This window comes from Faecalimonas sp. (genome assembly GCA_029264305.1).
GTDB lineage: Bacteria > Bacillota > Clostridia > Lachnospirales > Lachnospiraceae > Faecalimonas.
Genome location: JARICA010000023.1, coordinates 1 through 57,671, shown reverse-complemented (window position 1 = coordinate 57,671; position 57,671 = coordinate 1). Strand labels below are relative to the sequence as shown.

At 34.0% G+C, this 57,671-nt stretch carries 57 protein-coding genes, 2 tRNA genes and 1 riboswitch (1 of these 60 running past the window's edge); of the genes, 11 read left to right on the top strand and 48 right to left on the bottom strand.

What is annotated here, in order from left to right; all coding sequences use genetic code 11:
- Nucleotides 1-1,182, top strand: partial view of a magnesium transporter gene (gene mgtE, locus ACY2U7_RS09005; protein WP_461812313.1) — the 3' portion only. 150 nt of this gene lie to the left of the window's left edge; only the last 1,182 of its 1,332 coding nucleotides appear in the window; the start codon falls outside the window, past its left edge; the stop codon is at nt 1,180-1,182.
- Nucleotides 1,183-1,439: 257 nt separating this feature from the next.
- On the opposite strand, the gene ACY2U7_RS09000 is transcribed toward mgtE, so the two are convergent.
- The 8 genes from ACY2U7_RS09000 to ACY2U7_RS08965 form a co-directional block, all read right to left on the bottom strand.
- Nucleotides 1,440-2,789, bottom strand: a complete 1,350-nt coding sequence (locus tag ACY2U7_RS09000; protein ID WP_461812312.1) for an MATE family efflux transporter — start codon at nt 2,787-2,789, stop codon at nt 1,440-1,442.
- Complete coding sequence (locus ACY2U7_RS08995) at nt 2,773-3,282, bottom strand: dihydrofolate reductase (RefSeq protein WP_461812311.1); 510 nt, start codon at nt 3,280-3,282, stop codon at nt 2,773-2,775. Before ACY2U7_RS08995 ends, ACY2U7_RS09000 begins: the two co-directional genes overlap by 17 nt.
- Before the next feature lie 12 nt (nt 3,283-3,294).
- Complete coding sequence (thyA, locus tag ACY2U7_RS08990; protein ID WP_461812366.1) at nt 3,295-4,143, bottom strand: thymidylate synthase; 849 nt, start codon at nt 4,141-4,143, stop codon at nt 3,295-3,297.
- Nucleotides 4,144-4,159: 16 nt separating this feature from the next.
- Nucleotides 4,160-4,720: a folate family ECF transporter S component gene (locus ACY2U7_RS08985; RefSeq protein WP_461812310.1), complete on the bottom strand. Its 561-nt coding sequence runs from the start codon at nt 4,718-4,720 to the stop codon at nt 4,160-4,162.
- Between the two features lie 74 nt (nt 4,721-4,794).
- Nucleotides 4,795-4,894: riboswitch (THF riboswitch) on the bottom strand.
- Between the two features lie 85 nt (nt 4,895-4,979).
- Nucleotides 4,980-6,440, bottom strand: coding sequence for an APC family permease (locus ACY2U7_RS08980; RefSeq protein WP_461812309.1), 1,461 nt, complete (start codon nt 6,438-6,440; stop codon nt 4,980-4,982).
- A 223-nt stretch (nt 6,441-6,663) separates the two neighbouring features.
- Nucleotides 6,664-7,308, bottom strand: a complete 645-nt coding sequence (locus ACY2U7_RS08975) for a GntR family transcriptional regulator (RefSeq protein WP_461812308.1) — start codon at nt 7,306-7,308, stop codon at nt 6,664-6,666.
- Between the two features lie 38 nt (nt 7,309-7,346).
- Nucleotides 7,347-7,418, bottom strand: a tRNA-Gly gene (locus ACY2U7_RS08970).
- A gap of 44 nt (nt 7,419-7,462) precedes the next feature.
- Nucleotides 7,463-7,534 (bottom strand) — tRNA-Gly (locus ACY2U7_RS08965).
- A gap of 156 nt (nt 7,535-7,690) precedes the next feature.
- On the opposite strand from ACY2U7_RS08965, the gene ACY2U7_RS08960 reads away from it, so the two are divergent.
- Complete coding sequence (locus ACY2U7_RS08960; protein WP_461812307.1) at nt 7,691-8,326, top strand: lactate utilization protein; 636 nt, start codon at nt 7,691-7,693, stop codon at nt 8,324-8,326.
- A 13-nt stretch (nt 8,327-8,339) separates the two neighbouring features.
- Here ACY2U7_RS08960 and ACY2U7_RS08955 read toward each other — a convergent pair whose 3' ends face one another.
- Nucleotides 8,340-8,927 carry a CD3072 family TudS-related putative desulfidase gene (locus ACY2U7_RS08955; RefSeq protein WP_461812306.1) on the bottom strand — a complete coding sequence of 196 codons (588 nt, stop codon included), beginning with the start codon at nt 8,925-8,927 and terminating at the stop codon, nt 8,340-8,342.
- Between the two features lie 221 nt (nt 8,928-9,148).
- Between ACY2U7_RS08955 and ACY2U7_RS08950 the strand changes: the two genes are divergently transcribed.
- Nucleotides 9,149-9,712: a CD3073 family putative ECF transporter S component gene (locus ACY2U7_RS08950; RefSeq protein WP_461812305.1), complete on the top strand. Its 564-nt coding sequence runs from the start codon at nt 9,149-9,151 to the stop codon at nt 9,710-9,712.
- Between the two features lie 56 nt (nt 9,713-9,768).
- Here ACY2U7_RS08950 and aspS read toward each other — a convergent pair whose 3' ends face one another.
- From aspS to spoVT, 12 genes are all read right to left on the bottom strand, one after another.
- Nucleotides 9,769-11,571 (bottom strand): aspartate--tRNA ligase, encoded by a 1,803-nt coding sequence (gene aspS, locus ACY2U7_RS08945; RefSeq protein ID WP_461812304.1) that lies wholly within the window; start codon nt 11,569-11,571, stop codon nt 9,769-9,771.
- Between the two features lie 18 nt (nt 11,572-11,589).
- A complete protein-coding gene (gene hisS, locus ACY2U7_RS08940; RefSeq protein ID WP_461812303.1) occupies nt 11,590-12,846 on the bottom strand; it encodes a histidine--tRNA ligase in 1,257 nt (418 codons plus the stop codon).
- A complete protein-coding gene (hemZ, locus tag ACY2U7_RS08935; RefSeq protein WP_461816270.1) occupies nt 12,837-14,279 on the bottom strand; it encodes a coproporphyrinogen dehydrogenase HemZ in 1,443 nt (480 codons plus the stop codon). Before hemZ ends, hisS begins: the two co-directional genes overlap by 10 nt.
- An 84-nt stretch (nt 14,280-14,363) precedes the next feature.
- Nucleotides 14,364-14,987, bottom strand: coding sequence for an MBL fold metallo-hydrolase (locus tag ACY2U7_RS08930; protein WP_461812301.1), 624 nt, complete (start codon nt 14,985-14,987; stop codon nt 14,364-14,366).
- Nucleotides 14,988-14,996: 9 nt separating this feature from the next.
- Nucleotides 14,997-17,297 (bottom strand): RelA/SpoT family protein, encoded by a 2,301-nt coding sequence (locus tag ACY2U7_RS08925; RefSeq protein ID WP_461816269.1) that lies wholly within the window; start codon nt 17,295-17,297, stop codon nt 14,997-14,999.
- Between the two features lie 23 nt (nt 17,298-17,320).
- A complete protein-coding gene (locus ACY2U7_RS08920) occupies nt 17,321-17,845 on the bottom strand; it encodes an adenine phosphoribosyltransferase (protein ID WP_461812299.1) in 525 nt (174 codons plus the stop codon).
- Between the two features lie 70 nt (nt 17,846-17,915).
- Entirely contained in the window at nt 17,916-19,631 is a 1,716-nt protein-coding gene (gene recJ, locus ACY2U7_RS08915) for a single-stranded-DNA-specific exonuclease RecJ (RefSeq protein ID WP_461812298.1), read from the bottom strand.
- A gap of 66 nt (nt 19,632-19,697) precedes the next feature.
- The gene (gene secD / locus ACY2U7_RS08910; RefSeq protein ID WP_461812297.1) at nt 19,698-21,836 is read right to left on the bottom strand and encodes a protein translocase subunit SecD; all 2,139 of its coding nucleotides are present in this window, start codon (nt 21,834-21,836) and stop codon (nt 19,698-19,700) included.
- A 3-nt stretch (nt 21,837-21,839) separates the two neighbouring features.
- Nucleotides 21,840-23,243, bottom strand: a complete 1,404-nt coding sequence (scfB, locus tag ACY2U7_RS08905; RefSeq protein ID WP_461812296.1) for a thioether cross-link-forming SCIFF peptide maturase — start codon at nt 23,241-23,243, stop codon at nt 21,840-21,842.
- Between the two features lie 94 nt (nt 23,244-23,337).
- Nucleotides 23,338-23,481, bottom strand: a complete 144-nt coding sequence (scfA, locus tag ACY2U7_RS08900) for a six-cysteine ranthipeptide SCIFF (protein WP_009460520.1) — start codon at nt 23,479-23,481, stop codon at nt 23,338-23,340.
- Nucleotides 23,482-23,616: 135 nt separating this feature from the next.
- Nucleotides 23,617-23,991 (bottom strand): TIGR04086 family membrane protein, encoded by a 375-nt coding sequence (locus ACY2U7_RS08895; protein ID WP_461812295.1) that lies wholly within the window; start codon nt 23,989-23,991, stop codon nt 23,617-23,619.
- Nucleotides 23,992-24,053: 62 nt separating this feature from the next.
- Nucleotides 24,054-24,602 carry a stage V sporulation protein T gene (spoVT, locus tag ACY2U7_RS08890; protein WP_461812294.1) on the bottom strand — a complete coding sequence of 183 codons (549 nt, stop codon included), beginning with the start codon at nt 24,600-24,602 and terminating at the stop codon, nt 24,054-24,056.
- A gap of 145 nt (nt 24,603-24,747) precedes the next feature.
- On the opposite strand from spoVT, the gene ACY2U7_RS08885 reads away from it, so the two are divergent.
- Nucleotides 24,748-25,191, top strand: coding sequence for a GatB/YqeY domain-containing protein (locus ACY2U7_RS08885; RefSeq protein WP_461812293.1), 444 nt, complete (start codon nt 24,748-24,750; stop codon nt 25,189-25,191).
- 73 nt (nt 25,192-25,264) lie between these two features.
- Here the strand turns inward: ACY2U7_RS08885 and ACY2U7_RS08880 are convergent, their stop codons facing one another.
- From ACY2U7_RS08880 to pth, 3 genes are read right to left on the bottom strand one after another with little or no spacing between them, the layout of a single operon-like run.
- Entirely contained in the window at nt 25,265-26,308 is a 1,044-nt protein-coding gene (locus ACY2U7_RS08880; RefSeq protein WP_461816268.1) for a peptidyl-prolyl cis-trans isomerase, read from the bottom strand.
- A 47-nt stretch (nt 26,309-26,355) separates the two neighbouring features.
- A complete protein-coding gene (mfd, locus tag ACY2U7_RS08875) occupies nt 26,356-29,694 on the bottom strand; it encodes a transcription-repair coupling factor (protein WP_461812291.1) in 3,339 nt (1,112 codons plus the stop codon).
- 10 nt (nt 29,695-29,704) lie between these two features.
- On the bottom strand, nt 29,705-30,277 hold the full coding sequence (gene pth, locus ACY2U7_RS08870) for an aminoacyl-tRNA hydrolase (RefSeq protein WP_461816267.1): 573 nt from the start codon (nt 30,275-30,277) through the stop codon (nt 29,705-29,707).
- A gap of 148 nt (nt 30,278-30,425) precedes the next feature.
- Between pth and ACY2U7_RS08865 the strand changes: the two genes are divergently transcribed.
- The gene (locus ACY2U7_RS08865; RefSeq protein WP_461812289.1) at nt 30,426-30,857 is read left to right on the top strand and encodes an FMN-binding protein; all 432 of its coding nucleotides are present in this window, start codon (nt 30,426-30,428) and stop codon (nt 30,855-30,857) included.
- Nucleotides 30,858-31,035: 178 nt separating this feature from the next.
- On the opposite strand, the gene ACY2U7_RS08860 is transcribed toward ACY2U7_RS08865, so the two are convergent.
- From ACY2U7_RS08860 to ACY2U7_RS08770, 19 genes are all read right to left on the bottom strand, one after another.
- Nucleotides 31,036-31,299, bottom strand: a complete 264-nt coding sequence (locus ACY2U7_RS08860) for a glyoxalase (RefSeq protein ID WP_461812288.1) — start codon at nt 31,297-31,299, stop codon at nt 31,036-31,038.
- A gap of 27 nt (nt 31,300-31,326) precedes the next feature.
- On the bottom strand, nt 31,327-31,977 hold the full coding sequence (locus ACY2U7_RS08855) for an HAD family hydrolase (protein ID WP_461816266.1): 651 nt from the start codon (nt 31,975-31,977) through the stop codon (nt 31,327-31,329).
- 107 nt (nt 31,978-32,084) lie between these two features.
- The gene (gene sigG / locus ACY2U7_RS08850) at nt 32,085-32,864 is read right to left on the bottom strand and encodes an RNA polymerase sporulation sigma factor SigG (RefSeq protein ID WP_461812286.1); all 780 of its coding nucleotides are present in this window, start codon (nt 32,862-32,864) and stop codon (nt 32,085-32,087) included.
- Between the two features lie 99 nt (nt 32,865-32,963).
- Entirely contained in the window at nt 32,964-34,571 is a 1,608-nt protein-coding gene (locus ACY2U7_RS08845) for an MBL fold metallo-hydrolase RNA specificity domain-containing protein (protein ID WP_461816265.1), read from the bottom strand.
- Nucleotides 34,572-34,649: 78 nt separating this feature from the next.
- The gene (gene sigE, locus ACY2U7_RS08840) at nt 34,650-35,390 is read right to left on the bottom strand and encodes an RNA polymerase sporulation sigma factor SigE (RefSeq protein ID WP_461812284.1); all 741 of its coding nucleotides are present in this window, start codon (nt 35,388-35,390) and stop codon (nt 34,650-34,652) included.
- Between the two features lie 11 nt (nt 35,391-35,401).
- On the bottom strand, nt 35,402-36,184 hold the full coding sequence (locus ACY2U7_RS08835) for a sigma-E processing peptidase SpoIIGA (protein ID WP_461812283.1): 783 nt from the start codon (nt 36,182-36,184) through the stop codon (nt 35,402-35,404).
- 162 nt (nt 36,185-36,346) lie between these two features.
- Nucleotides 36,347-37,576, bottom strand: a complete 1,230-nt coding sequence (gene ftsZ, locus ACY2U7_RS08830) for a cell division protein FtsZ (protein WP_461812282.1) — start codon at nt 37,574-37,576, stop codon at nt 36,347-36,349.
- 139 nt (nt 37,577-37,715) lie between these two features.
- Entirely contained in the window at nt 37,716-38,471 is a 756-nt protein-coding gene (locus tag ACY2U7_RS08825; RefSeq protein WP_461816264.1) for a cell division protein FtsQ/DivIB, read from the bottom strand.
- Nucleotides 38,472-38,492: 21 nt separating this feature from the next.
- Nucleotides 38,493-39,578 carry an FtsW/RodA/SpoVE family cell cycle protein gene (locus ACY2U7_RS08820; protein ID WP_461816263.1) on the bottom strand — a complete coding sequence of 362 codons (1,086 nt, stop codon included), beginning with the start codon at nt 39,576-39,578 and terminating at the stop codon, nt 38,493-38,495.
- A gap of 15 nt (nt 39,579-39,593) precedes the next feature.
- Nucleotides 39,594-40,949, bottom strand: a complete 1,356-nt coding sequence (gene murD / locus ACY2U7_RS08815; protein ID WP_461812279.1) for a UDP-N-acetylmuramoyl-L-alanine--D-glutamate ligase — start codon at nt 40,947-40,949, stop codon at nt 39,594-39,596.
- A gap of 12 nt (nt 40,950-40,961) precedes the next feature.
- The gene (gene mraY / locus ACY2U7_RS08810; RefSeq protein WP_461812278.1) at nt 40,962-41,918 is read right to left on the bottom strand and encodes a phospho-N-acetylmuramoyl-pentapeptide-transferase; all 957 of its coding nucleotides are present in this window, start codon (nt 41,916-41,918) and stop codon (nt 40,962-40,964) included.
- Nucleotides 41,919-41,929: 11 nt separating this feature from the next.
- Entirely contained in the window at nt 41,930-43,693 is a 1,764-nt protein-coding gene (locus ACY2U7_RS08805; protein ID WP_461816262.1) for a peptidoglycan D,D-transpeptidase FtsI family protein, read from the bottom strand.
- A 58-nt stretch (nt 43,694-43,751) separates the two neighbouring features.
- Complete coding sequence (locus ACY2U7_RS08800) at nt 43,752-45,617, bottom strand: peptidoglycan D,D-transpeptidase FtsI family protein (protein ID WP_461816261.1); 1,866 nt, start codon at nt 45,615-45,617, stop codon at nt 43,752-43,754.
- 15 nt (nt 45,618-45,632) lie between these two features.
- Nucleotides 45,633-46,121, bottom strand: coding sequence for a hypothetical protein (locus ACY2U7_RS08795; protein WP_461812275.1), 489 nt, complete (start codon nt 46,119-46,121; stop codon nt 45,633-45,635).
- 47 nt (nt 46,122-46,168) lie between these two features.
- Nucleotides 46,169-47,104 (bottom strand): 16S rRNA (cytosine(1402)-N(4))-methyltransferase RsmH, encoded by a 936-nt coding sequence (gene rsmH / locus ACY2U7_RS08790; RefSeq protein WP_461812274.1) that lies wholly within the window; start codon nt 47,102-47,104, stop codon nt 46,169-46,171.
- A gap of 18 nt (nt 47,105-47,122) precedes the next feature.
- Entirely contained in the window at nt 47,123-47,560 is a 438-nt protein-coding gene (gene mraZ, locus ACY2U7_RS08785; RefSeq protein WP_461812273.1) for a division/cell wall cluster transcriptional repressor MraZ, read from the bottom strand.
- Nucleotides 47,561-47,742: 182 nt separating this feature from the next.
- Entirely contained in the window at nt 47,743-47,979 is a 237-nt protein-coding gene (locus ACY2U7_RS08780) for a hypothetical protein (protein ID WP_461812272.1), read from the bottom strand.
- Nucleotides 47,980-48,032: 53 nt separating this feature from the next.
- On the bottom strand, nt 48,033-48,872 hold the full coding sequence (locus tag ACY2U7_RS08775) for a DegV family protein (RefSeq protein WP_461812271.1): 840 nt from the start codon (nt 48,870-48,872) through the stop codon (nt 48,033-48,035).
- Between the two features lie 137 nt (nt 48,873-49,009).
- A complete protein-coding gene (locus ACY2U7_RS08770; protein ID WP_461812270.1) occupies nt 49,010-50,170 on the bottom strand; it encodes an FtsW/RodA/SpoVE family cell cycle protein in 1,161 nt (386 codons plus the stop codon).
- 116 nt (nt 50,171-50,286) lie between these two features.
- On the opposite strand from ACY2U7_RS08770, the gene ACY2U7_RS08765 reads away from it, so the two are divergent.
- From ACY2U7_RS08765 to ACY2U7_RS08755, 3 genes are read left to right on the top strand one after another with little or no spacing between them, the layout of a single operon-like run.
- Nucleotides 50,287-50,499, top strand: a complete 213-nt coding sequence (locus ACY2U7_RS08765; protein ID WP_461812269.1) for a spore coat associated protein CotJA — start codon at nt 50,287-50,289, stop codon at nt 50,497-50,499.
- Nucleotides 50,496-50,765: a spore coat protein CotJB gene (locus ACY2U7_RS08760; RefSeq protein ID WP_461812268.1), complete on the top strand. Its 270-nt coding sequence runs from the start codon at nt 50,496-50,498 to the stop codon at nt 50,763-50,765. The genes ACY2U7_RS08765 and ACY2U7_RS08760 overlap by 4 nt, the downstream gene beginning before the upstream one ends.
- 3 nt (nt 50,766-50,768) lie before the next feature.
- Nucleotides 50,769-51,404 carry a manganese catalase family protein gene (locus tag ACY2U7_RS08755; protein ID WP_461816260.1) on the top strand — a complete coding sequence of 212 codons (636 nt, stop codon included), beginning with the start codon at nt 50,769-50,771 and terminating at the stop codon, nt 51,402-51,404.
- Here the strand turns inward: ACY2U7_RS08755 and ACY2U7_RS08750 are convergent.
- Together ACY2U7_RS08750 and ACY2U7_RS08745 are read right to left on the bottom strand one after the other, a co-directional pair.
- Nucleotides 51,388-52,905 (bottom strand): recombinase family protein, encoded by a 1,518-nt coding sequence (locus tag ACY2U7_RS08750; RefSeq protein ID WP_461816259.1) that lies wholly within the window; start codon nt 52,903-52,905, stop codon nt 51,388-51,390. The genes ACY2U7_RS08755 and ACY2U7_RS08750 overlap by 17 nt on opposite strands.
- Nucleotides 52,906-52,990: 85 nt before the next feature.
- The gene (locus tag ACY2U7_RS08745; RefSeq protein ID WP_461816258.1) at nt 52,991-53,155 is read right to left on the bottom strand and encodes a transcriptional regulator; all 165 of its coding nucleotides are present in this window, start codon (nt 53,153-53,155) and stop codon (nt 52,991-52,993) included.
- Between the two features lie 437 nt (nt 53,156-53,592).
- Between ACY2U7_RS08745 and ACY2U7_RS08740 the strand changes: the two genes are divergently transcribed.
- Nucleotides 53,593-54,300 carry a helix-turn-helix domain-containing protein gene (locus tag ACY2U7_RS08740; RefSeq protein ID WP_461816257.1) on the top strand — a complete coding sequence of 236 codons (708 nt, stop codon included), beginning with the start codon at nt 53,593-53,595 and terminating at the stop codon, nt 54,298-54,300.
- Between the two features lie 157 nt (nt 54,301-54,457).
- Here the strand turns inward: ACY2U7_RS08740 and ACY2U7_RS08735 are convergent, their stop codons facing one another.
- Both ACY2U7_RS08735 and ACY2U7_RS08730 read right to left on the bottom strand, forming a co-directional pair.
- Nucleotides 54,458-55,171: a HEPN domain-containing protein gene (locus ACY2U7_RS08735; RefSeq protein ID WP_461816256.1), complete on the bottom strand. Its 714-nt coding sequence runs from the start codon at nt 55,169-55,171 to the stop codon at nt 54,458-54,460.
- 2 nt (nt 55,172-55,173) lie between these two features.
- Nucleotides 55,174-56,421 (bottom strand): AAA family ATPase, encoded by a 1,248-nt coding sequence (locus ACY2U7_RS08730; RefSeq protein WP_461816255.1) that lies wholly within the window; start codon nt 56,419-56,421, stop codon nt 55,174-55,176.
- Between the two features lie 270 nt (nt 56,422-56,691).
- On the opposite strand from ACY2U7_RS08730, the gene ACY2U7_RS08725 reads away from it, so the two are divergent.
- Complete coding sequence (locus ACY2U7_RS08725) at nt 56,692-56,898, top strand: hypothetical protein (protein ID WP_461816254.1); 207 nt, start codon at nt 56,692-56,694, stop codon at nt 56,896-56,898.
- 83 nt (nt 56,899-56,981) lie between these two features.
- A complete protein-coding gene (locus tag ACY2U7_RS08720; protein WP_461816253.1) occupies nt 56,982-57,110 on the top strand; it encodes a hypothetical protein in 129 nt (42 codons plus the stop codon).
- Between the two features lie 45 nt (nt 57,111-57,155).
- Here ACY2U7_RS08720 and ACY2U7_RS08715 read toward each other — a convergent pair whose 3' ends face one another.
- On the bottom strand, nt 57,156-57,560 hold the full coding sequence (locus ACY2U7_RS08715; protein ID WP_461816252.1) for a hypothetical protein: 405 nt from the start codon (nt 57,558-57,560) through the stop codon (nt 57,156-57,158).
- Nucleotides 57,561-57,671: the final 111 nt, after the last annotated feature.

Genomic DNA, 57,671 nt, shown 5'->3' with positions numbered 1-57,671 from the left:
AAAGATAAAGCTGCTGATGTATTTTCTAATATGAATAACTCCATGCAGACTTATCTTGTAAATATCTTTACAGAAAAAGAATTGAAAGAGTTGCTAGATGATTTATATATGGATGATACTGTTGATATGTTAGAAGAACTTCCAGCCAATCTGGTTACAAGAATTCTAGATACTGTTGACAGCACAAAAAGAAATAGCATCAATCAATTGCTAAATTATCCCGATGACAGTGCTGGAAGCATCATGACAACTGAATACGTTAATTTAAAAAAATCTATGACAGTTAAAGATGCTATGTTGCATATTAAAGCTGTAGGAATTCATAAGGAAACGATTTATACTTGCTATGTCCTTGAACATCGTCACTTAATTGGAATTGTATCTGCCAAAGATTTAATGACAATAGATGATGATACCATCATCGAAGATATTATGGAAACTGAAATCATTTCTGTTTCTACTCATACTGACAAAGAAGAAGTTGCTAAACTTTTTTCTAAATATGGCCTTCTTGCTGTTCCAGTAGTAGATACCGGAGACTTAATGGTCGGTATTGTTACTGTCGATGATGCCATGGATGTTATGGTAGATGAGGCAACAGAAGATATCACAATTATGGCTGCTGTAAATCCTAGTGAGAAATCTTATTTTGAAACTTCCGTCTTTTCTCATGCAAAAAATCGTTTTTTGTGGCTATTAATTTTAATGCTTTCTGCCACTATCACAGGCTCAATCATTGCTAAATATGAAAATGCTTTTGCGGCTATCCCACTCCTTGTATCATTTATCCCAATGTTGATGGATACAGGAGGAAACTGTGGCTCACAAAGTTCAACTTTAATTATTCGTGGACTCGCTTTAGAAGAAATTAAATTTTCAGACATTTTCCGTGTTATGTTTAAAGAATTTCGTATTGCACTTTTAGTCAGTGCTGGGCTTGCCGTTGCAAATGGAATCCGTATTTTTTTAATGTATCACGATACAAAACTTTCTATTGTAATTGGACTTTCCTTAATTGCAACGGTTGTTATTGCAAAATTAATTGGCTGTATTCTTCCACTTTTTGCAAAAAAACTGCGTTTAGATCCTGCTATTATGGCAGCACCTCTTATTACAACACTAGTAGATACTTGTTCAATTATTATTTATTTTTCTATCGCAACCAAAATATTTTCTTTGTAAAATTAGTAAGCAAAACTAGGACGGATGCTTTCCTGAACTTTGTTCCGCCACCCCAAAAAGTTAGATATAAACTCTAACGATTGCGGGGTGGTATTTTTATTGCTAAATGAAACTTCAATCGATGAGCCTATATCTACATAACAAAAATAGCAAGACAACTCATAGCTGCCTTGCTAATAAACTCTAACTTTTAGGTGATACCTCAGTTTTTCTAGTAAAGAGGGTATACACAAAATCTCAGACTTGTTTTCTATTTACTACTTTTCCGATAACATTTTCTTTAAATACACCAAAAACCAGATCACTAAAACAACACCTTTAAAAATGCTAGAAATAGTAATACTCCACCAAATTCCATTTAAACCTAAGACTGTTGATGTAAGTACTATCGCCATAGGTATACGTCCAGCTGTTAAAATAATACTAGAAATTGACGGAGGAATTGTTTTTCCTAATCCTGAAAACGCTCCAGCCGTTGTCAATTCAATACACATAAAAAGTTGAGATACTCCTAAAATTTTCAAATAATCCACTCCCATTGGAAGCACATCTGCTTCTGGGATAAAAATTTTAAAGATAACTTTTGGAAACACCATAAGTACAAATGTACAAAAAATTCCCCAAACAATTTCTATGCGCATTGCCACTTTATATCCTTGTACAATTCTTTTTTTATTATTCGCTCCATGATTTTGTGCCATGAAGGCATTCACTGCCGCACCAAACCCTTCTGCTGTCATCCATGAAATAGATTCAATCTGAGAGCCAACTTTTTGAACAGCCACCGCACTATCGCCAAACCCCGCAATCATTCGCGCAATAACCATTGAAATACTAGTAAAAAGCATACTTTGCACACCTGTCGGAAAACCAATTTTCACAATCTCCGTTAAGCTTTCTTTATCCACCTTTTCTAAAAGATGTACCTTCCGAAAAATAATTTCATCTCTAAACGCAGACAAAATAAACACACCCGTTACAATCATTTGTGCAAAAACAGTTGCAATTCCTGCTCCCATAACCCCCATCTTCACAAATGGACCTATGCCAAAAATCAAAACTGGATCCATAATAATATTGATAACCAATCCAGTTGCAGTTGCCACAAAAGATGTTCTACTATTTCCCATTGCTGTCATAATTCCTGTGAAAATTTGATTCAAAAAGGAAAAAATCACTCCTCCGCAAGTAATCTGCAAGTAAATTTTGGCATCTGCAACCACTTGTGCACTATTTAACTTAAAAAAATCAATCAATGGGTTTGCTAGTATAATAGCCAACACACCGTAAACAAGTCCTAATATTATGCCTAACTGCAATGCACTTTTTGCATAACTCACTGCTTGTTTATTTTTTTTTGCACCTAATGCTTGCGCTACTTTTACTTGTCCTCCCATTTTTGCCAATGTAGCCAATCCATTCGCCAACCACATGTACATTCCTGCTGCTCCCACTGCTGCTACAGCCGAGCTGCCTACTCTTCCAATCCAAATCATATCTGTAAGATTATATGCCATCTGAATAAGTGATGTAGCCATAATTGGAAGCGCCAATCCTGACAAAGATGGTAAAATTGGTCCTTCTAACAAATTAATGTGTTTCTTCATTCTCTTTCACTCTCTCGTACCTTGTAAATATATATTCCAAATCAAAATATGTTTGTTCATCACTAATCCCTGTCATTTTCCACTCTTCCATTTCATCTAAGTTTGGAAAATATGTATCTGCCTCATAAGTGTGATCCACCTTTGTTATATATGCTGTTTTACAATATGAAAGAAACTGTCTATAGATACTCTCTCCCCCAATAACATAAATCTCTTCTTGGTCATATTTCTTTAATTCTTCTAACGCTTCTTCTACACTTGTAACAACAATCGCATCTTTCACTTTATAGTTTTTATCTCTTGTAATTACAATATTGGTACGATTTTTCAGTGGTTGTCCTCCTGGAAAACTTTCCAAAGTTTTTCTTCCCATAACAACAACTTTTCCCATAGTAGTTTCTCGGAAAAACTTCATATCTGCCGGAATACTAACTAAAAGTCTATTCCCACAACCAATTGCCCAATTATTATCTACTGCCACGATTAAATTCATTCCCATTCCTCCTTATACCGCAATTGGAATATTCTTGATTTGCGGCCCTGTCTTATAATCATCTAACCTTACATCATCTGGCGTAAACTCATAAAAATCTTTTATATCTGGATTAAGCCAAAATGTTGGTGCCGGATAAGATTCTCTTGTGATTAATTCTTCAATTAGCGGAATATGCCTGTCATAAATGTGTGCATCTGCAATAACATGAACAAGTTCTCCCACTTGCATATCACATACTTGAGCAAGCATATGAACAAGCACTGCATACTGACATACATTCCAATTATTTGCCGCCAAAACATCTTGTGAACGTTGATTTAAAATAGCATTCAATACTAATTTATCGCTATCTTTTTTCTTTGTCACATTAAATGTAACACTATACGCACATGGGTACAAATTCATTTCATGTAAATCTTGATGAACATAAATATTCGTCATAATACGACGACTATATGGATTATTTTTTAAATCATAAATCACTCTATCTACTTGATCCATCATCCCTTCTTTGTACTGATGCTTTACACTCATCTGATAACCATATGCTTTCCCTATAGAACCGTCCTCGTCTGCCCAACTATCCCAAATATGACTGTTTAAATCATGTATATTATTAGATTTTTTTTGCCATATCCAAAGCATTTCATCTACACAGCTTTTGATTCCTGTACGTCTTAATGTCAATGCTGGAAATTCTTTCGCTAAATCATAACGATTTACTACACAAAATTTTTTCATTGTGTACGCATAACTTCCATCTTCCCATTTTGGACGCACTTTCTCTCCTTCTGTACTCACTCCATTATCAATAATATCACGACACATTTCTATAAATATTTTATCTGCATAACTCACTTTCCTATCAACTCCTTTATTTTTCTGTCTTAACCAATTCAAGAACTCTTGCTTCTGACAACGCTTTCGCCACTATGTAAAATAGAAAACTTTCAATTGGTACAGACATAACCTGTTTCCACAATCTAACCGGAATCAACGCCCAAAACGCTTTTCCATACATGATATGCAACCAATACGTTCCAAGAAACACATTTACAATAATTGCTACAATAATTTTTGAAACTAAAATTCTCTTAAACGTAACTGGATGATGATATAGAATCATCCCATAAATAACCGCTCCTAAAATTGCATTAAACGTAAAACCAAAAAAATATGCTCCAGTAGGTTTTAATACAAACTTAATGATGTCAGTTACACCACCCATAATCCCTCCAACTACTGGACCAAATAACAACGCTGTCATTTCATTTGCAATAAAAGAAAAGCCAATTTTCAAAAAATCTGTTACTTGAATTGTAAAAAAGAATCCAAGTACAACTCCTATTGCAATAAACATCGCTGTCACTACAATTGTCTTTACATGCTTCAACTCTTGCCAGGAGTCCTTAAACTGTTTTTTCATTTGTTCCATAAAAAATACCTCCTTTGCAGTAGTCCTCAAGCCACGCATAGCAGGTATACAGTACAACCATATCTGTCATGTGTAGCAGCGGGATGCAAAATATGTACCGCAAGTTCTTTACTTTTCGTCCGATCAGCAACTCCCCGTCTGATTGGCACTTAACGCACATATTTCTACTCTGCTTTCTTATTTTATTTTCTTAGAAATTGTATCATAGTATGAAAAAAGATGCAAAGAATTTCTATCCTCTTTGCATCTTTTTATTTACTTATGCTTTTACAGCCACATTTTCATTACGCTTTGTCGAACTTTCTTCTATGACATCTTCATAAATCAGCTTTTTACGTGTACCAAATTTTTCTTTATACTGTTTTCTAGCATAACCATAGAACACAATTCCTAAAACAATCCATGCACCTACAATTATCCATTCTTCAACGATAAGTTGCGAATTTCCTGGCAATACATAAAGAAGACACATAATTGTTGTTGTAAGAACCGCCATACCTCCAACAACCTTCGCATTTTTCACTCTGTACGGTCTATTCATATCTGGTTCACTTTTTCTCAATTTTAAGAAAGACGCCGAAACCATAAGATACGCAAGACAAACTGCAAAACTACCTGCATCTGTAATCCAAGTCATCATGGATTTTCCAAAGAACGGTGCTACTACTGCAATGAGCCCTACTAAAAGAATTGAATTTGTTGGTGTCTTTGTTTTCTTGTTTACTTTTGCCAAAAATGATGGAGCCATATGAGATTCAGCCAATGCAGAAATCGCTCTTGAACCTCCCATAAAAAATGAGTTCCAACTTGTAACGATACCCATAATACCACCTAAAATACATACTGTAGAGGCAATATCACTATTTAGATATGCTTTTTTCATTGCATCAGCTGTTACCAATTCAGATATACTCAAATCACCTTTTGACATAATAAGCGAAACAGCCAAGATAATTAATACATACCATGCAACCGCCATAAAAATAGAGAAAATAATAATTTTACCAATTTTCTTAAATGGAATATTAATTTCCTCTGCAGCTTGTGGAATAACATCAAATCCAACAAGCATAAAAGGCGTCATAACTGCAACTTTAAACACACCACCAACTTCATTTCCTTTTAAAAACATTGGATCAAGATTAGCTGTATCCCCACGAACTACAGATGCTGCAATTAATGCAATTCCAACCAATGCAATAACAACTGTAAGAATCGTCTGCACATTCGCTGCTGTTTTCGCTCCCTTATAATTTATATAAGTAATAATGATTGCCGCAATTACTGCAACCGCAACCCAAGAAGCATATACGTCAAACCCACCTATTGTATACATATATCCCTTTGTCACAAGTGAAGGTGCGATATACTTAATAACTGTTGGAAAAGCACATGCTTCAAAAGCTACAACTCCAACATATCCTAAAATAATCGCCCATGTACAAACAAATGAACCATTTTTTCCAAACGCTCTTAAACTAAATATGTGCTCGCCTCCACATTCTGGCATCGCTGACGTTAACTCTGCGTACGTCAGACCTACAAATAGAACCATGAATCCACCAATTCCAAATGCAATCATTGCTCCGATACTGCCACCATAATGAATCCATTCACCTGTCATAACAATCCAGCCCCAGCCAATCATTGCTCCAAACGCAATGACAAATATATCTTTTGAACTTAAGACTTTATCATACTTTGATTTTTTCTCACCCATATTTTTTCCTCACATTCTGTTCATGTATGACAACTTTAACATTTACACAAGTTGCCAGTTAAGTAACAACTTTATTATATTCTAAAGTTGTCATTTATTCAAGTATTACTTTGTGAAAAAATATACAAATTTTTTCTTTTTATTTTCTACATATTGTATAGAAAAATATACAAAAAATCCCTAATCATCAATATTTTTCATTGATCATTAGGGACTTCTTTACTTATTCATTCACTTTTGGATACATAAATCCTCTCACTCGATCAGGACATTCTTCATCTCCTGTATAATACACAATATCATGTAATCGAAAAACAGCTTTAGGACCTGGAGACATAATCAAAATTCCATTTCTCCTTATAGCAATTACAGTAGCAAATGTTTCTTGCCAAAAATTAATTGAACCTACCGTTTTATTTAAATAAGGTGTTTTTTCTGTAATAACAAGTTCATATGGTATAAACGGATTAATAGATCGATAATTATCAATTTTCTTAATAACCTCATCTAAATATCCATATAATTCTTTTGTCGCTTTTTGCTGCTTTTCCACATTTTCCAAAATATTTCTTTTCAAACTTTGTATAGACTGCATATGCTGGTGCTGTTGCAAAAAATTCTTAGCATTATCTTGTGATTTAATAACAACTCCACTATTCTTTGCAACTTCCACAACATCCCAATCAGACAATACGCACATTGCTCTTCTCGCCGTTTCAGATGATACTCCATATCGACTTCCTATAGAAGATCTTGCATATACTTTCATTCCCTCTGTATAAGTTCCATCCACAATCTTATACGCAATATCTGCAGCAATCTGTTGATATTTAGGGATTCCCACTTCGTTTTTCAATTTCTTTTCCATAGATCCCCCTCCAAATTTATAATTTTATATACAAAAAAAGCACGAGACGGGATTCGAACCCGCGACCCTCGCCTTGGCAAGGCGATACTCCACCACTGAGCCACTCGTGCATATCTGTTCTATTTATCAGAATACTTATTAAATTTTTCACAAAAGCACGAGACGGGATTCGAACCCGCGACCCTCGCCTTGGCAAGGCGATACTCCACCACTGAGCCACTCGTGCATATCCTTTTGTTTTTCAGAACAGTATTCATTATACTTTGGATTTTTCTTTTTGTCAACATCTTTTTTATTTTTCAATCTATTTATTTGTAGACCTATAAATTGATTTATGATAGTATATTTTTTAAATATAAATACATTCAAAGGAGACCATCACATGAATCCAAAACAACAAGCTTATGAGACCCTTGCAAACACCATTATTAAAAATCTTTCCAAACGTAATATAGAAGGATTTTATTGTGCCGATAGCAGGTCCGCCATTTCTTTGGCAATGAACATTATAGGCAAAAATTCTACTGTTAGTTTTGGTGGTTCTTCCACTCTAAAAGAAACAGGATTGATAGATGTTTTAAAAAATTCTTCTAATCATATTATCGACCCCTTTTTTGCCAAAACGAAAGAAGAAAAGCGCCAGTTTTACATCAATTGTATTACATCAGATTACTTTCTTATGAGTTCTAATGCGATTACTATTGACGGAGAACTCATCAATATTGACGGAAATGGAAACCGTGTTGCCTGTCTTATTCACGGACCTGAACATGTTATTCTCCTTGTTGGGATGAATAAAGTAGTTCCAGATGTGAACACTGGAATCTCACGCGTACAAAATACCGCCGCTTCTATCAACGCAGTTTCGCTAAACAAAAAAACACCTTGCAATCTTAATGGACATTGCGGAAATTGTCATGGAGAAGATTGTATGTGTTGTCAAGTGGTAATCACAAGACATTCTAGACACATTGGAAGAATCAAGGTGATTTTAATTGGCGAAACACTTGGATTTTAAATCATTATATCTTCTAGAGTTTCTTTCTAGAAGATATTTTTTCAAAATCTTCCAAGGAATAAAATGGAATTTCGTATCCTTTCTCCATAAGCATATCTTTCATCACTTTTATAAAGATCCCCGATTTTTCTACTTTTTGCAAACCACTTAATACTGATAACACATTCTCGTTCCCGGTAAATTCACCTCCCCATTCTCCATCATATGTAAATTTCACACCACAACTTGGACTTCCATCAATTCCAACAATTCCTAAAATTTCAAACCGCTCTGGGCAAGAACTATATTCTTCTATTTGGAGAATATACGGTTCTAACATTTTTCTAGACGCTTTGCGAAAAAACGCAGTATTAAACTGAGATGCCGCATGTCCCCAACGATTTACTCCATATAAAATCAATTCAGGACAAGGAAGTTGAACAATTTCTATACCCTGATCTAATATTTTTTTCAAAAACTTTCTTTTATTAGTTCTCTCTTTCTCCAGTTCAAATAAATTTGGGTTTTTCAATTTTGCCGCATCATTAAAAAAACAATGGCTAACAAATACTATTTTTTGTTTCATTATATTCTTGTATGATGTATTTGTAATCGTATACATCAACGGCTCCTTTCTTTTCAATATTGTCATAACCAATAATACCATTGTGGACTTTCATCAAGGATGTTCATTCTTCATAACCGTTTCCTATACTAATTATATCATGTTCTTTCCTAATTTTCTTATTGAATATATCAATAAATATATGTTAAAAATCAATTATCCTTATTTTATAAAAACTGTTAAAATGAAAATATATTTAACGAAAAGAGGAAAAATAAATGGACAAATCATTTTCACCAACTACCCGAATGGTATTTTGCGGTCTTGCCGTTGCATTAAATATCGTTCTCGGTATTGTAACCGCAGCTCTTAAATTTCCCTTTTATCTTGATGTTATGGGAACCATATTTATTGCTATACTGTTTGGTCCTTGGTATGGTGCCGCTGTAGGAGGTGCAACTAATCTTTTAACAAGTGTTTTTAGTGGTTCACTTTCTGGCATTCCATTCATGCTCGTAAGTATTGCAATTGGAATAATTGTAGGTTTTGCTTTTCGCAAAATAAATTTCACCTTTTTAAATACTATTTTGGTAGGTATTCTCATCGGCATTGTTGCCCCCCTTATTGGAACTCCAATCGGCATTGCAATATATGGTGGACTTACCGGAACTGTTTCTGATATCGCCGTTATGTTTTTAAAACAAAGTGGAACAAGTATTTTTACAGCTTCTTTCCTTCCAAAACTTTTTAATAACTTATTAGATAAAATCGGTTCTATGATTTTAGTATACTTACTTATTTCTGCGTTGCCAAAAAACTTTAAACCACACAAAAATATATAAATAAAATCGGGATACACATCATTTTATATGTTATCCCGATTTTTCATATATAACTTCTATTCTTCTACTTTTTCTTCTTTTATAACAATGGCTAATCCTAATTCATCTAATTGTTTTTGATCTACCCCTGCTGGTGCTTCTGTCATCAAATCCGAAGCATCTTTAACCTTTGGAAATGCAATCACGTCACGAATACTATCTTGTTTTGCCATAAGCATAATCAAACGATCTAATCCATAAGCTAGTCCTGCATGAGGTGGGACTCCATATTTAAAAGCATTTAATAAGAAACCAAATTGTTCTTCTGCTTGTTCTTTGGTAAAGCCTAATACTTCAAACATTTTGTTCTGTATTTCCTGATTAAATATTCTGACACTTCCTCCACCAAGTTCTGTTCCATTTAAAACAATATCGTATGCTTTCGCACGAACTTTGCCTGGATTTGTATCAATCAAATGTAAATCTTCTTCCATAGGCATTGTAAATGGATGATGCATTGCTGTATATCTTCCAGCTTCTTCATTCCACTCTAATAATGGGAATTCTGTTACCCATAAAAATTTATATTCATTTTTATCCAACATTTCTAACTGACGTGCAATCTCTAAACGAAGATTTCCAAGAACATCCCAAACAACCTTATTACAATCTGCTGCAAATAACAATAAGTCGCCGTTTTCTCCACCCATTGCATTTACGAGTGCTGTCATTTCTTCCTCACTCATAAATTTAGCAAATGAAGATTTTATTGTTCCATCTTCCTGAATCGCAACATATGCCAACCCTTTTGCTCCATATCCTTTTGCAAAATCAACTAATTTATCAATTTTTTTACGTGGCATTGTTCCTTGCCCTTTTGCGTTAATTCCACGAACACTACCACCTTGTTCAAGTGCATTTTTGAACACAACAAACTGACAATCTTTTACTACTTCAGAAACATCTGTCAACTCCATACCAAAACGAATATCTGGCTTATCAGAACCAAATCTATCCATTGCTTCTTGCCATGTCATTCTTTGAATTGGAAGGGAAACTTCTACACCTAAAATCTCTTTAAAGACCTTTGCAAGTAGTCTTTCATTTACATCTATTACATCATCTACATCTACAAATGACAATTCCATATCAATCTGTGTAAATTCCGGTTGTCTATCTGCACGCAAATCTTCGTCACGGAAACATTTTACAATCTGAAAATATCTATCATATCCAGCACACATTAACAGCTGTTTAAAAATCTGTGGTGACTGTGGCAACGCATAAAAACTTCCTGGATGCACACGACTTGGTACAAGATAATCTCTTGCTCCTTCTGGAGTACTTTTAATTAACATTGGTGTTTCAATTTCTAAGAATCCTTCTTCAGCAAGAAATTGGCGTGTTAATGTAGCAACTTTACTTCTCATAATAAGATTTCTTTGTAAATCTGGTCTTCTTAAATCTAACACACGATTTTTCAGTCTAACTTCTTCTTTTGTTTTACTATTTTCTTCAATAGGAAACGGTGGTGTTTCTGATTCTGATAAAATACGAAGTTCTATTGGAAGAATTTCAATATCACCTGTAGCAAGATTTTCATTCACTGCCCCTGTACGTTTAGCAACTTTTCCCACAACTGCTACTACATATTCCGAACGAAGACTTCCTGCTTTTTCAATTAATTCTGTTGAAACACTTCCTTCTTCAAAAACAACCTGTACAATTCCTGAACGGTCTCTTACATCAACAAAAACAAGTCCTCCTTTGTTTCTGTTTTTTTGCACCCATCCCATAACAGTAACTGTTTCTCCAATATTACTACTGCTAAGTTCTGCACATCTATGACTTCTTTTTAGTCCCTGCATTGATTCTGCCATTTTTTTCCCCTGCTTTCTTTATAATTTATCTTTAAAAAATTCCTGTATATCATTGTATCCTTCCAAAGAAAGTTGTTCCTTTTGGAATTTTTTATTTTTTTTCATAATACTAATTTGTACTTGATTACCTGCCAAACGTTCTTCTTTTGCAAACGAAAGTACCTTTAATAATTCTTCTTGATTCATTCCTTTTTCAATTAAAAACGCCTTTTTATTTTTTGCTGTTGGCACTTTATATCCTCTTTCTAGCAATAGCATAACAATACGCTCAAATCCAATTGAAAATCCACAAGCCGCCGTTTGTTGGCCAGTAAACTTTCCGATCATTTCGTCATATCTTCCACCGCCACCTACAGAACCTCCAAATTCATCCATAGCAATTTCAAAAATGGTTCCTGTATAATAAGACATTCCACGAACTAAAGTCGGATCAAAACTAATCTTAAACTCTGCTTCTTTTACACTATCTACGCTTGTAATAATCATCTCCAACCCATCAGCAGTTTCTTGATCCAGAAATCCAACTAATTTCTCTTTACAGTAGCGAACACCTTCTACATCATTTGTTATTTCTTTAAACAATGCCAAATATTTATCTATAGCCTCTTTTGCATATCCATTTGCCTCTAACTCTTTTGCAACACCGTCCAAACCAATTTTATCCATTTTATCTAAAATAATAAAAATATTGTCATAATCTTTTTCTGCAAATCCACTATAAGCTGCCATTGCTTTTAAAATTTTTCTATCATTGATACGAATTGTAAAATTCTTGAAATCTAATTTACCAAGCAAAGTTGTTGTAGCCAAGATCAATTCAATTTCAGCTAAATTAGTTGGTTCACCCAAAATGTCAATATCACACTGCATAAACTGACGAAAACGTCCACGCTGTGGATTATCGGCGCGCCACACATTTCCCATTTGTAACGCTTTAAATGGAGATGGAAGTTCATTTGCCGCATTTGCATAATATCTACATAATGGTACAGTAAGATCATAACGAAGACCTCCATCCACCACATCATTTTCTGTTTGAGCTGTATCTAACTTTAATTTTTCTCCACGTTTTAAAATTTTAAAAATTAACTTTTCATTTTCTCCGCCTTGTTTACTACATAAATTTTCTATATGTTCTACACATGGTGTTTCAATGGAAGAAAATCCAAATGTACTGTATGTTTCCTTAATTAAATGAATGACATAGTCTCTAATCTCCATTTCTTTTGGCAACATATCTTTCATGCCCTTCATCGCTTTCTTCTTTAACGCCATAGCCATTCTCCTTTTCTCTCTATCATTTCATCAATACGTGTAATATACGCATTTACATCTTTCACATTTTCTATGCGCACAATATTTTTCAATTGTCCAGATTTTTTATCTTGTATTTCTTTCCCTTTCGGAAGAACAATTTTTGTTGAAGCCCCTGCTCCAACAGCAATAATAGATTGTTTTTCCTCCATAATAAGTATATTGTATATTCCTGCTTTGTCAACCTTTGCATAACCAACATTTTCAAAATTTCCTGCAATATTTTTTTGACGGTATAAGTAATATGGAATTAATTCCATTTCCTTTGCATACTGACCAGCAAGTTCAATCATTTCTGATAATGTTTCTGATTGATTAACCAATTCTTTTTTCATCTCGCTCTGATTTAGCTTAGAAGCTCGTTTAATCGCCAAAGAATGTACTGTAAGATTATCCGGTTGCAATTGTTTTATTTTTTCAAGAGTATCTTGCATATCTGAAATTGTCTCTCCTGATAATCCTGCTATCAAATCCATATTGATATTATCAAACCCTAATTCTCGCGCAATATGATATACATTTATAACATCTTCTACTGTATGCTTTCTCCCTATCGCATCCAGGGTTTTCTGTTGCATTGTCTGTGGATTAATAGAAATGCGAGTAATTTTATGTTGTTTAAGAACTTCCAACTTTTCTCTGGTAATGCTATCCGGGCGTCCTGCTTCTACTGTAAACTCTTTCAATTCATTTAAAGAAAATGTTTTCTCTATATGGGTTAACAGTATATCTAATTGTCTCGCTTCTAAAGTAGTTGGAGTTCCTCCGCCCATATAAATCGTATTCAACTTTTTCTCCTTAGAAACCTCTCCCACAAAAGAAATTTCTTTACAAAGCGCTTCCAAATATTCTTCTGTTTTATTTTCCCATGCTTTGATCGGATAAGAAGTAAAAGAACAATATGTGCATGTAGTTGGACAAAACGGAATCCCTATATAAAGACTATATCCATTTTGATAATCCAATTTTTCTAATAGACTTTTTTCTCTTTTTGCTATTTTCATTCCCAATTCTGTTTTCTTTTCAGACACAAGATAACGTTGTTGAAACCATTGTTTGATCTTTTCTTCTGGCACTCCTTTTTCTAATTCTTTCATTAATATTTTCGTTGGTCTTATCCCAGTAAGAATCCCCCATGCCATACTTTTTCTCGTATACTTTTCCATTGCTAAGTAAATTTTTTTATTTACTTCATTCTTATTTTCTTTCTTTTCAATATTATATCTACTGATTTCTTGAATTTCTAATATTTTTTCATTATTTATTTCTATAGAAATTATTTCATTTCTTTTATCATCTATATGTTGCTTGATTTCTTCATTTGGCAAGAAACCTTTTATAATGTGAAAAGCATCATATGCATAAAAATCTTCTTTTAAATAAATATCAACCATTTTTTCTCTCTCTTTTATAAAATAAGGGACGTAATTTTTTCTTCCAAAAATACGTCCCGTTCCACAATCTTTCGGCTTTATTTTCTAGCGAATGAAAGGATTTTGTTCTCTTTCATAACCGATCGAGGTTGCTCCCATATGCCCTGGATAAACAATCGTATCATCTGGTAAGCACATTAGCTTTTGCTGAATTGAACAAACCAATTCAGAAGTATTTCCTGTTGGGAAATCCGTCCTTCCAACCGATGCATAAAAAAGTGTATCACCACTAAACAAAACATCTTCCGTTTCCACGTAATAGCAAACACTTCCTTTTGTATGTCCAGGAGTATAAATTACCCGAAATGAATATCCTATTAAATTTAACACTTCTTCATCTTTTACGTATGTCGCTTTTGTAAAAGTATATCCATTTGTATATGTTTTCGATTGATTTAAAACCGCATCTTCAATCAAACTTTCTTCTTTTTCATGAACATATACTGGAACATTATACATTTCCAACAAGCCATCTAACCCTAATATATGATCAAAATGTCCGTGTGTAAGAAGTATCGCTTTCACTAATAGTTTTTCATCTAAAAGATACTCTTTTAAGCTTTTAGAGCAATACCCCGGATCAATAATAATTGCTTCTTTCGTTTCTTCATTGCTTACTATATAGCAATTTGTACTGACTATTCCTGCTACTATGGTTTTTATTCTCATGTTTGTCTCCTAACTTACTGCACGTTCTATATCTATAACTCCATCTATTTGACGAAGTTTTTCTATCACTTTTGAAAGTTCTTCTCTTCCGTGTACAATAAATCCAATTTCCAATGTAACCTTTCCTTGCTTACTTGTTCGAGCATTCATCGATTTTACATCAATCTTATTTTCTGTAAATACTTTAGAAATCTCCATAAGTAATCCTGTTCTATCCACACCATACATGCGAATTTCAGTTACATATTGGCCAACTCCTTTTTCTTCTTCCTGTTCCCATTCTGCATCAATCAATCTTGCACGTTCACTTTCGGATAAATGAATAATATTTACACAATCTGTTCGATGAATAGACATTCCTCTTCCTCGTGTAACAAATCCGACAATTTCATCTCCTGGAACAGGATTACAACATCTCGAAAATCGAACTGCTATATCATCAATTCCTTTGACAATAATACCACTTTTTGATTTCGTAACATGTACCTTATTTTTTGCAGCCTCAGATACTTTCTCCAAAATAGTTTCATCTGTAATAGCTTCTTTGTGCTCTTTATTGTACTCTTCTAGTAGTCGATTGACAATTTGTCCCTCTTTTAAACCTCCATGTCCTAGTGCTGCTAGAACTGCTTCCCAATCTCTAAATCCATATTTTTGTTGTACAACTTGCATATATTTAGGTTTTGTTAAATCACTAAGGACTAATGCTTTTGCCCTACAGTAAGCTGCCAACATTTCTTTTCCTCGAATAATATTTTCTTCTTTATATTCTTTTTTGAACCATTGATTAATTTTATTTCTTGCCTGCGTACTCTTCACAATATTTAACCAATCACGACTAGGTCCCTTGCAATTTTGCGAAGTAAGAACTTCAATTCTATCACCATTTTGAATTTTATAATCAATTGGTACTAACTTACCATTTACTCGAGCTCCAACCATTTTATTTCCTACTGCACTGTGAATTGCATAAGCAAAATCTACAGGAGTAGAACCATTTGGAAGATTTTTCACATCTCCATTTGGTGTAAAACAATATACATCTTCTGCGAATAAATCCAAATCGCCTTTCAGTAAGGATAAAAATTCCCGATTATCTGTATCTTGTTGCCACTCTAAAATCTGTCTAAGCCAACTTAGTTTTTCTTCTGCGCGAGTCGCAACACTTTTTTCGCTTCCACCAGATTCTTTATATTTCCAATGCGCCGCAATACCATACTCTGCAGTTTTATGCATTTCAACCGTACGGATTTGAATTTCAAAAGGTTGACCTGATGGCCCCATAAGAGTTGTATGCAAAGATTGATACATATTCGGCTTTGGCATTGCAATGTAGTCTTTAAAACGTCCTGGTATTGGTGTATACATTTCGTGAATAGCTCCAAGTGCAGCATAACAATCTTTTACCGAATCAACAATAATTCTAATAGCAAACAAATCATAAATTTGATCTACTGTTTTATCTTGATTTACCATTTTCTTATAAATACTAAAAAAATGTTTTACTCTTCCATATACTTCTGCCTTGATATTCGCATTCTCCATATGATTACGAACTTCTTCCACAATCTGTTGTACAAATTCTTCTCTCTCCGTTTTTCTTGCATTAATCTGATTCACCAAATCATAAAAAACTTCTGGTTGAGAATATTTCAACGCTAAATCATCTAACTCTGTCTTAATCTTCGAAATACCAAGACGTTGGGCAATCGGAGCATAAATATCCATCGTTTCTCTTGCTTTTTCTTTTTGTTTTTCAGGTCTCATAAATTGCAATGTACGCATATTATGCAACCTGTCGGCAAGTTTAATTAATATAACACGAATATCCTTTGCCATTGCAAGAAACATTTTTCTTAAATTTTCTGCTTGTACTTCTAACTTGTCCGCTGAATAAGATAACTGTCCTAGTTTTGTTACTCCATCTACGAGTAGCGCAACTTCACTTCCAAATTCTTTTGTAATCTCTTCCTCAGACATAATTGTATCTTCTACTACATCATGTAAGATTCCTGCTGCTATCGTTTCCTTGTCTAACTCTAAATCAGCAAGAATCAACCCTACCCATGTCGGATGAATAATATATGCTTCACCAGATTTTCTTTTCTGTCCCTCATGTGCTTCTTTTGCAATTTTATACGCTTTTTCAATTAGGGAAATGTCTGTAGATGGGTGGTATTTCCTAATTCTTGCAATCAAGGCATGATACAGTTTATCTGAATCCTGATAATCTTCTGGCGCTTTTACTGCATGACCATCTATAATGTCTAAATTTTCGTAGGGATTCTCCATGATACTGTCCTGTCCCATAATAATACCTCCCTTCTGCTAATCTAATTACCTGGATATGTAATTACTGCTTCCATTGTATAATCTTTTAATCTTTTACGTCCTTCTAATCCTGCTAATTCAATTAAACATACAATCTTAACTACTTCTCCGCCCATTCCTTCTATCAATTTAATAATAGCTTCCATTGTTCCACCTGTAGCCATCAAGTCATCTACAATAACAACCTTCTGTCCTGGTTTGATTGAGTTCTTGTGCATCTCAATCTCAGCACTTCCATACTCTAAATCATATTGGATAGAAACTGTTTCACATGGTAATTTACCCTTTTTACGAACAGGAACAAAAGGTTTACCCATATTATATGCAATTGGAACTCCAAAAATAAATCCTCTTGATTCAGGTCCAACAACAACATCAAAGTCATCTTCACCTATCTTTTCCTGCATCAAATCAATTGCTAAATGTAATCCATCTGGGTCTTCTAAAACACTTGTTATATCTCTGAAAATAATTCCTTTTTCCGGAAAATCCGGAATACTTCTTATATAATCCTCTATCGGCTTCATATCTACCGCCTCCAATTTTCTACAAAATGTCTATATTATTATAACACTTTTCTCCTATAAATCCAATATACTATTGATAATTCTGTATGACAATCTGCACTGTTTTTCTTCCTCTGTATTCATTGATCGTCGGATAGTATGTAATATTTATTTTTCCATTTTTCTTTTCGATTGCTTCCATAAAATTTTCCACATCGCCAAAATATATTCCTTCCATTCTCGTACCGTAGTCATCTACAAGTTGCAACTTTAACACATTATTATTTTTTCCTAATATCCTAGTTTCTTTGATCTGAATATTTTTTTCTGCGAATATTGGTTTCGGATTTGCTTTGCCAAATGGTTCTAAACATTCCAGTTCCCCAATAAGTGACTCACTTACATAAGCCAATGGCAATTGCATATCTATAGATATCTTTTCGTATAAATCGTCTGCGCGCAATTCACAATTTTCATTTAATCTACTACGGAACAGATCAATATTTTCAATCGGAATAGACAATCCTCCTGCCAATTTATGTCCACCAAATTTTTCAAGTAAATCCTTACATTTTATCATCTCATCATACATGTGATATGTATCTATAGAACGTCCCGATCCTTTTGCACCTTTTTCCGCATTTGTTAAAACAAATGTAGGTTTATAATATTTTTCTCTAATTCTTCCAGCTACAATCCCCGCAAGACTCTCATGACAATGTGGCAAATAAATCACAAGCACTTTATCTTCCTTTAGAGCAGTATTTTCCACTTGTACAATCGCTTCTTCGACTGCTTCTGCAGTTAGTTCTTTTCTGTTGTCATTAAGCGCTTTTAAATCTCCAGCCAATTCATCTGCCTCGGCTTTTGTTTTCGCTCTTAAAAGTTTTAGCGCTCTTTTGGCAGTATCTAGTCGTCCACTCGCATTTAAACATGGTCCAATCACAAATCCAATGTGATAAGAAGATAGTCTTTCAATATCTATTCCAGTGCATTCCATGAGTGCTTTTAATCCCAAATTCTTTGTTTGTTTGATTTTTTCTAATCCATATTTTACAAAAATACGGTTTTCGCCAATCAAATCCATAACATCACCAACAGTGGCAATTGCTACATTTTCGATCAGATATTCAATCTCCGCAATATCTTTTCCTTCCACATTAAACAGTGTTTCTATAAATTTATAAGCTACCCCTGCACCACACAAATGTGGAAAAGGATATTCACATTCCTTTCTTTTTGGATCCACCACAGCATCTGCTGGTGGAAGTAGGTAGTGCACGTTTCCTTCTATTTCTTCATACGGTATTTCATGATGATCTGTCACAATAATTGTCATACCAAGACTTTTTCCATAAGCTATTTCTTCTCGTGCAGCAATACCATTGTCACATGTAATAATCGTATCTACACCACTTTCAAATGCCCGATCTATCAAAGATTTGTTTAACCCATACCCATCTTTCATTCGATCTGGAATATCTACACTTACATTTCCACCAAGTTTTTCAATTCCTTCCAACAAAATATATGTGGCATTTACACCATCAATATCATAATCCCCTATAATACGAATTTCTTTTTTCTCTTGAATTTTTTCTCTAACAATATCAACTGCTACAGCCATATCTTTCATCAATATTCCATCATATAAATTCTCTATAGTTCCATGAAGATAGAACTCTATTTCATCATCTCCAACAACTTCTCTATTTCGAATTAATCTAGCAATTATAGGACTAACATGAAATTTCTGACTAATCTCTTGAAAATCAGCACCTTTTCTCGTTAAAAACCATTTTTCCATTTTCGTTTCCACCTTCGTCCATAAGACGAAACGGGGGATTAAATAATCCCCCGTTTAATCTTTTTCTTATTTTTTTGAAATTTTTTTCTTCATCACATACCACAATGCACCTGTAATACAAACAGATGAGTATGCTCCAACAATTACACCAACCATGAGTGGCGCTGCAAATTCTTTTACAGAACTTACACCTAGAACATAAAGTACTGCTACCATAACAAATGTTGTGAATGATGTGTAAACACTTCTTGTAAGTGTATGAGTAATACTTCTATTTACAACTTCTTCAATTGTATCTTTTCTACTACCTGTTTTTAACTCTTCACGAATTCGGTCAAAAATAACAATCGTCGCATTAATTGAATATCCTACAATGGTTAGCATACAAGCAATAAATGTATTTCCAACAGAAATTCTTGCAATTGCATAGAATGCTAGTACAACTAACACGTCATGCAATAATGCTAAAATAGCACTACTTGCAAATCTGAAATCTTTAAATCGTAACCAAATGTAAATCAACATGCATACAGTGGCAATCAACACAGCAATAATAGCATCTCTTCTCATTTCCGAACTTACTGTCGAGCTAATGTTATTATAAGTGATTTTCTTTGCATCCACTTTAAATTGATCTACAAGTGATTTATTTAACGCTTCACGCTTTTTCAAATCTAACACTTGTGTTTTTACAACAACTTGTTTTGTCCCTTTTACTTTCTGCATCTGTACATTTTTATCACCTGTAACTTTTTCGATAACCGGAGTTACTTTTGCATCTAATTCTTTAATCGAATAGTCTTCATTAAAAGTTACATTTGTTGCTGTACCACCTTTAAATTCAAGGCTGTAATTCAATATATCATTCTTTTGTGATTTATGTACTCCCATTGCCACAAAACCACTTAATACAAGCGCAATAGAAATAATAAAGCATACTTTTCTTTTGCCAAGGAAATTAATCGTTTTTCTTTCTTTTTGAACGCCGTATAATTTTTCACTTCTAAGTCCAACCGCATATAGTGCAAAAATAATTATTCTTGTTACAACAAGTGCCGTAAACATAGAAACAACAATACCTAAAGCTAATGTTTGAGCAAATCCCTTTACACTACCTGTTCCTTTTAATCCCAATACTAAAGCAGCAATTAAAGTTGTAACATTTCCATCAACAATTGCAGATAATGCTTTCTGGAATCCTTTTTTCAAAGCTGTCTTTACATTTCTTCCTGCTGCTAATTCTTCTTTTACTCTGGCAAAAATGATAACGTTCGCATCTACCGCCATACCAATACCAAGAATAATACCTGCAATACCTGGTAGTGTTAATGTAATATCAAATGCATTTAATAATACGAGAATCATTCCAGTATAAATACATAACGCAATACTTGAAGCCAATCCTGGAAGAAGATATACAACACACATAAATACAAAAATAATCGCTAAACCAATTCCACCTGCTAATAAACTTGTACTAATTGCTTCTTCACCAAGCTGAGCCCCTACAACACTTGAGTTGATTTCTTCTAATTCTACTCTAAGTCCACCAATACGGATTGTTGAAGCAAGCTCTTCAGCCTCTTCATATGTAAAGTCACCTTCAATTACAGCCTGTCCATTTGTAATCGCACTATTTACAGTAGGGCTGCTAATAACTTGTCCATCATAAACAATAGCAATTGGTTTTCCTAAGTTTTTCTGTGTTGCATCTGCAAATTTCTTTCTACCTTCTTTTGTCATTTCAAGGGAAACCATATTTTTCTTATTTCCAGAACGATCTTCTTGAATTTGTGCTGTGGCACTTTTTACATCCGTTCCGTCCAATACAACTTTTCCTTCTGCATCTTGAAATTTCAATGACCCTGGTTTTCCAAGCTCTTCTAACACTTTATTTGCATCTGTCACTCCAGGAATTTCAATAGAAATACGATCATCGCCTTCTTGATAAACTCCCGCTTCTGTACTATACTGTTCAACACGTTTCTGCAATTTGTAAACAGTATCGCTCATTTCTTTCTCTGACGGTTTATCCCCTTTTGCCTGATATGTAATGCTTACTCCACCCGCCAAGTCAAGACCTAACTTAATGTTTTTTGCTGCACCAATATGTCCACTTCCAAATCCAACAACTGTTGTAAAAACAAGAAGTCCTGTTAAAACAGTTACAAGAAGCAGGCTGATGACGCCTTTGCTTTTTTTCATTTTTTACACCCTTTCCTTATCTGCCAATGCGGCTTTTATCATAATTGCACATTCAACACGTTTTCTTTCCATCTCACATCCGATACCGTATGTATCATGAATAGAACCGTGGAATTTATATGAATTTGCCATACAACCACCACTACAATAAAATTTAGCAAAACAATTTTTACATTTTTCTTTAGAATATACACTACATCCTCTAAATTCATCTGCTATTTCTGGTTTAGTAATTCCTTCATCAACATTTCCCATAAGGAAGTCATCTTCACCTACAAACTGGTGACATGGATACAAATCTCCCCATGGAGTAACTGCCAAATATTCTGTTCCCGAACCACAACCTGATAACCGTTTGGCAACACATGGACCACCATCCAAATCAAGCATAAAATGGAAGAACGTAAATCCATTTCCTTCTCTTTCACGTTTGATCATTTCTTTTGCCAATGTATCATATTCTTCAAAAATTTGTGGAAGATCTTCTTCTCTAATAGAATAGAAATCGCTTTCTTCTCCTACAACTGGTTCAATAGATATCTGTTCAAATCCCAAATCTGCAAAATGCAAAACATCTTTTGAAAAATCAAGATTATCTCTTGTAAATGTTCCCCTTATATAATATTTCTGTTGATCACGGCTATCTGCTAATTTTTGGAATTTCGGAACAATTAAATCATAACTTCCTTTTCCACTTCTAAATGGACGCATTTTATCATTGACTTCTTTTCTTCCATCAAGACTCAAAACAACATTATCCATTTCTTTATTAACAAACTCTTGTACTTCATCATTTAAAAGCACCCCATTTGTTGTAAGAGTAAATCGGAAATTTTTATTATGTATCTTCTCTTGTTCTCTTCCATAGGCAACTAAGTCTTTAACTACTTTCCAATTCATTAAAGGCTCTCCCCCAAAGAAATCTACTTCAAGATTTCTTCTATTTCCCGAGTTAGCAATTAAGAAATCTAACGCCTTTTTCCCTACTTCATATGACATCAATGCTCTTCGCCCGTGATATTCTCCCTCTTCTGCAAAACAATATCTACAAGCCAAGTTACAATCATGAGCAATATGTATACATAAAGCCTTTACAACCGTCTTTCTTTTCTTTACTTCTCCTATATAGTCCTCATAAATATCTTTTGTAAAAAGTTGCCCAGCTTCTGTAAGTTCTTTAATATCCTCAAACGCCTCCGCAATCTCTTCTACGGGATATGTCTCTCCCAAGTCCGTTTTCATCTTCTCTAGTGTGTCGCTTTTTTTAAGTAATTCCATATTATCTTCAACACCTAGTTTATTTAAATAGTCAATTATGTCATAACACATATCATCTACTACATGAACCGAACCACTATTAACATCTAAGACAATATCATACCCGTTATTCTTGTACTGATGAATCACAATGTTTCTCCTTTCTTTATCTAAACATTTTTCTGTCTTAACAAGAAAAAACAGCGACCGAAGCCGCTGCCCAGTTCTGACTATGCAATCTTTATTATTTCTTCTGTTCGCAAGTCTGGTTTCCTACTGTGCATGATGTCTTACATGCTGACTGACAAGATGTCTGACATTCTCCACAGCCACCTTTTTTCACTGTATTATTTAATGTCTGTGCATTTAATGTTTTGATGTGTTTCATATCAATTCCTCCTTGAATATACATTAACTTTCTTCATTATAACACAGTATTTTCTGTTTTTAAAGTCTTTTTTGCAACTCTTCCTTCATATACAAGGCTATATAATCCCGTCTATAAACTGTCTGTATAAATATGCTATGATAACATTCCCCCAAGCATTCCACCTCCTGCACAAAGCAAAAATGTTGTCATAAGATTCGTTCCATTATTCTGTAAATGATGATTAACCATAAATGAAACAAGGAAAAGTAATAAAAAATAAATCATTCCCAAAACAAGTCCCCACATAAACTTCTGGTTTTCTACCAATTTTCCCATAATAAAACCACCAACAAACGTAGAAATAATATAGGTTGCAATAATTCCCATTGTCACTTTTTGCTCATCTAAATCTATTTTATATAACAAAAGTGCTAGTATCATCAACAACACTCCTGTTATCGCATACGCCATCAAAAGCGCTTTCAACAACCATATTCCTTTCAAATCCTTCTTTTCTTTCTTTCCCACAAAAACTCCTCCTTCATCTTTGTTCTAACACAATTTATGATTGTCCGAGGAATTTTATACCTTTACTGTTCCATTTGTTTTCCTAAAAATCCTGCACCTATCTGAGTTAACATTTTTTCAAAATCACCAAACTTCTTTTCTCCACTTCGATCTAAAAGAATAACCGCACCTATTACATCCCCTTCACAAATAATAGGGCTAATCGCTTCAGCAGTATATCCTTGAATTTCATTTTCCACAATCTGCACATATTTTTTTTCATTTCGCTCTGCCACAAAAGAATTTCGCATATCCATTGTTTTTCTCAACTCTGCCGTTACACATTTTTCTACAAACGACTTTTTCCCACTTCCTGAAGCTGCAACAATTTGCTCTGTATCTGCGATACACACTGTATACCCCGTGGCAGAAGATAAGCTATCTGCATACTCACATGAAATTTTATATAATTCTCCTATTGGAGAATATTTCTTCAAAATCACTTCTCCATTTCTATCCGTAAAAATTTCTAAAGGATCTCCTTCTCTTATCCTCAATGTTCTTCTTATTTCTTTCGGAATTACAACTCTTCCCAAGTCATCTATTCTTCTTACAATTCCTGTTGCCTTCATTCTATTTTCCTCCATTATTCTTTTCCAATTGGAAATAGTATCTGTAAATGGAAAAATTTTATACATTCCAAAAGGAAAAAACAAACATTGACTTTAATTCGTTATCTTTTATAATAAATATATATGATTACAAGGAGGTAGAACAATGAGTAAAATAGACGAAGTAAGAAGTGCAATGGTTGCAGCTATGAAAGCTGGAGAGAAAGAAACAAAAGAAACTTTATCCATGCTTTTGTCTTCTTTAAAAAATAAAGCAATCGAAAAACGTGCTGATCTTACAGAAGAAGAAGAAACACAGGTTATCATGAAAGAAATAAAACAGACAAAAGAAACTTTAGAAATGACTCCCGCTGATCGCACAGAAATTGTGGAAGAATGCCAAAAACGTCTTGCTGTTTTAGAACAATATGCACCAAAAATGATGACTGAAGCAGAAATTAAAACTGTTATTGATTCCACTTTATCTGAACTAGGTATTGAGACACCTACAGCAAAAGATAAAGGTCGCATCATGAAAGAATTAATGCCTAAAGTCAAAGGAAAAGCAGATGGAAAATTAGTAAACGATTTACTTATGTCTCGTTTTTAATTTGATACAGTTTATCTTTATCTAACAACAAAGGTGTGACAAATCGTCATCTCGCGATTGTCACACCTTATTTTTATTTCTGATTCTTCTGTTCTTGTGGCTGTTCAACTGCTTTCAAAATTATTCTTTGTTTTACAAAACTAATTTTTTCCCACTCTTTTTTATTTATATCAATTTTGCTCTCTTTAACTAATTTATTTACTACTTCTTCGTATTTCTTGTTTTCGCGTTCTGCAACAATCATCTTCTTTTCTTCATCTGTAGCCGTTCTATCTAATAAACTCGTCACTTTTGCAACATAATATCCTGATGGTGTTTCAACTACACCTGTTATTTCTCCAGCCTTTAATTTGTCCACTATTTTAATCAATTCTTCCGAAGGAGCCGTATCCTCTCCATCAAAAGTTTTTGTTGTCGCTTCATATCCATTTGTTTTTGCATACGCAGCAAAATCATTTTGCGATTTTGCACCTTCCTGGAATTTTGTCGCCTTCTCCTTTAATGCTTTTTTAGCATTCTCATCGATTGTCGTAGCCTTTCCATCTTCTGCTGTATTCGTGAATGTAAAAAATACATACTGCATGCTTTTTTGCGCCGCTTCTTTATCACTTACATTTTTATCAACATCTGACACAAGTGCTTTTCTCATTTTATCTTCAATAGTAAGTAATTCCAAAACACGTTTTACTGTTTCTTCATCTGCTGAAATCACTTCTTTTGCACCATCTTGATTTGCTTTCAAAAAATCTTTTGCAGTTTTATCGATCTTCTGTTTTTCTTCTGTGGTTAACTCCACCTTATATTCTTTCATATGGTCTTCTAATACATACAATGTTTTAAGAGATTCTAAAATTCTTTTCTTCATACTCTCTTCCATCGTTTCTGAATCTGTCACTTTTGATTTCCACATATCTTCGCCCATGTAAGCTCCATATTGTGCCTCGGCCATAGCTTGCTGATATCTAGCAAAGAAATTTGCAACCCCCATTGTTACTTTATCTTCACCAACTGTCATTAAAGTTGCTTCGTTATTTATCTTTCCACATCCTGTAATTGCTGTTGCTGACATAGCAGTCGCTACTAACAATGCAACAATTCTTTTTTTTGTATTACCCATAACGTCCTCCTTCGTTTTATTAACTTCATTATTATATCGTTTTTTTCTTATTCTATCAATCCTTTTATCCCACTTATCACACTTTTTACACATTCTAATATATTTTCATCTTTTTCACGCTTATTTCTTCCCTTTTTCTGATAAATAAAATACGGATTTGTTTCTACTTTAAATATCAATTCACCCTTATATTGTTGTAAAAGAAGCGGAATTCGATCTGCACAGACTTTTGCTTTCTCATACATGGTAAACTTGTATTCTTCTCCTTTTTGTTCAATGGAAACGATATACGCACTGTGGGCAAACGCCTTTACCAATGCGATATGAAGTAGCTGTTGTACTTTTTTAGGAATATCACCAAATCGATCAATCAATTCTTCTACCATATCATCCATTTCTTCTTGATTTTCAATACTAGCAATCCTTTTATAAACATCTAATTTTTGATATTCATTTGGAATATACGAAGTTGGAATATATGCATCTACATTCAAATCTATTGTTGTTGTATAAGATTCTTCATCGATTTCTCCTTTTAAATATTTTACAGCTTCATTTAACATTTTGCAGTATAACTCATATCCAACAGCTTCCATATGTCCGTGTTGCTCTTCCCCCAAAAGATTTCCTGCTCCTCGAATTTCCAAATCTCGCATTGCAATTTTAAATCCAGACCCTAAATCTGTAAACTCTCGAATAGCCGAAAGTCTCTTTTCTGCAACCTCTTTCAATAATGTATCCCTTTTATATAACATAAATGCATATGCCATCCGATTGGATCTTCCAACACGTCCGCGCAATTGATAAAGTTGTGAAAGCCCTAATTTATCCGCTTCATGAATAATCATCGTATTCGCATTTGAAATATCAAGTCCCGTCTCGATAATAGTAGTGGATACAAGAACATCAATTTCACCGTTAATAAAATTATACATGATTTTTTCCAACTGATGTTCACTCATCTGTCCATGGGCATACGTAACTACCGCTTCCGGAACAAGACTTTGAATCTTATTTGTAATCTCTTCAATATCTTTCACTTTATTATACACATAATACACTTGTCCCTGTCGCGATAATTCCCTCTGAATCGCTTCACGTACCATTTCATCATTATATTCCATAACATATGTCTGAATTGGTATTCTATCCATAGGTGCTTCTTCTAGAACACTCATATCTCGAATTCCAATTAAACTCATGTGAAGAGTTCTAGGAATCGGTGTTGCTGTTAATGTTAATACATCTACATTCTCTTTTAATTTTTTGATTTTTTCTTTATGTTGTACACCAAATCTCTGTTCTTCATCTATAATTAAAAGACCTAAATCTTTAAATTTCAAATCTTCACTTAAAACTCTATGTGTTCCAACAATAATATCCACTAAACCTTTTTTCGTATCTTCAATTGTTTTTTTCTGCTGTGTAGGCGTCCGAAAACGGCACATCAAATCTACTCTTACTGGAAACTCTTTCATGCGCTGTACAAAGGTATTATAATGCTGTTGCGCCAATATTGTTGTCGGAACCAAATAAACTACTTGCTTACTTTCCTGCACCGCTTTAAAAGCTGCTCGAATAGCCACTTCAGTTTTTCCATATCCCACATCTCCACAAATTAAACGATCCATGATTTTATTACTTTCCATATCTCGCTTGGTTGCTTCTATGGCTAACATTTGATCTTCTGTTTCCTCAAACGGAAACATTTCTTCAAATTCTTTCTGCCACACTGTGTCCGGTCCATATACAAAACCTTCTTCACGTTGTCTTGCCGCATATAATTCCACAAGATCTTTTGCAATTTCTTTAACAGCTCCTTTAACCCTTGTCTTGGTTTTTGTCCATTCTTGCGTTCCAAGACGATTTAGTTTTGGTTTTTTTGCATCTGCATTTGCATATTTTTGAATCAAATCTAATTGGGTTGCGGGAATATATAAATTAGATCCTCCCGAATAAGATATTTTCATATAATCCTTTGATGTTTTATCCACATCAATTTTTTCTATTCCTTGATATATCCCCAAACCATGATTTTCATGAACAACATAATCACCAATTTTCAATTCTGAAAAACTTTGTATTTTCTGTCCCTCATATACTTTGCGTTTACGTTTTTTCTTCCCTTTTCCAAAAATATCTGTTTCCGAAATTACCGTAAACTTCAACATTGGATATTCATATCCTTCTGCCACATGACCAAAAGAAACTAAAATTTCTCCCTCTTGAACAAGACGATCCTTTTCTTCACTATAAAAACTACTCAAATTGTAGTCTCGTAAGTCTTCTGCAAGTCGTTTTGCTCTCGTTCTAGAACCAGATAGAAGAATAACTCGATAGCCATTACGTTTTAATCTCTTCAAATCTCTTGTAAGTAACTCAAAACTATTATTATATGGATTTACATTCTTCGTATGAATACTATATAAGTTGTTCGTCCGAAATTCTTTTGCACGTATTTCTAATGCCGAAAATCCAATACAATAATGTTCATTCATCTTCTTTACAACTTGCGTTGTCTGATACAACGGTATACGTACATCTGAAATTTCACATCCTGCTTCTATACGATTTTTTTGAGCTTCCAAATATTCCTCTTCTATGCCAATTCCTTTTTCTAATAATCTTGCTGGTTCATCCAAAAATATAATCGTTTCCTCAAGCGGAAAATAATCTAAAAATGATACTCGTTCTCCTTCCTCCTCCGGAAAATCTGTTGCTGGATAAATGACAACTTCCTGCAAATTTTCTATAGAACGTTGGCTTTCCACATCAAATGTGCGAATTGAATCTATTTCATCATCCCAAAACTCAATACGAATAGGCACTTCTTCCGTTAATGGATAAATATCAATAATTCCTCCTCGTACAGAAAACTGTCCCATACTATCAATCTGTATTTCTCTATCATATCCTAGTGCTGCTACTTTTTTTTGCAAAGAATCAAAATCAACTATATCTCCAACTTTTAGCGTAAATATTCTCTCCCGAATTTTTCTAAGAGGCAACAAAGAATCCATAAAACCATCAAATTCAGTAATTACTGTTAATTCTTTTTCTGTCAGAAGTGCTTGAATCACTTCTAATCTTTGCTTTAACAATGCTTTCCCACGCAAATCTGCCTGGTAAAACAAAAGATCCTTTGGTGGATAATAGTACACTTTTTCATCCAAAAATTTGTATTCTTCGTAAATTTCTTTCGCTTTTGCTTCACTTGAAACAGCAATGACCTTATATGTCGAATCATCACCAAGAGCATACATTAAATGCGTTTTCTGAGAACGAACACAGCCCGCAATCTGGATCATTCCCTTCTGTTTTTTCTTCTCTTTTTGTATTTTTTCAACTTCCACCAACTCTTTCAATGGTTCTACAAAAGCTTGCATATATCCTCCTTTATTTCACCTTTTTATTATAATCGTTCATAGCTGTTTCTATCTCACCATTTACCATCAATTCAATCGCATTGATTGCCTTACAATACCCTTCTTCTACAATTTTTCTTTCTTCTTTTGAAAAACGTCCTAATACATAATCAGCCAAATCATACTGTTTTGGTTTTTCACCTACCCCCACCTTAATTCTAGGGAAAACAGAATGTCCAAGGTGATCAATTATATTTTTTACTCCATTATGTCCTCCTGCACTTCCTTTCTTACGAATACGAAGTTGTCCCACATCAAGACTAATATCATCATAAATTACAATCAACTCTTCTTCTTCAACAATTTTAAAATAATCTACAAGGCTTCTTACACTCTCTCCACTTAAATTCATATAAGTTTGCGGTTTAGCAAGAATAACCTTTTGTCCAGCAATTATTCCCTTTCCACAAAAAGCTTTATGTTTTTTTATATCCATCGATATATTATATTTCTCTGCAATAACATCTATGACGTCAAAACCCACATTATGACGCGTTCCCTCATATTGGGAAGTCGGATTTCCTAGCCCTACAATAATATACATATTGTCACTCCTTTTCTTTTATCTTTTTCTATTCTACAAGAACATTTTCTATTTGTCACGCAAAGACACGAATATTTTTTTCTTCTAATCATATATTATACAAAACCATTTATACGTTTTCCTATGTATATAGATGAGGAGGGACTTCATGAGTTCAAAAACAAAAATCGTTGTTTTGCATATGAAAGAAATCATTTATACTACCGTTTTTGTTATTTTGGGAGTTCTTTTTATTTTGCTTTTAGTATTTATGTTCTTCCCAAAAAATAAAAAAGTACTGAACCCCACAAAAGAATATACTCCTGGCATTTACACATCCACAGTAAGTCTAAATAACACAGATTTAGAAATTGAAGTCACTGTAGAACAATCCAAAATTGCTTCTATTCGTTGTGTTAATCTAGGGGAATCAGTGACTACAATGTATCCTTTGCTACAACCTGTAATCGAAGACATAGCTGAACAGGTTTGCGAAAAGCAATCAACTAAACACCTTAATTATCCAAAAGATAATCCTTACACAGCTCAAATGATTGTTTCTGCCATCGAAAACGCGTTAAAAAAAGCTGCTGTTAAATGACAACGTACTCTGTCTTTTATCCATTTTGTTATGAGAAAGTATTTTCCTGACCTGGCACTATCTTACTGATGCGCCCGCAAATTCTTCTTAGTTTTGCGGGCTATAGACTTGATTTGATCGAATTAAACTAAAATATATTTTTCACTTCTAAAAAAGGCAGTCTTATGACCGCCCCTCATTACGCTTCTACTACCAAATATCTCCCATCTGGTAATGCAAATACTTCTGAAGCATCTTCTAACTCTTCCGCAGACATTCCTTCTACATCTGCTCCACTTTCATCAAAGTATTCTCTCACTTCTTCAATAGACTCCACAACCACCGCCATACAATCTTCAAGAAACGCTTCTGCCTCCTCTAATGTTACAGCAACTGGTTCATCAAACAACTGCTCCTGTTTATTTAAAAATACTTGCAAACACTCTTCATCATATTCATACATATTATTATCCTCCTAATTCTTCTCTTATTATACAAATTTTAGTAATTCACATGGTGTATCAATTATATAATCCGCTCCTGCATTTTGCAAAACTTCTCTGCTGCGAAATCCCCATGACACTCCGACGGATACAAGACCTGCTCGTCTTGCCGTTTCCATATCTACTTCCGAATCTCCTATGTAAAGACATTCTTCTTTTGCTACTTGTAAACACTTGATTGTTTCAAACACCCCAGCTGGATCTGGTTTTTTCTCTATTCCTTCTCTCTGGCCATTCACACAAGAAAATCTATGGCTTCCAAGTATTTTCGCTACCACATCAGCGCTCTGCTGATGTGGTTTATTAGATAGAACAGCCAACTTTATTCCTCGTTCTTCCAATCCATCCAACATATCCACAATACCTTCATATGGCATTACATGATATGTACAATTTTCTCCAAACACTCTTCCATATACTTCCATTGCACTTTCAATTTTCTCTAACTTTGTATCTCCAACAGTTCTAAGAGTACGTTCCATAAGCACTCTTGCCCCATCACCTACAAACTGTCTACATTGCTCCATGGTAATATTGGCCAACCCCAACTCGTCTAATGTTTTATTTACTGAATATGTAATGGATTCCAATGTATTGGTCAGTGTGCCATCCAAATCAAATATACATACTTTATACATTGTTTCACTCCTTTATACCCACTATAATATTATGGTTTCCATTAAAATTCAACTATAAAAACTGCACAAAAAAGATGAAAATTTACTTTTCATCTTTTTCTTTTCCTCTAATTGACTAGATATTGTTTCATTGCTTGAAGTGCATTTTTTTCCAACCTACTCACTTGTGCCTGCGAAATATGAATTTCTTTTGCTATTTCCATCTGCGTTTTCCCTTCAAAAAAACGCATTTGAATAATATTCCTTTCACGTTTCCCCAACCTTTTCATTGCTTCTGCTAACGACAACTCTTCTATCCAATTTTCTTCTTTATTCTTTTTATCACTAATCTGATCCATCACATATAGAGTATCTCCATCCGAATTATAAATTGGTTCATGAAGACTCATAGGCATTTGTATCGCATCTAAAGCCTGTACAATCTCTTCTTTAGAAATACCTATTTCACTTGCAATCTCCTGTACCGTCGGCTCTTTTAAATGCATTTTCATGTATCCCTCTTTTGCATATATCGCTTTATACGCTATATCTCTAAGAGACCGGCTCACACGAATGGAATTATTATCACGCATATACCTTCGAATTTCTCCAATAATCATTGGTACTGCATAAGTAGAAAACTTCACATTTAATTCCGTGTTAAAATTATTAATTGCTTTAATCAGACCAATACATCCTATTTGAAATAAATCATCTGGATTTTCATTACTATTTGAAAACCTTTTAATCACACTTAAAACAAGCCTTAAATTTCCTTTTATATACTCGTCTTTCGCATTTTCATCTCCTGCTTTTATCCGAACAAACAACGCCTCTTTTTCTTCTTCTTTTAGAAGCGGAAGTTTTGCTGTATTCACACCACATATTTCCACTTTGTTCAGAGCCATTTTGTTACCTCCTCTTTTTCTTTATAAGAAAAGGATTTACAAAATGGCTCCTTATATTCATTCTTTATTAAATTCTAATAAACTTTTCACCCTTGACACTTATCTATCCCATTTATCTGCAAGATTTTGAATTTGAGTTTCAAATTTTGCTAAATCTTTATTTGACAGTCCTTCATTTTTCATTATCACTTTCATTAAATATTTACCTGCCATAACAACTCTATTAAATACCGTCATCGCACGAATAGCAGTTGGTTTATCTCCCGCCTTCTTGCGTACTTTGACACCTTCACTTAGGATAACATTCTCAGCCAAATCTACACTTCCTCCAGAATATGGAGCAAATGCAGGGCAACCAAATCTTTCTGTCACTGTATTGGCAAATTCATCTGTCACCGTATCTTCTCCATGTACAACAAATACATGCTGTAATTTTGTCTCAAATCCAGAAAGCCAATTTAAAAGTCCATTCATATCAGCATGACCACTTATTCCTTTTAACGTTTCAATATGAGCACTTACTTCTATTTCCTCACCAAATAGTTTTACAAGTGGTGCACCTTCAATTAATTTTCTTCCAAGTGTTCCAATAGCTTGATAACCAACAAATAATATCGTACATTCCGGTCTCCAAAGATTATGTTTCAAGTGATGGCGAATACGTCCAGCTTCACACATACCTGAAGCAGATATAATTACTTTCGGGCGCTCATCAAAATTGATTGCCTTTGAATCATCACTTGTGGTAGAAAGTTTTAATCCTGGAAAGACAAGAGGATTAATACCTTCTTCTACAAGTTTCATTGCCTCTTCATCAAAACAGCCTTTGGTGTTTTTGGTAAATACATTTGTAGCCTCAATAGCTAGCGGACTATCCACATACACTTCAAAATTAGGATATGTTTCCACCAACTTTTTCTCTTTAATCTCTCTTATGAAATAAAGAAGTTCTTGCGTACGACCTACAGCAAACGATGGAATAACAACATTTCCACCTCTTGCAAATGTCTCATTTAAAATGCGGGTAAATTCTCCAACATAATCTGGAGTTTCCTCCCCATGAAGTCTATTTCCATAAGTAGATTCGATTACAACGTAATCCGCTTCTTTTATTTGTATAGGATCTTTTATAATAGGTTGATTTGTATTCCCAACATCTCCTGAAAATACAATCTTCTTTTCCACTCCATCTTCATTAATCCAAATTTCTATACAAGCCGAACCAAGCAAATGTCCAATATCCGTAAAACGAACTGATATTCCGTCATAAAGTTCTATTTTTTGATCATAATCGCAAGGTGCTAAAAGTTCAATTGCGTCCAACGCATCTTGCATTTCATAAAGTGGCTCATATAAAGCTTCTCCTGCACGTCTTGCTTTACGATTTCTCCATTCTGCTTCAAATTCTTGAATATGTGCACTATCACGAAGCATAATATCACATAAATCTGATGTAGCAAAAGTAGTAACAATTTGTCCTCTAAATCCTTGTTTACATAACATTGGAATAAGACCCGAATGATCAATATGTGCGTGTGTTAAAAGAACACAATCTATTTCACTCGGAACAATAGGTAATTCTTGATTTTCATACAAATCCGGTCCCTGTTCCATACCACAGTCGATTAGGATTGTCTTATTACAGGCCTCTAACAAATGACAACTTCCTGTCACTTCATGCGCAGCACCGATAAATGTCAGTTTCATAATCTCAACCCCTTTTTTCTTTCTATTGTAACACTTTTTGTGCAAAATTGATATTATTTTCTAATATTTACTTTTTATTTATTCATATTTTACAATTTCTCTTTTCAGACGTTGCATAATTTTTTTCTCAAGTCTAGAAATATATGATTGCGAAATTCCTAATATGTCTGCAACTTCTTTTTGTGTCTTTTCTTCTCCATCTGCTGTTCCTATTCCAAAGCGCATCTGTATAATCGTTCTTTCACGACTAGATAAACGATTAATCGCCTTCATCAACAATTTTTTTTCTACTTCTGTTTCTAAATCTCTGTAAATCGTATCTTCATCCGTTCCTAAGATATCTGATAATAACAATTCATTTCCATCCCAATCCACATTTAACGGCTCATCAATAGACACTTCTAATTTTGTTTTATTATTTCTCCTCAAATACATCAAAATTTCATTTTCAATGCATCTAGATGCATATGTTGCTAATTTAATATTCTTCATTGGATTAAATGTATTTATAGCTTTAATTAACCCTATTGTTCCTATAGAAATCAAGTCCTCTACACCAACACCCGTATTATCAAATTTTTTAGCTATATAAACAACAAGACGAAGATTATGTTCTATTAGCGTTTTTTTCGCCACCTCATCCGTTTCTGTACCTAGTTCTTCTATAACAGCCGTCTCCTCTTCCATTTCTAACGGTGCTGGAAGTACATCAGATCCTCCTATGTAATGAATATCCCTTTTTTCTGGAAATAAAAATGTCCGAAAATTTGATATTACTTTGAGTTTAAATTGATTTGGTACTGCTACTTTTAGTATCATTGTTTTTCCTCCTAAAATATATTGGGATTTAAAATCATTCCGTATTCTCCATCTGATGAAATTTCAGTTTCACATAATGCAACAATCGGTTTCATTACCCAACATTCCTTTTCATAGTGTATGCACATTTTTTCTAATTCTAACACGGGAAGTGTTCCACATTTTTTTCCAATAGAATGAAAAAATATACGTCTCATTTTTTTTATTTCATTGTCTTCAACCCATTTTTCAACTATCCTTTGCTCTACAATACATATAGGTTGTTTTGTCAATGGATCCAAAAGACTATTCCCTGTATCAATAAGAGCATGAACCGTATAATTTTGTCCATTTTTATATAAGGTAACATCACATTCTGTTTGCTTTAATCTTATTATAGATATAATAAAAGACCACATGCTTTGCACAAGCCAATAACTTAACATTGCACAAGCAAAAAACAAACTCCCGACTTTTAAATATTGATAAAAATAGTTGAATACACCACCTAACAAAAAACTACCAATATATAACGCTATCCATGCCCGAACAATTTCTCGAAGAGTGTGTACCCGTAAGCCTATGTAAATCATAATGATATTTATAACCATATGAAACAATATAAATTTTAATACCGCACTTTGCACTGGTAATAAAATAACTAGACAGGTTAGTAAACTTCCAAACAAACTTCCCATACAAATATTTCCATGTGTGGCAGAACATTTTAATATCTTTTTTGCAAGTAAAAGAAGTAAAAAATCCATCATAAAATTCACTAAAAAGAACACATCTACATATAACTCATAGTACATTGCCCACCTTCTTTCTCTCTAGCAACACATTTATTATAAATTGCTACTATTAAAAAAAATGTCGTATAATGAAAACAGAACTTATTTTTTTTTCGACAAAAATAGTCAAATGCACAAAAAAAAGAACTATCACAAAACTGTGATAGTTCTACATTTTTATTTCTATCTTTTAAAGAAATCTGGGATTTTTATTGTCTGTTCTTTTACTGAACTTGTTGGAACTTTTGGTGTCTGTAAAGTAGGTGTTGCTCCACCATATGTTCTTTGTTCATTATTTGCACTACTTGTATGATTTGTAGTTTGTGTTTGGAACTGTGTATGTGCAATATTTTTTGTTAAATCAACTTTCGGTATTTGTACTTCTTCCTTTGGTTGGATTGTCTGATGAAATGCTGCTTTCTGTCCTTCTAATCTTTGTTTTAACTTAGAAGTAGCACCTCCAACATTATGAAGACCTGTTGCAATAACTGTAATTGTTGCTTCATCCTGTTTTGTATCGTCATACATTGCACCGAAAATAATATTCGCTTCTTCTCCAGCTAATTCTTGAACATATTCTGCTGCATCACTTGCATCCATAAGAGAAATATCCCCAGATACATTAATAATAACATGTGAAGCCCCTGCAATAGTTGTTTCAAGAAGAGGACTTGCAACGGCTTCCTTAACAGCATCAAGTGCTTTTTCTTCGCCTTTTCCTTTACCAATACCAATATGAGCAATACCTTTATCAACCATAACTGTCTGTACATCTGCAAAGTCAAGGTTAATTAATGAAGGAACATTAATCAAATCTGTAATACCTTGAATACCTTGTTGCAATACTTCATCGGCTTTCTTTAATGCTTCTGGCATTGTTGTTCTTCTATCAACGATTTCCAATAACTTATCATTTGGAATAACAATAAGTGTATCAACATTTTCTTTTAATTTTTCAATTCCTGCAAGAGCGTTATTCATACGTGCTTTTGATTCAAAACGGAAAGGTTTTGTTACAACACCTACAGTTAATGCTCCTTGCTCTTTTGCGATACGTGCTACAACTGGTGTTGCACCTGTACCTGTACCGCCTCCCATACCGCAAGTAACAAACACCATGTCTGCTCCTTTAAGAGCTGCAGCGATTTCTTCTGCGCTTTCTTCTGCGGCTTTTTCTCCTACTTCAGGTTTTGCTCCTGCACCAAGACCTTTTGTAAGTTTATCTCCTATCTGCATAAGTGTCGGTGCTTTACATAATTGCAATGCCTGCTTATCTGTATTAATTGCAATAAATTCTACTCCAGCGATTTCTTCATCTATCATTCGGTTCACAGCATTATTACCGCCACCGCCTACACCAACTACAATTATTTTTGCTGCTGCATCTGATTCATTTGTCATAATTTCTAACAAGAGTTTCTCCTCCTTCGTGTTCCTTATTCGCCTTATACTTCCCTGCAAAGTGGCAGTTTCAGCCATATAGGTATATAATATCTACTTTTTCTCAAATAATCAATAGCATTTTTTCGATTTTCTTATTTTTTTATACAATTTATTTTTTATCTATCGCTTCTTTTTCTTTTTTTAGCACTTCTCCTTCTTTAAAAGTAATCGTTTCTGTGGTTTCTCCATAATGTCTTAAATCAAGAGTTCCTTCTTTCCCTTCCAGTTTTTTTAAAATTGGGGGTAACTGACTTATTTTTTCTTTCATATTACCACTCCCCAACATAATAACTATTTTTCTCACATGAATCGTTAAGTCTGCCCCATCACTAACAATCTGCTCTGGTTTTATTCTCCACTTATCCAATTCTTTCAACATTGTATCAATATTGCTAAAAATTCTTTTTTCTTGTACTGGAAGTTTTTTATAAAGTTCTGCACGAGTCGAAAGACCTTCAATATATGGTATTTTCTCCAGCTGCATTGCTGATTTATAAAGAACCATTCCATTCTCATCAAAATACACATAAGTGCCATTAGTGATTGTATACCCCATAATCTTCTTTTCTTTTACTGTTACTTTTATACTCCATGGTGTCTTAAGAGAGATCTTTGCTGATTCAATTGCTTTTGGATAGTCTATTTTTCCCAATAGATTTTTACTCAAAAAAGATAATGAGTTTTTTGTTTTACTGTTTTTCTGTATACTTTCTCCTATTGCACTACTACTTACATATGTATTTCCAGACACTTCTATTGTCTGTACATGAAAAAGAAGTAAAACCACCATAATAATAATTAAAATCCCTAATATTAACACAGTGAGCGCATATATAGTACGCCCCACTTTCTTTCGTTTTTTCATTATACTCCTCCTGTACGGTTTCTATTCTATCAGATTAGATACACTTAGTACAAGCCCCATTTCTAACAAAAGGAACATAACCGAAGTTCCTCCATAACTAATAAACGGCAATGTAATCCCTGTATTTGGTATAGAATTCGTTACAACAGCAATATTCAAAATAACTTGAATCATAATATGTCCCATTGCACCCGTTGCAAGTAATGCTCCGAACAAGTCCTTCGCATGGGTTGCAATAACAAAAAATCTCCATATCAATATAACAAATAATAGAATAATAAAGATTGCACCAAAAAGCCCAAATTCCTCACAAATAATAGAAAAAATCATATCATTTTGTGCTTCTGGAACAAACCCTAGTTTTTGAATGCTTGAACCTATTCCTCTGCCAAATAATCCTCCTGATCCAATCGCATATAAGCCTTGTAAAGTCTGATACCCCTTCTCATATTTTTCTGGGTTTCTCCAAATGGCAAGTCTTTCTAAACGATAGCTTTCTAATGCTAAAAAAATACCAAGAAATCCAATGGCTAATCCCCCCATCGCAATAAATTGCGTATACTTTGGACTAGACACAAAAATTAAAATAATTGCAATACCAAGTATAATTACTGCTGTACTTAAATTATTTGAACCAACCAACGCAACTATCGGAAGAGTGCTTGCAATAATTTTTATCAATGTACGAATTTTATCGATTTCCTTTACATTTTTCAATACAATGTAAGATAAAAATAAAATCAACGCAACCTTTGCATATTCAGATGGTTGAAAAGAAAACGGTCCCAAAGATAGCCATCTTTTAGAACCGTTATATTCATCACCAATAAACAATACTGCTGTAGACAAAATTAACGCAATAACATACGCAAACACCGCAAAATATTGCCATATATGATAATCTATATTTGCCATTGCAAACATTATTCCAATTCCTAATACTGTTGCAAAAGCCTGCTTCTTTAAGTAATAAAATGAATCGTGAAATTTTACTTCTCCATTATAGGCACTTGTACTGTATAAAATAACCAGTCCAACTCCAACAAGAAGAAATACTACTATCAAAAGACTGTAATCATATCTTCTTTTTTTACCTTGCTTGGACACCCATGAATCAACTCCTTATAAAGCATTTACAAGTTTTTTAAATTCATCTCCACGTTCTTCATAATTTTTAAACATCCCCCAACTTGCACATGCAGGAGAAAGTAACACCGCTTCTCCAACCATTGCCAAAGAGGAACAAATAGAAACTGCTTCTTCTAAACTATTCGCAAACACTATATCATGAAATCCACATCGTTTTGCCGTCTCTGCTATTTTTTCTTTCGTTTGCCCTATAAGCACAAGCTTACGTACTTTTCCATTAAAACTTTTTATCCATTCTTCATATGAAGCAGCTTTATCATATCCTCCGCCTATAAGATAGGTTGGTCTGTTCATTGCTGAAATGCCTTTGATTGCCGCATCTGGATTTGTTCCTTTAGAATCGTTATAATAAGCAACACCATTCTTTTCGCAAACATATTCAATCCGATGTTCCACACCACCAAAATTTTTCACACTTTTCTGGATAATTTCCATTGGCACATGATAAGCAAGTGACATTCCAATCGCCGCCATAATATTTTCATAATTATGTATTCCTAGTAATTTTAATTCATCCACACGGCACACGTCTACACATTTTCCCTCTTCACTATACTTAATAACACCATTTTCTAAATAAACGCCTCTCTCTAGTTTACGCTGGCTACTAAAATATAGAACAGTTGCATCCGTTTTTTTACCAAAATTTCTCGTTTCTTCATCTTCATAATTTAGTACACATACATCTTCTCTTGTTTGATTTTTAGAAATTGTTTCCTTTGCCTCTATGTACGCTTGCATTGTATGGTGTCTGTCCAAATGATCTGGTGTAATATTTAAAATTGCACTTACTTTAGGACAAAATTCTTCTACCGTTTCTAATTGAAAGCTACTTATTTCTGCTACAATAACTGTATCACTTGTCGTTTTGCTAGCAATAGAAGTATATGGTGTTCCAATATTTCCTACAACATATACACTCTCTTTCCAATTTCTCATAATTTCTCCAAGAAGAGCTGTTGTTGTTGTCTTTCCATTTGTTCCAGTAATAGCTAAAACATCGCCTTTACCAACCCGATAAGCAAGTTCAATTTCTCCCCAAATCCGAATCCCTTTGGCTCTGATTTTATTAATAATAGGCAAATCTGTAGGAACTCCTGGGCTCATTACTACAATATCTAATGCATCAATCACCTCATCCTTTAGTTCTCCTAAAATAATTTTCACTCTACCATCTTTACCAATTTTTTGAAACAATTCTTCTGGATCAAGTGTTTCCTTTCCATCATATAAAATAACATCTGCTCCCTGCTGTACTAACAATCTAGCTGCCCCTATACCACTTATTCCAGAGCCGAAAACAAGTATTTTTTTATTTGTAAAATCCATATTTCCGACCTCCTACAGTGCTAACAACGCAATCAAACAAAGAATGGCTGTAATAATCGAAAACACTGCAACAACTCTTGTTTCAGACCAACCACATAGTTCAAAATGATGATGGATTGGTGCCATTTTAAAAATACGCTTACCACCAGTTTTCTTAAAATATGTCACCTGTATCATAACCGAAAGAACTTCTACTAAATAAATCAATCCTACGATTACGATGAATATTGGCATTTGTAACATATATGCTGTAGAAGCAACAAATCCTCCTAAAGCAAGAGAACCTGTATCTCCCATAAATACACTTGCCGGATACACATTAAACAATAAGAAGCCAAGTAACGCACCAACAACTGCACAAGTAATTGGTTCAACTCCACTCTTTGTTCCGATAGCAACAACCGTAAAGAATGTCGCTACTAATACAGTCACACTGGATGCTAATCCGTCTAAACCATCTGTAAAATTCACACCATTTACCGTTCCGATAACAACTATAAATAAAAGTGGAATCGCAAGCCAACCAATATCCCATGTTTTTCCATTGGTAAAAGGAATAACCATCTTTAATGACACGTTTGTAAAATTCACCATATAATACGCAAATACTGCAGTTACCAAAATTTGCAGTGCCATTTTCTGTTTTGGGAACAACCCATCTGAACGTTTCATCACTACTTTTAAATAATCATCCAGGAATCCAATTAAACCGAATCCTAAGGTCACAAACAAAATTGGGATGATTTTGGGATAATCTTTAATATAAAAAACTGATGTAATTGCCACACTGACAAGGATAATCACCCCACCCATCGTAGGTGTTCCTGCCTTTTTTAAATGTGACTGTACCCCATCCACACGTTCTGTCTGTCCCATTTTTAATTTTCTCAAAAACGGGATAACAACCGGTCCTAACAACACGCTTAATCCGAATGCCACAAGCACCGGTATTACAATATTATACTCCATATCGCACCTCTTTATCTCTTTTGTTTTTTCATTTCATTAGTATACTCTAGTTTATCATTTTTTTCAATTCCCAGATAAGATAGAATGTTTGAAAACAAGTCCTTTACAACTGGAGCTGCAATTGTTCCTCCATAATAAACTCCTTTTGGATTATGAATAACTACTAAAGCAAGCACCTTCGGATGATCTGCCGGAGCAAATCCAACAAAAGAAGAAATATATTTATTTGCACTTCTTGGAAGTGTCTGTGATGTTGCCGTTTTTCCTCCTATTTTATATCCAGGTATATATGCATTCTTCCCTGATCCTTTAGAAACCACACTTTCTAAGATTCCCCTCATTTTCTCAGAAGTTTCTTCCGATATACCGTTTCGCTTTGTTTCATATTGAAATCTCTCCACTTGCTTTCCCGATTTATCAGTTACACAAACCGCAAAATGTGGAACAACTCTTTTCCCACCATTAATAATGGAAGCAACTGTAGTAGCAAGTTGAATAGGTGTAATCTGAAAAGACTGCCCAAAAGACATTGTCGCAAGTTCCACCGGCCCTATATTAGACTTTTTATGCATAATTGTCCCCGCCTCTCCTGGTAGATCAATTCCCGTCCGATTCATCAGACCTATTTTATAAAACCCTTCGTAGAATCTGTCTACACCAAGTTTTAATCCAATATCAATAAACACCGGATTACACGAATTTTGTACTCCTTGCATAAATGTTTCAGCACCATGACCACCAGCTTTATGACAACGTATTCTCCTATTTTCTACTATTCTATATCCAGGACAACTAAATTTATCCTCTTCTTTGACAACCCCTTCTTCCAAACAAAGCGCAGATGTAATAATTTTAAACGTAGATCCTGGCTCATACGTATCATTAATACAATTATTTCTCCACATTTTATTCAATAATTCCTGTTTATTTTCATCCGAAATTTCTACACTTTCATTTTTAGGTAGTGTAAATGGCTCATTCAAATTAAATTCCGGAACATTTACCATAGATAGTATTTCCCCATTTTGCACATTCATTACCAAAACCGATACTTTATCTGCTTGCTTTTCTTTCATCACTTTTTCCGCTTCTTGTTGAGCATATTTTTGTATATTGTAATCCAAACTAATATGAAGTGTATCTCCACGAATCGCTTCTACCCTATCCTCTGCAATTCCTTCTAATTCCATACCTCTTGCATCCGTAGTCGTCAAAATCCTTCCATTTTTTCCTCGCAAATATTCCTCATATTTTACTTCCAACCCAATTATTCCTTGATTATCACCACCAGTAAATCCAAGAACTTTTGAAGCCACATCGCCAAACGGATAGTACCTTTTAAAATCTTCATCTACTTTTACTCCTGAAAGTTCATATTCTCTTATTTTATCCCCCGTTTTTTTATCTACATTTGTTTTTATCCTCTCCATAGAGGAAACTTTTTCCACTTTTTTTCTAACTAATTTTTCTTCAACGCCAAGCTCATCACTCAAAATTCGAATAACCTTTTCTGCATCTTTTATTTGGCTATGAATAACAGAGATCGTACACACCGTTTTATTTGTCGCAAGTACTTTCCCTTTTGCATCTATAATTTCTCCTCTTTCCGCTTTTATTTCTCTTTCTCTTTCGTGAAGTGATTCTGCTCTCTTTTGATAATAAGGTGCATCCACTACCATTAAATACACTAATCTGCTAATCAGCAATACAATCACAAGAATCGCACATGAAAACACAACAAAAATTTTCTTTTTATTATATGTCTTATTTCGCACAAAAACCTCACAAAGATTTATTACTATAGGGTATTAAATCTATTGCGAGGTTATTCTTCTAATTTGTTTCTGTCTTTGTAATATTCATATATGGAAATGCTTCTGCCATGATTTTTTGAGCCAATTGTATTGCATAACTACTACTTGCTTGATTTTGTACATTCGGTTCATCAATAACAACATAAAGCATAATTTCTGGATTTTCTTGTGGTGCATACCCGATAAAGGAAACTAAATTCTTACCATGATTACGTGGATATTTTTCAGCAGTTCCTGTTTTTCCTCCTATGGCATACCCTGGAACCTGAGCTGACTTTGCAGTCCCTTCTTTTACCGTAGATTCCATATATGTACGAAGTGTTTTACTAGTTTCTTCAGAAACAGTTTTTTTCATTAAAACTGGAGTTTTATTTTCGATAACATTTCCGTTTGCATCTCGAATTTGTTTTACTACATGTGGTTTATAATAATTCCCCCCATTAATCAATGAATTAAATCCTGTTGCTAATTGAAGCATAGTTACATTAAAATTCTGTCCAAATGCATTTGTAGCCAAATCAGCATCGCCCATTTTCTTTGGGTCAAAAAGAAGTGTTCCTGTGGCTGCTTCTCCTGGCAAATCTATACCTGTATATTCTCCAAATCCAAATATGTGCTGATATTTAGAAAATTCATTTGCTCCAAGAGCATCACCTATATGCATCAATGCTACGTTACATGAATTAGCGATTGCCTGTTTTAAATTTTGTGTTCCATGTCCATCTTTTTTATTGCATTTAATTCTCCATTTTCCCACATCTAAATATCCTGGACACACATACGTTTCATCTCCTTTTAAAGTACCATTTTCTAATCCTGCTGCAATCGTAAATGGCTTCGCTGTAGAACCAGGTTCATAAGTGTCACTAACGCAAAAATTTCTCCACAACTTATTTAACTCTTTAACCTTATCCTCCTCACTTATATTTTTTATCTGTTCTTCCGAAAACAAACCACTTAACTCTCTTGGATGATTCAGATCAAAATTAGGATAAGAAGCCATCGCCAAAACTTCCCCTGTTCCTGGACGCATTGCAATAACTGCCGTATTCTTACTTCCAAACCCTGTTTTATTAGGCCCATTTTTATGTTCTTCATTAAATTCTCGAATATGTTTTTCAATTATGCTTTGTAAATTCAAATCAATAGATGTAACAATACTTTTCCCATCCACTGCTTCTTTCACTATTTTTTCTACAGAAGAATTTTCTCCTATATACCCATACTCTCTTCCATCCATTCCATTTAAAACATTATTGTATGCTGCTTCAAGTCCACCATTTGCAACATTTCCAGCAACAGTAAATCCGATCAAATCACTTGCGAGAGTATTATATGGATATATTCTAACATAACTTTCTTCTAACCATACTCCTCTTACACTCCCATATTTTTTCTCATCTTTTTTTAATTTTTCAAATGCTTGATATTGTTTAAAATTCACCTCTTTTTTTAAAACAATATAACTACTTTCAGGTTTTTCTTCTAAAATTTGATAAACGGTTTCTTTTTCAATTCCAAAGCATTTTTTCAACGCATCTACTGTTTGTTTCTTTGCTCTAACTGAATCTTTTTCATCAAGTAAAACTTTTGCATCTAAAATCACATTATACACTCTCTCACTTGTTGCCAATTTCGTACCATTTGCATCTAATATATCGCCTCTTTTAAAAGGAATAATTCTACTATTATTGTGTTGTCGATCTAATACTTTTTTCTCGTATTTTTCACCATCTTGTATCACAATCTTAACCACATTTCCTACAAGTATAACAAAAGCCAGTATCGTTACTACAAATACGAATACTAGCTTTTTCTGCATTCTGTTAGGAAATTTTTTATAGATAAATTTAGGACCTATTCTCTTTTTCCTATTGTCTGCCATTTATTCACCTTCCACCTACTTCTTAGGAATATCTTTATACTGTTTTATCTCATTGTCTAGTGGGTTATTATATATAATAATCTGCCCATCTTCTGCATGAACCATTCCTAATTTTTCTGTTGCCTTTTTGCGTACTTCTTCTAAATTCACAGAATCTATCGCATTATTAAACCGTATAGTATTCGCTTCTTTCTTCTCTGAAAGTTCTCTTTGCAAAGAAGTAATATTTCTCGAGCGATTTACTAACTCTGAACGCAATTGCAAATATTGTAAACACAATACAAACGCAATTACAACTGCAATTGATAAAAACACTACATATCCCTTATTCATACGAAGTGCATTTTTTCTATTTTGTCGAATCTGTCTGCTTACCTTTTTCGGTTCTGCTTGATGTATCTCCTCATGTTTCGGGAAAACTTCGTTAGGCTTGCGAACAGTATTCCCGTAATCATAATAATGATACATTTGTCTGCGATAAGCAGGTCTTCTATTTGTTTCCATCTGCTTATGCTCCCTCCTATTTCAACTATTTATCTCCCGTCATACGACTAATGCCTTTCAAAAATTCGTAATTTAGCACTTTTTGAACGACTATTGTATTCTAATTCTTCTGCACTTGGCAGAATTGGTTTTCTTGTAATCACTTTCCCCTTTGATTCATTTCCACATACGCATACTGGGAAATGACTTGGACAGGTACATGGATTTTCATTTCTTTTAAAAATACTTTTTACAATTCTGTCCTCTAATGAATGAAATGTAATAATGCATATTCTCCCATTCTCATTAAGCATATCAATCATTTCATCTAAACTATCTCTAAGCACATCCAATTCCTTATTCAATTCTATTCGAATTGCTTGAAATGTTCTCTTCGCCGGGTGTCCCCCGTTCTTTTGAAATTTCATTGGAATAGCACGTTTAATTATTTCTATTAATTGTCCTGTAGTTTCAATGGAACCTCTCTCGCGTTCCAAAACAATATGCTTTGCAATATTTTTCGCAAATTTGTCTTCCCCGTAATCTCGGATAATGCGATAAAGTTCCATCTCACTATACATATTGACGATGTCCTTTGCTGTCATTTCTTGACGTCTATCCATTCTCATATCCAAAGGTACATCTACACGATAAGAAAATCCTCTCTCTGCTGTATCTAATTGATAAGATGATACACCCAAATCAAGTACAATCCCATCCACTTTGTCAATGCCAAGTTTTTGAAGTTGCGACTTCATATCACAATAATTACTTCTAACTATTGTAACTCTCTCCCCGAAGTCACGTAACCGGATTCCAGCCGCTTCAATTGCCGCCTCATCCTGATCTATTCCTATAAAACTCCCCTTGTCACTTAATTGCTTACACACTTCAAAAGCATGTCCGCCTCCACCAAGCGTTCCATCTACGTAAATGCCGTCTGGCTTGATGTTCAGACCATTTACAGTCTCTTCTAATAATACGGATTTGTGTTCAAATGTCATGTCTACCTCCACATCAGATTAAATGCTAAGTCCCAATTCCCCCATGCGACTTGCAATATCGTCCATGTTGTCTTCAATTACTGTATTATTTTCCTCCCATTTTGCCTTGTCCCAAATTTCTACACGGTCCAGCACTCCCACAAGAACCACTTCTTTTTCCAAATCAGCAAAATTACGGAGTGCAGAAGAGATTAATACTCTACCTTGTTTATCAAGGCCGCCATCTACCGCACTTCCCAAAAAGAAACGGGTAAATATTCTAGCGTCTTTACTTGTCAGTGGTAAGGTTCTTAGCTTTTCTTCAAAAATTTTCCATCCACTATCAGGATACAGAAATAAGCAGCCATCCAATCCCTTTGTTATCACAAAATTTTCTCCAAGTTCTTCTCGAAATTTGGAGGGAATAATCAACCTGCCTTTTGCATCTATGCTATGATTAAATTCTCCCATTAGCATATGGAACACCTTCTTTCAAATGGGCCTGCCACTTATGTCCCATTTCACACCACTATTCACCACTTTCTACCACTCGGATTTATTGTAAACCACTTTTCCCCTCATTTCAAGAGTTTTTTAGCATTTTGATACAAAAAAATATCTCCACTTTCGTGGAGATATGCCAATTTTTTCGTTCTTTATTATTTTGCCAATCCTGTAAGATATTCTGCAATAGAAGTATAGTCAACTTCCGCCTTTTTTATTGGTTGACTATCTACATAGGTACTATATCCCAAATATCCAACCCAAGACAAAACAGCCACAGCCACTACAACAGTTGCTACATTTCTAAATATTTTCATTCTCTTTTGCTTTTTCATTATCGCTTTACGATTTGCTTTTTCTTCTTTATATCGCTTCACTTTCTCTTGACTCATTTTCAAAACTCCTTTGCAATTCAACTACAGATAGTCTAGCACAAAACATGAAATTATACAACTACGATAATTCCCCCGTCACTTGCATACATTGTGCTAATTCCTCTTGTTCCTAATATAAGAATTTCTTTAAAATTTGCTCTCTCTTCTAGCATACTTTTAACAGATACAGCTCTTTCATAACAATTGCAGTGAGCAATCGCTAATACTTTTTCTTCTGCATTTTCCACTTGTTCCACAACACAACTGACCATTTTATCTAACGCCTTGTTGATTCCTCGAGATTTTCCCAATTGTGAAATCGTCCCTTGTGGAGTCGATCCCATTACCGGTTTAATGTTTAACGCTGTTGCAACTAAAGCTTTCACACCTGTTAATCTTCCATTCTTTTTTAAAGTTTCTAATGTTTCCAAAACAAAATATGTGTGTTGCTCTTGAATATAGGAATCCACAGTTTCAATTACCTCTTCAAAACACAATCCCTTTTCTTCACATTCTATAATCTTTTGTGCAATAAGCGTCTCTCCTACAGAAGCCGAACGAGAATTAAAGATATGAATCTGTTTTTCTCCATGTTCTTCCTCATAAATCGTCTTTCCAAGTACTGCACTATTATAAGACCCACTGAGTTCTGCTGATAAAGTTACAACATAAATCCTATCTGCATGACAATCATAACTTTCCATATATCGTTCCGGTGATGGGCAAGATGATTTTGGACATTCTGGACTTTCAGCAACTTTACGTAAAAATTCTTTTTGATTGAATGTATCATCATCTATAATATTTTCATTGTCTACTTGAATACTAAGTGGTACACTTTCCACCTTCCCCATTTTTTTCATTTCTTCTGTCAATTCACCACAACTGTCTACAACAACTTTATAACTCATACCTAGACCCTTCCTCTATATCTATACTTATCACATTCACTTCTATTATATGTAGTTTTTAATACCACTTGTTTAGTTTATCACATTTGTTCTAATAAGAAAAGACTTTTTATTCTTTTTCCTATTCCATTCTACTACTAAACTTCTACTTTTATTTTACTTGATATGTTAAGCACAAGTCCCATTTCTATCATAAGAAATACTGTCGCAGTCCCTCCGTAACTAACAAAAGGTAATGTAACTCCTGTTGTTGGCAAAAGATTTGTCACAACACCAACATTAAGTACAACCTGAATTGCAATGTGCGCAAATACTCCCGTTGCTATTAATGAGCCATATAAATCTGGTGCATTCTGTGCTACAAACGCAATCCGATATAGTAAAATCGAAAATAATAACAAAACAATTAATAGACCAAATATTCCTAATTCTTCACAAATAATGGATAAAATCATATCATTTTGCGCTTCTGGTATAAAAAATTTCTGTGTACTATTTCCAAGTCCTTTTCCAAAAAATCCTCCTGCTCCAATCGCATATAACGCTTGCATACTCTGGTAACTACCTTCTCCTGTATACATTTCTGGATTTACCCATGCTAAAATTCGTCTTATTCTAAAATCCGAACTTTCTTCCATTATTTTTCCCAAGAATTGTGCTCCTAGAAAAAATGCTGATATCATCGCTCCACCAATTACAAGAAAAATTTTCGTTTTCCGATGCGCTACAAAAAACATCGTAAAGACCATTCCCATTACAATCACAGCAGTACTTAAATTGTCTGTCAAAAACAATACTCCTGCTGCTGCAATTCCTCCCCAGATTAAAATACAAATAGCCCCTTCTTTTTTGTTAAGTTTCTCGCCTATTCTACATATCAATGTAGGAATAAAAATAACAATTGCGATTTTCATACATTCCGATGGTTGCATCTGCCCAAAAATCGGTATTTTTATCCACCGTCTAGCCCCATATGCTTCTATACCTATCCCAGGAACAAAAACAAGCGTCATAACTACCATAGAGAGCCAAAATGCTAGTTTTGACAATCTTGCATATATATGATAATCAAACACATAAACAATCAACATTATACCAAAACTTATTACATACGCTCTCAATTGATTTTTTAAATAAAACATTCCATTATGAAATTTTACAGTTGCGCTATATGAACTAGTACTATAAAGCATAAGTAATCCGAAACCAATCAAAAAAATAAGTACCGCCATTAAAGTATAATCAAAATACGCTATCGTTCTTTTTTCTCTCGTTCTATCCACTCTGTTCCTTACCATTTTACTCCCCCTTTTCTTAACTATTTATTATACTATAACCATCAATAAAAACAAACACTTTTTCCTATCTATAACATAATCTACTATTATAAATATTTAAAAGGAGTATATAGAGTATGCAAAATTTTCACAATAACGTAACCTTCTATAATCACGAAAATATTTCTTGTAGAAGACAAGATCCGCTCTCTTCTATGCCTTTAACAATGGCATACGTCCCTTGGCAAAGATGGGAAAATATCCTTGAAGCGGACAGAGGTTTTCAATGTGGAACTATTTTTCATGATTTACGAAAACCTCTTGAATATAAAGGAGGTGGATGTCGATGAACAACAATATTCCTTCTCGAAAAGAATTATTACATTTAATTAATATTGCCAGCTTTGTTTTAGATGATACAAAATTATTTTTAGATACGCATCCTGAAAATAAAGAAGCTCTTTCTTATTTTCAAGAATATAACACAATCCGTACACAAGCATTAGAAGACTTTGCACGTTTATACGGTCCTCTTACTGCTGACTCGACAACGAACTGCAATGATTATTGGAAATGGATTGAAGAGCCCTACCCATGGCAAGAAGGAGGTTGTTAAGTTATGTGGAATTATGAAAAGAGATTACAATATCCAGTTAAAATCACACAAACCAATGCAAAAATTGCTCAGGTTATCATCAGCCAATTTGGTGGACCTGATGGTGAACTTGCCGCCTCTATGCGCTATCTTTCACAACGATATACAATGCCTTACAAACAAGTCACAGGTATATTAACAGATATCGGAACTGAAGAATTAGCCCATATGGAGATGGTTTGTGCCATTATCTATCAACTAACAAAAAATTTATCTGTCGAAGAAATAGAAAAGTATGGTTTTGATAAATATTATGTAGATCATACATTAGGACTTTGGCCACAATCAGCTGGTGGAACCCCTTGGACAGCAACTTATTTCCAATCAAAAGGAGATCCAATCACCGATTTACATGAGGATATGGCTGCAGAACAAAAAGCACGAACAACTTATGATAATATTCTACGTCTTGTTAAAGATCCTGAAATATGTGAACCCATACGTTTCTTACGCGAAAGAGAAATTGTGCATTATCAACGTTTTGGTGAAGCAAAGAGTAGTTATACAAGCAAAATGATTAAAAAAAGAATTGTGTATAGAAATTTTGTTGACAACAGTAAGTCTCCATACATAAAGGTTAGCGTTATAGGTTCCATATGATTTCGATTACATCCTCATCAATCAATATCTTGTCGATAAGGATATCAGCCACACGTTGCTTATCATCAATACTTAAATCTTCCCATTTTTCAACATAGTCTGTGATTTTATCAATCTTAGAAGATGTCTGATTTGTGTTTGCTTGAACCATTTCTTCCTGTAAAGAACGTTTTTCGGTATCAAGCTCATCAATTCTCTGGTTAATGTAGTTCATCAGAGTTTTGTTTGCATCAACTATCTTTGAAAACAATGACTCGATTTCCTTATCAATCTCAGCAATACGAACTTTAGTGGCATTTTCTACCGGTTCTGCAATTATTTCCAGTTCCTCGGAGAGATATTTGAATTTTGAAAGTTGCTTTTTGATTTCTTCTAAAACATAGTTTTCAAAAACATCTGCATAAATAGTGTGTCCGGCACCTTTGCATTTGATGGAATATCTGGAACCGGAACATTGTAAATATCGTCCTGCTTTTGTTTTGGCTATGATAGCTGTATAAGCATAACCGCATTTTTTACATTTGATTTTACCAGCAAGCCATGTTCTCTTACCTTTATTCGTTCGTGCTGACTGACGATTTTTCATCAGTTTTAATCGACATTTCAACCATGTAGCAGAATCAATCATACCTTTATGAGGTGCGATTACCACATCTCTGTCAACAAGGTCATATTGTTTCTTCTTGGTTTTGTCACCATTCAGTCCTTTATAAAGAAAAATTCCATTTGTGCCAATAAAATCGGAAGCCGGATTGATGAGATTAGAACCCTGACTTTCAAAAAAGTTGTAGATATCCATATCTGCCTTTACATATACAGGATTTCTGAGAATCTCACTTATTCTTGCTGTACACCATGCAGCACCACGTTTTTCCGTGAATCCTCTATTCAGTAATTCACGCATAACAGCACCTAATGTCATATCAGGGTCTGAATACAACTTATAAATCAGTTTTATAGCTGCCATTTCCTCTGGTTCAGGAACAAATATAGAAGTATGAATCCCGTTGATAATCGTATCTTCCAACTGGAATCCATATGGCACACGTCCACCCATATAAAATCCTTTTTGACTTTTCGTTGCATAGGCATCTGTAACACGTTTCTGAATAGTTTCTCGTTCCAACTGTGCAAATACAATGGAGATATTCAACATAGCGTTTCCGATAGGTGTCGATGTATCAAATTTCTCTGTTGAAGAAACAAATTCTACGTTGTACTCCTGAAAAATTTCCATCATATTGGAGAAATCGAGAATAGAACGACTGATTCTGTCAAGTTTATAAACAATAACACGTTTAATCTTACCCGCTTTGATATCTTCCATCATCTTTGTGAACGCTGGTCTGTTCATATTTTTTCCGCTAAATCCTTTGTCAATGTACGTTTCGTACTCAGCTCCACGAGTTTCATATTTACAAAACTCAAGCTGATTTTCTATGGAGATACTGTCTTTTTTATCCAGTGACTGCCTTGCATATAGAGCATCTATTGGACACATAGTACATACCTCCCTTACTATGTGTAAGCAGTCACTCTCCATTTGCGATTAGTATACCATAGAATCGACCTTTAAAAAGAACTATTTATGCATATTTCTTAAAAACTGCGTACAATTCTTTTCTCATATCTCGGCTTAGTCGAGTTTCTGTATCTGTGGAATACTGTGGATGTTTGCTGATTACACGAAAATGCATATTGTCAACATGAATCTCTTTTAATTCTTCCGTTTTTTCTTTTATCTGGTTCATATATAAAGCCCCCATATATCAAGATTATATTTTTGTTATAATTTGTCCTATTCCTTAATCTGCAAGATCAGTCTGATATTCAGACCGAGGTTCTAATCTCTTTGACGAATGCTTATTTGTATCCCTCTTAATCAGCTTTTCTGATTATCCCGCCGTTGATTGCCGGGGCACCCCAAGGAGTTTCACCTATTAGATGCGAGTGTCATTATTTGCTTATCGCCGATTTCAGTTCCTCTGATTTTCAATGTTCAGAAAGCGGATTCCGCTTTTTTGATAAGCAGAGAATACCATGATTTACAGAAGTACCTCTCATATTCACGGCAATTGCAAATTCACAAAGATGGACATCTCGAAAATTGCAAACTTGCAATTGTGGAAACCGGACAGATACGATATGATATAGGAAAAGGAACAGATTTCTGAAAGGGATGATATATATGAGAGCACTGCCAGCAGATAATATTTGTCAAAGAATTATAGATTTGCGTAACGGAACAGGAAAATCCCAGAAAGAAGTTGCGGATGCGTTGGGAATCACGGCTTCCGTGTTAAGCCGATTAGAACGTGGGGAAACAAAGTTTATTAGTCATGATTTGATTATCGCATTAGCAGAATACTACAATGTAACAACAGACTACTTGCTTTGTGTATCTGATATGCGTATGAGAAAAAATGTAGAACTTGAAGAACTGGGGCTGTCCAATAAAGCACTTGTTCTGCTTTTACAGGGAAGAATTGATACAAAAATGTTAAGCCAAATGATTGAACATCCTTATTTTCCACTGCTTCTTGATATTGCAAACGCTTATTTCACAGATGCTCACGAAGCTGGATTTGCATCAAGAAATGATATTATAGATTTGGGAACTGCAAATATTAAGGATTTCATCGAGACTCGTCCAGAGCTGAAAATCGAAGGGAATCATGATATCCGAAAATTAAATGCTGAGAAGATCACTGGCACAGATGCGGATTATGAGAAAATCAAAAGTATCTTTCTCTCCATGTTAAAAGATATTAAAAAGAAAATGGATGTACCTGAAAAAGATATTACTTCCGAAGAGTTTAAGAATCAGCTTGATTCTATGAAAAAACAGGCTTTGACAACCAAGAAGAAAAAACAACTTTTAATGAAATGGATATGACTCAGGTTGTTATGAATATGCTGGCTAACGTGGATTTAGATGAATACGAAAAGCAGAAATTTCAAGAATTGACGATCCATCTACTTAAACGAAAAAGATAATTGAAAAACAGAGGATAGAATACTTTTTAGACATTCTTCCCCCTGTTTTTCAATTTTTAAGAATTATTTATTTGTTGAATCTCATCATAGATAGCTGTTACAATTTTCTCTATATGACTAATATAGTTTTCAACAGTTTCTCGTTCAATATCCACCTTAACCCCAGTCTCGTGTAGGCAATCAGCTTGATGAGCAATTTTATTTCTACGTTTAAATAAGGAATTTAATGTTAATTTGAATTTATCTTTTGTTGGAGTCGTCGAACCTTGTTCGTAAAAAGCTCTATCTGCAATATTTTGCCATTTAATTCCTATTAAGTTTAATTGTCCGATTACAGCTTCAGAACTCATGAAGGTATCTTCTGCATAAGAATCATTTACAATATCTAAAAACCAGTTTTCTTGTTCTGGATTTTGTAATACTTCGGAAATATCTCCTAAACGAATTGTAAAATTATTATATTTATCCGTTTTATCCCAAGTCCTTTGAAATATTTGCATCATCCCATATTTGGTTATTTCATGCATAAAGAAGTCAAAGGCGCTATCTAGGAAAACTATCTGCGATCTAAGAATATCCTTATATTGTAAGTTTCCATCATTTTTTAATTGTTCTGCCAATTCGAATTGAGACCTTATCGAGGATAAATTATTTCTGAAACGGTTAGCAATAGCATTTAATTCAAATTGTACTGTGCGGCCTGGTTGTCGTTCACGAGTAGATACTGTGCGAGGTGCAAGTTCAAGATTTCGTTCTTCAGTTTGAGGCATATTTATTCCTCCTCTGTTGAAAATATCAGTGGATTATGGATAAATGGAATTGCACCATACTTCCCGTTCAAGTAACCTTTACTAATATTTTCATCTTTTCTTACATTTTTTAATTCTGCTAATGAATACAAATCTGTAGAGCGAGAAGGTGTAAGTTCTGTAAACCAAATTTGATCTCTTCTGAATCTGGTTAAATCCAATAAATTTGTGTCATGAGTACTAAAAATAATCTGTGCTCTGGATTTTGAATTTCCATGTAAAATAAGTCTTAATATTTCATTTACTATACTTGGATGCAAACTGGTTTCCATTTCATCCCAAATCAAAATTTTATCTCTAAGTATAATATCTATAATAGGACAGATTACCTCAAATAATTTTTTTATACCATTTGATTCTTCATTCAAATCCACTGAAAATGTTCCATAATCTAACTTGGCTTCTATAATTCGAGCCTCTTTTGCCTGAGCAAATATTTCCTTAAGTGAATTAGGCATATCTGATGGAAGCATTTCTGGTGTAACTACTGCTTTCTCAAATTTAGTATATATATTTTGAATTGGGCAACCGATAGAATTCATAAATTTTATAAAAGTTGCTTTCAAATTTGAGTTATTTGTTAAATTTTCAATAGAGTATTCAAACCAATTATTTTGGTTTTCTGGAAGCGGATAAAAAACAAGATCCTCTTTAAAAAACAAAAAGACAGTCTCGGCTTCTTTCACAGAAGAATAATTTGCCGAAACAGACAAAAATAATTTATTAGGCTTTGAAAAATTAAGAATAGATTCAAAGTCTTTTTTGAACTTATCTCCAAAACTTATATCATTTAAAGTTCTATCAAAAATTTTAGCTTGTTTTCCATGTGGAAAATAATAAAGATATTCAGAAACAATTTGATCTGTAGTATAAGCCAAACCATATGCATAACGTATATCATCTATCACAAACTGAATAGTGTATTTTGTTGGCTCCTGAACATCACAAAGCTTATGAGAAAACTGTCGAATTTTATCTCCTGGTTGATGATTATTACTATTACAAACTAAAATTCGTAAAAATCTTAATGATTCAATAAAACTTGTTTTACCAGAACCATTAGCACCATAAATAGAAGCTATCTTGTTAATAGAGATTCCATTAAATGGAATTAGCAAATTTTCAAATGAGTTATCTCTGGAAGCAAGCATAGAGAATGTAACCTTCTCTTTTATAGATTTGTAATTTTCACATGTGTATTCCAAAATCATAGTGCCACCTCTTAATATGTTATATTTTAATTATATATAGTATATCCGATTTGGCGAAAAAAATCAACATTTCCAAAGGAAAATTCACAAAATATCAATAATAAACCATGCCATTTTTATTTTAAAATGTCATATTTGCGTGTTTTTCACAAATAAACATTTTTAATCATTGACTATGCAACGTATAAAGTGTTATACTAAAAAAAACACAGAACATATGTATTGCTATAATTCAACAAAAAATACATTCAATTGAAAGGTGGTGAAAAAATGAGAAGAGTTTCAGTAGTAAAAGAATCCGACACCGGACGCAATCAGCGTTTTGTTGATAACAGAACACATAAGGAAATGAATCGAAAAGAATTTGTATCGGCGATACGAGATGGACAATATCAAGATTACTACGTGAGGAAGATCAACAATGTACCAACCCCATGTAGTAAACCTGACGGAAATAAAAATAATAATTTAGGATAGCGGCAACTATCATAAATTTTCACTTAAATTATTTTAATACAAATGACTGTGTTTGTCACGATATTTTTAAAGAAGGTGAGAAAATGCAAACAAAAAGAATTAAAATTACAACAAAAGCTCGAACAACTGCCAATGGAAATATTCGTCTTACAACCTCTGTGTCGAACGGCAGTAGTACAAGAACTAAGACAAAAACAATTCGAGTAAAATAAACAGATGCACTGCGGTGGATAACCATTGCAGTGCATCCCATAAAATCAATAAAAAACGTCTTTGAAAAACTCCTCGTTCATCAGCAACTCATGAACAGCATTATAATGTTCATTTTCTCCTGTTAAGATGTCCATAAATTCCTGAACACAAACTTGCATATCAGCAAATTCATCTTCCGTAATTGTTCCGTCTTCATTACCAGATATCCTACGTGCCTTACTTGCAAGGGTTTCGATATCAGATATCAGGGAGTCATATACTCGACTGTCATCAGCTTGATCTTTGAATAGAATAGCAAGGTGCTTTTCTATTTCAGAAAACATATCTACTGGATTGGAAGAATTCGATGCAAAAGGTATTGTATGTCCGTTAGTTTTTCCGTTAAATTTATTTACATTTCCTGTTTTAGAATCGACATCTTCAAGATAATCCCTGTAGTGGTCAAGCATTTTTGTAACACTTTGTTCGATAAATATCTAACTGTAACGTGCTTCCATAGGTGTTAAATAATGATTATAGGAATGGGGTCGAACATAATTATACCAATTGATATATTTCAT

Bases quoted from the DNA above. Each gene is read 5' to 3' on its own strand.
- ACY2U7_RS08715 (WP_461816252.1), bottom strand. From the start codon at position 57,560: ATGCTTGACCACTACAGGGATTATCTTGAAGATGTCGATTCTAAAACA.
- hemZ (WP_461816270.1), bottom strand. From the start codon at position 14,279: ATGGTTGATATTTATTTAAAAGAAGATTTTTATGCATATGATGCTTTT.
- ACY2U7_RS08980 (WP_461812309.1), bottom strand. From the start codon at position 6,440: ATGGGTGAGAAAAAATCAAAGTATGATAAAGTCTTAAGTTCAAAAGAT.
- ACY2U7_RS08740 (WP_461816257.1), top strand. From the start codon at position 53,593: ATGAGAGCACTGCCAGCAGATAATATTTGTCAAAGAATTATAGATTTG.
- ACY2U7_RS08865 (WP_461812289.1), top strand. From the start codon at position 30,426: ATGAGTTCAAAAACAAAAATCGTTGTTTTGCATATGAAAGAAATCATT.
- ACY2U7_RS08795 (WP_461812275.1), bottom strand. From the start codon at position 46,121: ATGGAAACAAATAGAAGACCTGCTTATCGCAGACAAATGTATCATTAT.
- rsmH (WP_461812274.1), bottom strand. From the start codon at position 47,104: ATGACATTTGAACACAAATCCGTATTATTAGAAGAGACTGTAAATGGT.
- ACY2U7_RS08995 (WP_461812311.1), bottom strand. From the start codon at position 3,282: ATGAATTTAATCGTGGCAGTAGATAATAATTGGGCAATTGGTTGTGGG.
- ACY2U7_RS08775 (WP_461812271.1), bottom strand. From the start codon at position 48,872: ATGAGTTATAAAGTTGTTGTAGACAGTTGTGGTGAATTGACAGAAGAA.
- murD (WP_461812279.1), bottom strand. From the start codon at position 40,949: ATGGATTTTACAAATAAAAAAATACTTGTTTTCGGCTCTGGAATAAGT.
- ACY2U7_RS08960 (WP_461812307.1), top strand. From the start codon at position 7,691: ATGAATCCAAAACAACAAGCTTATGAGACCCTTGCAAACACCATTATT.
- ACY2U7_RS08780 (WP_461812272.1), bottom strand. From the start codon at position 47,979: ATGAGTCAAGAGAAAGTGAAGCGATATAAAGAAGAAAAAGCAAATCGT.
- ACY2U7_RS08860 (WP_461812288.1), bottom strand. From the start codon at position 31,299: ATGTATGAATATGATGAAGAGTGTTTGCAAGTATTTTTAAATAAACAG.
- ACY2U7_RS08955 (WP_461812306.1), bottom strand. From the start codon at position 8,927: ATGTATACGATTACAAATACATCATACAAGAATATAATGAAACAAAAA.
- sigG (WP_461812286.1), bottom strand. From the start codon at position 32,864: ATGGCTCTGAACAAAGTGGAAATATGTGGTGTGAATACAGCAAAACTT.
- secD (WP_461812297.1), bottom strand. From the start codon at position 21,836: ATGAAAAAAAGCAAAGGCGTCATCAGCCTGCTTCTTGTAACTGTTTTA.
- ACY2U7_RS09000 (WP_461812312.1), bottom strand. From the start codon at position 2,789: ATGAAGAAACACATTAATTTGTTAGAAGGACCAATTTTACCATCTTTG.
- ACY2U7_RS08925 (WP_461816269.1), bottom strand. From the start codon at position 17,297: ATGGGACAGGACAGTATCATGGAGAATCCCTACGAAAATTTAGACATT.
- mraY (WP_461812278.1), bottom strand. From the start codon at position 41,918: ATGGAGTATAATATTGTAATACCGGTGCTTGTGGCATTCGGATTAAGC.
- pth (WP_461816267.1), bottom strand. From the start codon at position 30,277: ATGTATATTATTGTAGGGCTAGGAAATCCGACTTCCCAATATGAGGGA.
- ACY2U7_RS08930 (WP_461812301.1), bottom strand. From the start codon at position 14,987: ATGAGAATAAAAACCATAGTAGCAGGAATAGTCAGTACAAATTGCTAT.
- hisS (WP_461812303.1), bottom strand. From the start codon at position 12,846: ATGGCGTTAAAGAAGAAAGCGATGAAGGGCATGAAAGATATGTTGCCA.
- ACY2U7_RS08985 (WP_461812310.1), bottom strand. From the start codon at position 4,720: ATGGAACAAATGAAAAAACAGTTTAAGGACTCCTGGCAAGAGTTGAAG.
- ACY2U7_RS08725 (WP_461816254.1), top strand. From the start codon at position 56,692: ATGAGAAGAGTTTCAGTAGTAAAAGAATCCGACACCGGACGCAATCAG.
- ACY2U7_RS08760 (WP_461812268.1), top strand. From the start codon at position 50,496: ATGAACAACAATATTCCTTCTCGAAAAGAATTATTACATTTAATTAAT.
- ACY2U7_RS08855 (WP_461816266.1), bottom strand. From the start codon at position 31,977: ATGTATAAAGTATGTATATTTGATTTGGATGGCACACTGACCAATACA.
- ACY2U7_RS08800 (WP_461816261.1), bottom strand. From the start codon at position 45,617: ATGGCAGACAATAGGAAAAAGAGAATAGGTCCTAAATTTATCTATAAA.
- scfA (WP_009460520.1), bottom strand. From the start codon at position 23,481: ATGAAACACATCAAAACATTAAATGCACAGACATTAAATAATACAGTG.
- ACY2U7_RS08880 (WP_461816268.1), bottom strand. From the start codon at position 26,308: ATGGGTAATACAAAAAAAAGAATTGTTGCATTGTTAGTAGCGACTGCT.
- ACY2U7_RS08770 (WP_461812270.1), bottom strand. From the start codon at position 50,170: ATGGTAAGGAACAGAGTGGATAGAACGAGAGAAAAAAGAACGATAGCG.
- ACY2U7_RS08885 (WP_461812293.1), top strand. From the start codon at position 24,748: ATGAGTAAAATAGACGAAGTAAGAAGTGCAATGGTTGCAGCTATGAAA.
- ACY2U7_RS08735 (WP_461816256.1), bottom strand. From the start codon at position 55,171: ATGCCTCAAACTGAAGAACGAAATCTTGAACTTGCACCTCGCACAGTA.
- aspS (WP_461812304.1), bottom strand. From the start codon at position 11,571: ATGGCAGAATCAATGCAGGGACTAAAAAGAAGTCATAGATGTGCAGAA.
- sigE (WP_461812284.1), bottom strand. From the start codon at position 35,390: ATGATACTAAAAGTAGCAGTACCAAATCAATTTAAACTCAAAGTAATA.
- ACY2U7_RS08755 (WP_461816260.1), top strand. From the start codon at position 50,769: ATGTGGAATTATGAAAAGAGATTACAATATCCAGTTAAAATCACACAA.
- ACY2U7_RS08920 (WP_461812299.1), bottom strand. From the start codon at position 17,845: ATGAAGCCGATAGAGGATTATATAAGAAGTATTCCGGATTTTCCGGAA.
- ACY2U7_RS08745 (WP_461816258.1), bottom strand. From the start codon at position 53,155: ATGAACCAGATAAAAGAAAAAACGGAAGAATTAAAAGAGATTCATGTT.
- recJ (WP_461812298.1), bottom strand. From the start codon at position 19,631: ATGGAAAAATGGTTTTTAACGAGAAAAGGTGCTGATTTTCAAGAGATT.
- ACY2U7_RS08825 (WP_461816264.1), bottom strand. From the start codon at position 38,471: ATGAAAAAACGAAAGAAAGTGGGGCGTACTATATATGCGCTCACTGTG.
- ACY2U7_RS08845 (WP_461816265.1), bottom strand. From the start codon at position 34,571: ATGAAACTGACATTTATCGGTGCTGCGCATGAAGTGACAGGAAGTTGT.
- ACY2U7_RS08765 (WP_461812269.1), top strand. From the start codon at position 50,287: ATGCAAAATTTTCACAATAACGTAACCTTCTATAATCACGAAAATATT.
- ACY2U7_RS08750 (WP_461816259.1), bottom strand. From the start codon at position 52,905: ATGTGTCCAATAGATGCTCTATATGCAAGGCAGTCACTGGATAAAAAA.
- mfd (WP_461812291.1), bottom strand. From the start codon at position 29,694: ATGCAAGCTTTTGTAGAACCATTGAAAGAGTTGGTGGAAGTTGAAAAA.
- ACY2U7_RS08835 (WP_461812283.1), bottom strand. From the start codon at position 36,184: ATGTACTATGAGTTATATGTAGATGTGTTCTTTTTAGTGAATTTTATG.
- ACY2U7_RS08975 (WP_461812308.1), bottom strand. From the start codon at position 7,308: ATGGAAAAGAAATTGAAAAACGAAGTGGGAATCCCTAAATATCAACAG.
- ACY2U7_RS08730 (WP_461816255.1), bottom strand. From the start codon at position 56,421: ATGATTTTGGAATACACATGTGAAAATTACAAATCTATAAAAGAGAAG.
- ACY2U7_RS08720 (WP_461816253.1), top strand. From the start codon at position 56,982: ATGCAAACAAAAAGAATTAAAATTACAACAAAAGCTCGAACAACTGCC.
- spoVT (WP_461812294.1), bottom strand. From the start codon at position 24,602: ATGAAGGCAACAGGAATTGTAAGAAGAATAGATGACTTGGGAAGAGTT.
- ACY2U7_RS08950 (WP_461812305.1), top strand. From the start codon at position 9,149: ATGGACAAATCATTTTCACCAACTACCCGAATGGTATTTTGCGGTCTT.
- mraZ (WP_461812273.1), bottom strand. From the start codon at position 47,560: ATGCTAATGGGAGAATTTAATCATAGCATAGATGCAAAAGGCAGGTTG.